The 57428-nt window shown below is 66.9% G+C and carries 50 protein-coding genes, 1 tRNA gene and 1 pseudogene (1 of these 52 running past the window's edge); 35 read left to right on the top strand and 17 right to left on the bottom strand.

Going from position 1 to position 57428, the window contains the following annotated elements; translation table 11 throughout:
• Positions 1 to 209: the 3' portion of a hypothetical protein gene (locus MKK63_RS17160; RefSeq protein ID WP_244003859.1), read on the top strand. The gene continues 22 nt to the left of window position 1, outside the view; only the last 209 of its 231 coding nucleotides appear in the window; its start codon lies off the left edge, out of view; the stop codon is at positions 207 to 209.
• A 21-nt stretch (positions 210 to 230) separates the two neighbouring features.
• Here the strand turns inward: MKK63_RS17160 and MKK63_RS17155 are convergent, their stop codons facing one another.
• Positions 231 to 578, bottom strand: a complete 348-nt coding sequence (locus MKK63_RS17155) for a BrnA antitoxin family protein (protein ID WP_244003856.1) — start codon at positions 576 to 578, stop codon at positions 231 to 233.
• 519 nt (positions 579 to 1097) lie between these two features.
• Between MKK63_RS17155 and mfd the strand changes: the two genes are divergently transcribed.
• Entirely contained in the window at positions 1098 to 4697 is a 3600-nt protein-coding gene (gene mfd / locus MKK63_RS17150) for a transcription-repair coupling factor (RefSeq protein ID WP_244003854.1), read from the top strand.
• A gap of 31 nt (positions 4698 to 4728) precedes the next feature.
• Here the strand turns inward: mfd and MKK63_RS17145 are convergent, their stop codons facing one another.
• Positions 4729 to 5082, bottom strand: a complete 354-nt coding sequence (locus MKK63_RS17145) for a hypothetical protein (RefSeq protein WP_244003852.1) — start codon at positions 5080 to 5082, stop codon at positions 4729 to 4731.
• A 141-nt stretch (positions 5083 to 5223) separates the two neighbouring features.
• Between MKK63_RS17145 and MKK63_RS17140 the strand changes: the two genes are divergently transcribed.
• From MKK63_RS17140 to MKK63_RS31735, 4 genes are all read left to right on the top strand, one after another.
• A complete protein-coding gene (locus tag MKK63_RS17140; protein ID WP_244003850.1) occupies positions 5224 to 6564 on the top strand; it encodes an AmpG family muropeptide MFS transporter in 1341 nt (446 codons plus the stop codon).
• A 175-nt stretch (positions 6565 to 6739) separates the two neighbouring features.
• Positions 6740 to 8086 (top strand): tlde1 domain-containing protein, encoded by a 1347-nt coding sequence (locus MKK63_RS17135; RefSeq protein WP_244003848.1) that lies wholly within the window; start codon positions 6740 to 6742, stop codon positions 8084 to 8086.
• 257 nt (positions 8087 to 8343) lie between these two features.
• On the top strand, positions 8344 to 9393 hold the full coding sequence (locus tag MKK63_RS17130) for an HpcH/HpaI aldolase/citrate lyase family protein (RefSeq protein ID WP_244003845.1): 1050 nt from the start codon (positions 8344 to 8346) through the stop codon (positions 9391 to 9393).
• Positions 9394 to 9715: 322 nt separating this feature from the next.
• The gene (locus tag MKK63_RS31735) at positions 9716 to 9838 is read left to right on the top strand and encodes a hypothetical protein (protein WP_279574715.1); all 123 of its coding nucleotides are present in this window, start codon (positions 9716 to 9718) and stop codon (positions 9836 to 9838) included.
• Here MKK63_RS31735 and MKK63_RS17125 read toward each other — a convergent pair whose 3' ends face one another.
• Entirely contained in the window at positions 9839 to 10822 is a 984-nt protein-coding gene (locus MKK63_RS17125) for a GlxA family transcriptional regulator (RefSeq protein ID WP_244003843.1), read from the bottom strand. It lies immediately after the preceding gene.
• 53 nt (positions 10823 to 10875) lie between these two features.
• Here MKK63_RS17125 and MKK63_RS17120 point away from each other — a divergent pair, with 53 nt between their 5' ends.
• The 3 genes from MKK63_RS17120 (at position 10876) to MKK63_RS17110 (ending at position 13087) form a co-directional block, all read left to right on the top strand.
• Positions 10876 to 11625 carry a DJ-1/PfpI family protein gene (locus MKK63_RS17120; protein WP_244003841.1) on the top strand — a complete coding sequence of 250 codons (750 nt, stop codon included), beginning with the start codon at positions 10876 to 10878 and terminating at the stop codon, positions 11623 to 11625.
• A gap of 47 nt (positions 11626 to 11672) precedes the next feature.
• The gene (gene hspQ, locus MKK63_RS17115; RefSeq protein WP_244003838.1) at positions 11673 to 12011 is read left to right on the top strand and encodes a heat shock protein HspQ; all 339 of its coding nucleotides are present in this window, start codon (positions 11673 to 11675) and stop codon (positions 12009 to 12011) included.
• An 86-nt stretch (positions 12012 to 12097) separates the two neighbouring features.
• Positions 12098 to 13087, top strand: a complete 990-nt coding sequence (locus MKK63_RS17110) for a DUF4424 domain-containing protein (protein ID WP_244003836.1) — start codon at positions 12098 to 12100, stop codon at positions 13085 to 13087.
• 543 nt (positions 13088 to 13630) lie between these two features.
• Here the strand turns inward: MKK63_RS17110 and MKK63_RS17105 are convergent.
• Positions 13631 to 14416, bottom strand: a complete 786-nt coding sequence (locus MKK63_RS17105) for an invasion associated locus B family protein (protein WP_244003834.1) — start codon at positions 14414 to 14416, stop codon at positions 13631 to 13633.
• 464 nt (positions 14417 to 14880) lie between these two features.
• On the opposite strand from MKK63_RS17105, the gene MKK63_RS17100 reads away from it, so the two are divergent.
• Both MKK63_RS17100 and MKK63_RS17095 read left to right on the top strand, forming a co-directional pair.
• Positions 14881 to 16167 (top strand): acyl-CoA synthetase, encoded by a 1287-nt coding sequence (locus MKK63_RS17100; protein ID WP_244003832.1) that lies wholly within the window; start codon positions 14881 to 14883, stop codon positions 16165 to 16167.
• 171 nt (positions 16168 to 16338) lie between these two features.
• Positions 16339 to 16683, top strand: a complete 345-nt coding sequence (locus tag MKK63_RS17095) for a hypothetical protein (RefSeq protein WP_244003830.1) — start codon at positions 16339 to 16341, stop codon at positions 16681 to 16683.
• Positions 16684 to 16720: 37 nt separating this feature from the next.
• Here MKK63_RS17095 and MKK63_RS17090 read toward each other — a convergent pair whose 3' ends face one another.
• Positions 16721 to 17935 carry a UbiH/UbiF family hydroxylase gene (locus MKK63_RS17090; protein ID WP_244003828.1) on the bottom strand — a complete coding sequence of 405 codons (1215 nt, stop codon included), beginning with the start codon at positions 17933 to 17935 and terminating at the stop codon, positions 16721 to 16723.
• A gap of 131 nt (positions 17936 to 18066) precedes the next feature.
• On the bottom strand, positions 18067 to 18951 hold the full coding sequence (locus MKK63_RS17085) for an alpha/beta fold hydrolase (RefSeq protein ID WP_244003826.1): 885 nt from the start codon (positions 18949 to 18951) through the stop codon (positions 18067 to 18069).
• Between the two features lie 47 nt (positions 18952 to 18998).
• Between MKK63_RS17085 and recG the strand changes: the two genes are divergently transcribed.
• The 3 genes from recG to MKK63_RS17070 all read left to right on the top strand — a co-directional run bounded on the left by recG (position 18999) and on the right by MKK63_RS17070 (position 22941).
• Entirely contained in the window at positions 18999 to 21254 is a 2256-nt protein-coding gene (recG, locus tag MKK63_RS17080; RefSeq protein ID WP_267427842.1) for an ATP-dependent DNA helicase RecG, read from the top strand.
• Between the two features lie 274 nt (positions 21255 to 21528).
• Positions 21529 to 21852 carry a hypothetical protein gene (locus MKK63_RS17075; protein WP_244003822.1) on the top strand — a complete coding sequence of 108 codons (324 nt, stop codon included), beginning with the start codon at positions 21529 to 21531 and terminating at the stop codon, positions 21850 to 21852.
• A gap of 174 nt (positions 21853 to 22026) precedes the next feature.
• Positions 22027 to 22941 carry an NAD(P)-dependent oxidoreductase gene (locus MKK63_RS17070; protein WP_244003820.1) on the top strand — a complete coding sequence of 305 codons (915 nt, stop codon included), beginning with the start codon at positions 22027 to 22029 and terminating at the stop codon, positions 22939 to 22941.
• A gap of 127 nt (positions 22942 to 23068) precedes the next feature.
• Here the strand turns inward: MKK63_RS17070 and MKK63_RS17065 are convergent, their stop codons facing one another.
• The 5 genes from MKK63_RS17065 to cobU form a co-directional block, all read right to left on the bottom strand.
• Positions 23069 to 23245: a hypothetical protein gene (locus MKK63_RS17065; RefSeq protein ID WP_244003818.1), complete on the bottom strand. Its 177-nt coding sequence runs from the start codon at positions 23243 to 23245 to the stop codon at positions 23069 to 23071.
• A gap of 101 nt (positions 23246 to 23346) precedes the next feature.
• Positions 23347 to 24693, bottom strand: a complete 1347-nt coding sequence (locus tag MKK63_RS17060; protein ID WP_244003816.1) for an MFS transporter — start codon at positions 24691 to 24693, stop codon at positions 23347 to 23349.
• 79 nt (positions 24694 to 24772) lie between these two features.
• Complete coding sequence (locus tag MKK63_RS17055; protein WP_244003814.1) at positions 24773 to 26215, bottom strand: cobyric acid synthase; 1443 nt, start codon at positions 26213 to 26215, stop codon at positions 24773 to 24775.
• A 23-nt stretch (positions 26216 to 26238) separates the two neighbouring features.
• Positions 26239 to 26841: a cob(I)yrinic acid a,c-diamide adenosyltransferase gene (gene cobO, locus MKK63_RS17050; RefSeq protein WP_244003812.1), complete on the bottom strand. Its 603-nt coding sequence runs from the start codon at positions 26839 to 26841 to the stop codon at positions 26239 to 26241.
• On the bottom strand, positions 26838 to 27380 hold the full coding sequence (gene cobU, locus MKK63_RS17045) for a bifunctional adenosylcobinamide kinase/adenosylcobinamide-phosphate guanylyltransferase (RefSeq protein ID WP_244003810.1): 543 nt from the start codon (positions 27378 to 27380) through the stop codon (positions 26838 to 26840). Before cobU ends, cobO begins: the two co-directional genes overlap by 4 nt.
• Before the next feature lie 106 nt (positions 27381 to 27486).
• Between cobU and MKK63_RS17040 the strand changes: the two genes are divergently transcribed.
• The 8 genes and pseudogenes from MKK63_RS17040 (at position 27487) to MKK63_RS17010 (ending at position 32957) form a co-directional block, all read left to right on the top strand.
• Positions 27487 to 27562: transfer RNA gene (locus MKK63_RS17040), tRNA-Glu, on the top strand.
• Between the two features lie 79 nt (positions 27563 to 27641).
• Positions 27642 to 28199 carry a hypothetical protein gene (locus MKK63_RS17035; protein WP_244003808.1) on the top strand — a complete coding sequence of 186 codons (558 nt, stop codon included), beginning with the start codon at positions 27642 to 27644 and terminating at the stop codon, positions 28197 to 28199.
• Between the two features lie 78 nt (positions 28200 to 28277).
• Positions 28278 to 28481 carry a helix-turn-helix domain-containing protein gene (locus MKK63_RS17030; protein ID WP_244003806.1) on the top strand — a complete coding sequence of 68 codons (204 nt, stop codon included), beginning with the start codon at positions 28278 to 28280 and terminating at the stop codon, positions 28479 to 28481.
• The gene (locus MKK63_RS17025; RefSeq protein WP_244003804.1) at positions 28478 to 28894 is read left to right on the top strand and encodes a hypothetical protein; all 417 of its coding nucleotides are present in this window, start codon (positions 28478 to 28480) and stop codon (positions 28892 to 28894) included. The genes MKK63_RS17030 and MKK63_RS17025 overlap by 4 nt, the downstream gene beginning before the upstream one ends.
• A 101-nt stretch (positions 28895 to 28995) precedes the next feature.
• Positions 28996 to 31716: a DUF3987 domain-containing protein gene (locus MKK63_RS17020; protein ID WP_244003802.1), complete on the top strand. Its 2721-nt coding sequence runs from the start codon at positions 28996 to 28998 to the stop codon at positions 31714 to 31716.
• 236 nt (positions 31717 to 31952) lie between these two features.
• Positions 31953 to 32156: pseudogene (locus tag MKK63_RS32245) on the top strand (hypothetical protein); the annotation flags it as partial.
• Between the two features lie 141 nt (positions 32157 to 32297).
• Positions 32298 to 32564 (top strand): hypothetical protein, encoded by a 267-nt coding sequence (locus MKK63_RS17015; protein WP_244003800.1) that lies wholly within the window; start codon positions 32298 to 32300, stop codon positions 32562 to 32564.
• 12 nt (positions 32565 to 32576) lie between these two features.
• The gene (locus MKK63_RS17010) at positions 32577 to 32957 is read left to right on the top strand and encodes a hypothetical protein (RefSeq protein WP_244003798.1); all 381 of its coding nucleotides are present in this window, start codon (positions 32577 to 32579) and stop codon (positions 32955 to 32957) included.
• A gap of 185 nt (positions 32958 to 33142) precedes the next feature.
• Here the strand turns inward: MKK63_RS17010 and MKK63_RS17005 are convergent, their stop codons facing one another.
• The gene (locus tag MKK63_RS17005; RefSeq protein ID WP_244003796.1) at positions 33143 to 33838 is read right to left on the bottom strand and encodes a recombinase family protein; all 696 of its coding nucleotides are present in this window, start codon (positions 33836 to 33838) and stop codon (positions 33143 to 33145) included.
• Between the two features lie 71 nt (positions 33839 to 33909).
• Positions 33910 to 34146 (bottom strand): hypothetical protein, encoded by a 237-nt coding sequence (locus tag MKK63_RS17000; protein ID WP_244003794.1) that lies wholly within the window; start codon positions 34144 to 34146, stop codon positions 33910 to 33912.
• A 655-nt stretch (positions 34147 to 34801) separates the two neighbouring features.
• On the opposite strand from MKK63_RS17000, the gene MKK63_RS16995 reads away from it, so the two are divergent.
• The 6 genes from MKK63_RS16995 (at position 34802) to MKK63_RS16970 (ending at position 46153) form a co-directional block, all read left to right on the top strand.
• Positions 34802 to 37840, top strand: a complete 3039-nt coding sequence (locus MKK63_RS16995; protein WP_409564525.1) for a BPTD_3080 family restriction endonuclease — start codon at positions 34802 to 34804, stop codon at positions 37838 to 37840.
• Entirely contained in the window at positions 37840 to 39711 is a 1872-nt protein-coding gene (locus MKK63_RS16990) for a DUF262 domain-containing protein (RefSeq protein WP_244003790.1), read from the top strand. The genes MKK63_RS16995 and MKK63_RS16990 overlap by 1 nt, the downstream gene beginning before the upstream one ends.
• A 23-nt stretch (positions 39712 to 39734) precedes the next feature.
• Complete coding sequence (locus MKK63_RS16985; protein WP_244003788.1) at positions 39735 to 42665, top strand: site-specific DNA-methyltransferase; 2931 nt, start codon at positions 39735 to 39737, stop codon at positions 42663 to 42665.
• On the top strand, positions 42655 to 43176 hold the full coding sequence (locus MKK63_RS16980) for a hypothetical protein (protein WP_244003786.1): 522 nt from the start codon (positions 42655 to 42657) through the stop codon (positions 43174 to 43176). The genes MKK63_RS16985 and MKK63_RS16980 overlap by 11 nt, the downstream gene beginning before the upstream one ends.
• A gap of 5 nt (positions 43177 to 43181) precedes the next feature.
• Positions 43182 to 45260: a 3'-5' exonuclease gene (locus MKK63_RS16975; protein WP_244003784.1), complete on the top strand. Its 2079-nt coding sequence runs from the start codon at positions 43182 to 43184 to the stop codon at positions 45258 to 45260.
• A gap of 167 nt (positions 45261 to 45427) precedes the next feature.
• Positions 45428 to 46153, top strand: coding sequence for a hypothetical protein (locus MKK63_RS16970; protein WP_244003782.1), 726 nt, complete (start codon positions 45428 to 45430; stop codon positions 46151 to 46153).
• Positions 46154 to 46348: 195 nt separating this feature from the next.
• Here MKK63_RS16970 and MKK63_RS16965 read toward each other — a convergent pair.
• The 3 genes from MKK63_RS16965 to MKK63_RS16955 all read right to left on the bottom strand — a co-directional run bounded on the left by MKK63_RS16965 (position 46349) and on the right by MKK63_RS16955 (position 49469).
• Positions 46349 to 47139, bottom strand: a protein-coding gene (locus tag MKK63_RS16965) for an IS5 family transposase (RefSeq protein WP_244003926.1) whose coding sequence is annotated in 2 segments (ribosomal slippage) — positions 46349 to 46812 and positions 46812 to 47139 — 792 coding nt in all. Because the reading frame shifts where the segments join, the coding sequence is not laid out codon by codon here.
• Positions 47140 to 47212: 73 nt separating this feature from the next.
• Positions 47213 to 48049 (bottom strand): DUF2971 domain-containing protein, encoded by an 837-nt coding sequence (locus MKK63_RS16960; protein ID WP_244003780.1) that lies wholly within the window; start codon positions 48047 to 48049, stop codon positions 47213 to 47215.
• A gap of 166 nt (positions 48050 to 48215) precedes the next feature.
• Positions 48216 to 49469: a tyrosine-type recombinase/integrase gene (locus tag MKK63_RS16955; RefSeq protein ID WP_244003778.1), complete on the bottom strand. Its 1254-nt coding sequence runs from the start codon at positions 49467 to 49469 to the stop codon at positions 48216 to 48218.
• A 504-nt stretch (positions 49470 to 49973) separates the two neighbouring features.
• Here MKK63_RS16955 and MKK63_RS16950 point away from each other — a divergent pair.
• From MKK63_RS16950 to MKK63_RS16925, 6 genes are all read left to right on the top strand, one after another.
• The gene (locus MKK63_RS16950; protein ID WP_244003776.1) at positions 49974 to 52970 is read left to right on the top strand and encodes a response regulator; all 2997 of its coding nucleotides are present in this window, start codon (positions 49974 to 49976) and stop codon (positions 52968 to 52970) included.
• 329 nt (positions 52971 to 53299) lie between these two features.
• A complete protein-coding gene (locus MKK63_RS16945; RefSeq protein WP_244003774.1) occupies positions 53300 to 53668 on the top strand; it encodes a hypothetical protein in 369 nt (122 codons plus the stop codon).
• 29 nt (positions 53669 to 53697) lie between these two features.
• Positions 53698 to 54168, top strand: coding sequence for a tellurite resistance TerB family protein (locus MKK63_RS16940; protein WP_244003772.1), 471 nt, complete (start codon positions 53698 to 53700; stop codon positions 54166 to 54168).
• A gap of 80 nt (positions 54169 to 54248) precedes the next feature.
• Complete coding sequence (locus MKK63_RS16935; RefSeq protein ID WP_244003770.1) at positions 54249 to 54395, top strand: hypothetical protein; 147 nt, start codon at positions 54249 to 54251, stop codon at positions 54393 to 54395.
• 806 nt (positions 54396 to 55201) lie between these two features.
• Positions 55202 to 55870, top strand: coding sequence for a Crp/Fnr family transcriptional regulator (locus MKK63_RS16930; protein ID WP_313901773.1), 669 nt, complete (start codon positions 55202 to 55204; stop codon positions 55868 to 55870).
• Between the two features lie 2 nt (positions 55871 to 55872).
• The gene (locus MKK63_RS16925) at positions 55873 to 56136 is read left to right on the top strand and encodes a hypothetical protein (RefSeq protein WP_244003766.1); all 264 of its coding nucleotides are present in this window, start codon (positions 55873 to 55875) and stop codon (positions 56134 to 56136) included.
• A 269-nt stretch (positions 56137 to 56405) separates the two neighbouring features.
• Here MKK63_RS16925 and MKK63_RS16920 read toward each other — a convergent pair whose 3' ends face one another.
• Positions 56406 to 57197, bottom strand: coding sequence for a Brp/Blh family beta-carotene 15,15'-dioxygenase (locus MKK63_RS16920; protein WP_244003765.1), 792 nt, complete (start codon positions 57195 to 57197; stop codon positions 56406 to 56408).
• A 4-nt stretch (positions 57198 to 57201) separates the two neighbouring features.
• Between MKK63_RS16920 and MKK63_RS16915 the strand changes: the two genes are divergently transcribed.
• The coding region (locus MKK63_RS16915) for a Brp/Blh family beta-carotene 15,15'-dioxygenase (protein ID WP_279574714.1) at positions 57202 to 57428 on the top strand (227 nt) is incomplete at its 3' end.

The raw sequence follows: 57428 nt of genomic DNA, 5'->3' as shown, positions 1-57428 counted from the left end.
ACGACCACCCGGCCCGCTCGATCGCCACCGAACTGGTGGTGCGAATCATGCTGGAGATGATGGAGCGCTCCGATCCGGCGCTCCGCGGCGAGATCCTGCGGCAGGCCACGGCCCGCGCGGAGGCGATGACGCAGGACATGCCCAACGCGGATTTCTTCCGCGGCCGGGTCGAGGCGGCGCTGGCCGAGATCGTCGGGCCCGACGCGTGAGGAGCCCGGTCGGGAAAGCGCTCAGCGGCCCTTCCCGACCGCGAGCATGTGGCGCCGCAGCACCGCGTTGATCCGTGCCTGATAGCCCCGGCCGGCGCGTCGGAAGTAGCGCAGCACGTCGCTATCCAGCTGGATTGAGACCGCCTCCCTGTCCGGCGAGCCCACTGTGGAATCGTCCCAGAAGGCGTCGTCGAGCCCGGGATGGTCCGGGTCGAAGGCGCTCATGTGCTCGATCGCCTCCTCGGTGAGCGCCGCGAGCTGTCCACGGTCGCTGCCGGTGGCGACAGGCCGGAACGTCCAGTCGGGCTGCCGCTGCAGCATTGTACCGTCCGCCAAGCGGGTGAAGGTGATCGCGTCAGCATGCGCCATAGCGTGCGCGGTTCCTTCTTGGTCGCGGGCCAAGCGGTGACGAGCCGCGTCACCGGTCCACGCATGGTGTAGACGACGGTGAAGACCCCATCGCGGGCTTGGCCGACGGTAATCCGGCGCTCCTCGCCGTCATCGCCAGACGAGGCGCGGGTCCCCTCTCCCGTGCGGGAGAGGGACAGGGTGAGGGATCGGGGCCTTCAGGAAGAGGAGCGCTCTATCGGCGCGGCGATGTTCGATCCTGAGCGTTCTCGCCCCTCACCCCAACCCTCTCCCGCACGGGAGAGGGGGCTCGTCGCGTCCGGAACGTTCGTCGGTGCTCCCCCTGTCGCGTCGTCTCTCCAGCAGCGGCGCGCTTCCCCGAATCGCAGCCCAACAACCGTTCCGTGACTGCAGCAGAACCGCCATATAGGGTCCGCTCAGCCGTGACCCCGGGAACGCTTTATCGTGGCGCCCCGATCAGCTAACGCCACCCGACCTCTGCCCCTGACGCGCCCGGCGGGATCCCCCGCGAAAGACCCGATGGCCAAGCCGCAACCGAAGCCTTCTGCGCCCGCGCCCGCCAAACAGCAGGTCGCGCGCTTCGCCCTGCCGAAATCCTCCGCCCTCGCCCAGGCGATCGACGCCCTCAAGCGCGGCGACAGCCCGGTGCTGGCGAGCGCCCCGGAGGGGTTCGACGCGCTCGCGCTCGCCGACCTCGCCCGCGCCCTGGCCCCCACCGTCGATGCCCCGGCCGTGCTGGTCCACGTGGCGCGCGATTCCGGGCGCTCGGCGTCGTTCCAGGCGGCGCTCGGCTTCGTCGCGCCCGAGATGGACGTGATGAGCCTGCCGGCCTGGGACTGCCAGCCCTACGACCGGGTCTCGCCGACCACCGCCACGGCCGCCGCCCGGATGACCGCGCTCGCCCGCCTCGCCCGGACCCGCTCGGCCGAGGACCGCCCGCGCATCCTCTGCACCACCGTCAACGCCCTGGTGCAGCGGGTGCCGCCCCGCGCCCACATCGCCCGGGAGGCGTTCTCGGCGGCGATCGGCAACGTCGTGGCGATGGACGACGTGGTCGCCTGGGTCGAGGCCAACGGCTTTCTGCGCACCGGGACGGTGCGCGACACGGGCGAATACGCGGTCCGCGGCGGCATCCTCGATCTGTCGCCGCCGGGCTTAGCCGCGCCGATCCGCCTCGATTTCTTCGGTGACACGCTGGAATCGATCCGCGCCTTCGATCCGGAGACCCAGCGCACCACCGGCCAGCTCCGCTCGCTCGACCTGATGCCGATGAGCGAGGTCCAGCTCACCACCGAGACGATCCGGCGCTTCCGCCAGGGCTACATCCAGAGCTTCGGCGCCGCCACCCGGGACGACCGGCTCTACGAGACCGTCAGCGAGGGACGGCGCTATGCCGGCCTCGAGCACTGGATGCCGCTGTTCTACGACGGCCTCGACACCCTGTTCGACTATCTCGGCGGCGTGCCGCTGGTGTTCGACCCGCAGGTCGAGGATGCGGCCGCCGAACGGATCGCGCTGGTCCAGGATTACTATCAGGCCCGCGAGGCCGCGATGAAGACGCCGCAGGCCGGCGTCGCCCCCTACAAGCCGCTGCCGCCCCGCGCCCTCTACCTAATGCCGAACGAGCTGAAGGAGCGGATCGCCACCGCCACGGTGGCGCGGCTGACACCCTTCGCCCAGCCCGACTCGCCCGAGCGCGCGGTGATCGATTGCGGCGCCAAGGCCGGCCGGAACTTCGCGCCGGAGCGGGCCGAGGAGAACACCAGCGTGTTCGACGCCGCGGTGGCGCATATCCGCGACCTCCAGGGATCCGGTCATCATGTGATCCTGGGCGCGTGGTCCGACGGCTCCCGCGACCGGCTCTGCGGCGTGCTCACCGATCACGGCCTCAAGAAGCCCGTGGCGATCACCCGGCTCACCGACGTCTACGCGCTGAAGCGCGGCACCGACGCGGCGGTGGCGGTCTGGGGCCTGGAATCCGGCTTCGTCGCGGGCGAACTCGCGGTGGTGTCCGAGGGCGACATCCTGGGCGACCGGCTGGTCCGCCAGAAGCGCAAGGCCAAGCGGCCCCAGGACGTGATCCTGGAGGTGCAGGCGCTCCAGCCCGGCGACATCGTGGTCCATGCCGACCACGGCATCGGCCGTTTTTCCGGATTGAAGACGATCCATGCGGCCGGCGCCCCGCATGATTGCCTGGAACTCGCCTATACTGGCGGCCTGCTGCTCCTGCCGGTGGAGAATATCGAGCTCCTGACCCGCTACGGGTCGGAGGATGCCGAGGTCGCCCTCGACCGGCTCGGCGGCGGCGCGTGGCAGGCCCGCAAGGCCAAGATGAAGCGCCGCATCCTGGAGATGGCGGGCGAATTGATCAAGGTCGCGGCCCAGCGCTTCGTCCGGAAGGCTCCCGCTCTCAAGGCGCCGGAGGGGCTTTACGGCGAGTTCGCCGCCCGCTTCCCGTTCGAGGAGACGGAGGATCAGGCCAACGCCATCGACGCGGTGCTGGACGACCTCAATGCCGGCCGGCCGATGGACCGTCTGGTCTGCGGCGATGTCGGCTTCGGCAAGACCGAGGTGGCGCTGCGCGCCGCCTTCGCGGCGGCGATCTCCGGCAAGCAGGTGGCGGTGATCGTGCCCACCACCCTGCTCGCCCGCCAGCATTTTCGGACCTTCGCCGAGCGCTTCAAGGGCCTGCCGATCCAGATCGCGCAGCTCTCCCGCTTCGCCTCCGCGGCCGAGATGAAGCAGGCCCGTGCGGGGCTCGCTGCCGGCACGGTCGACATCGTGGTCGGCACCCACGCGCTCTTGGCCAAGAACATCGCCTTCAAGGATCTCGGCCTGATCATCGTGGACGAGGAGCAGCATTTCGGCGTGGCCCACAAGGAGCGGCTGAAGGCGCTCCAAGCGGACGTCCACGTCCTGACCCTGTCGGCGACCCCGATCCCGCGCACGCTCCAGCTCGCCATGACGGGCGTGCGCGAACTGTCGATCATCGCCACGCCCCCGGTCGACCGGCTGGTGGTGCGCACCTTCGTGACGCCATTCGATCCCCTGACCATCCGGGAGGCCCTGCTGCGCGAGCGTTACCGCGGCGGGCAGGCCTTCTACGTCGTCCCCCGGATCGAGGATCTGGCGGAGGTCAAAAAATTCCTCGACGCCGAGATGCCCGAGATCAAGGTCGCGGTGGCCCACGGCCAGATGGCGGCGGGCCAGCTCGAGGACGTGATGACGGCCTTCTACGAGGGCAAGTTCGACGTGCTGCTCTCGACCACGATCGTGGAATCGGGCCTCGACATCCCCACCGCCAACACCCTGATCGTCCACCGGGCCGACATGTTCGGCCTCGCCCAGCTCTACCAGCTGCGCGGCCGGGTCGGGCGCTCGAAGGCCCGGGCCTACGCGCTGTTCACGACCCCGGCGAACCGTCAGCTCACCGCCCAGGCCGAGCAGCGGCTCAAGGTGCTCCAGAGCCTCGACACGCTGGGCGCGGGCTTCCAGCTCGCCTCCCACGACCTCGACATCCGCGGCGCCGGCAACCTCTTGGGCGACGCCCAGTCCGGCCACATCAAGGAAGTCGGTTACGAACTCTACCAGCAGATGCTGGAAGACGCGGTCACCGCGCTCAAGGCCGGCATCGAGGACCTGCCCGAGGAGGCGTGGTCGCCGACCATCGCGCTCGGCGCGCCGGTCACGATCCCGGGGGATTACGTCGAGGATCTGGGGGTGCGGTTGGCGCTCTACCGGCGGCTCGCCACCATCCAGGACGATGCCGAGATGGAGAGTTTCGGGGCCGAGATGATCGACCGGTTCGGTCCGCTGCCGCCCGAGGTGGAGCAACTCCTCAAGATCGGCACGATCAAGATCCTGTGCCTCAAGGCGAACGTCGAGAAGGTCGAGGCCGGGCCGAAGGGCGTGGTGGTCCATTTCCGCGACAAATCCTACGCCAACCCGCAGGGGCTGGTGGCCTTTGTCGCCGAGCAGGCCTCCTTCGCGAAGGTGCGGCCCGACATGAGCGTGGTGTTCGTGCGCGAGCTGACCACGATCCCGGCAAGGCTCAAGACCGCCACCGAGGTGCTGCGCAGCTTGGTGACGATCGCCGGGCGGGGCAAGAAGGCGGCGTGAGGATCTCGTGAGGGCCTGAGCCGGCGTGGCCTCACACCGGCTTGAGCAACTCGATCGCGTCTTCCGTGAACTCGATGTGCCCGTCCCAATAGCTGATGAGCACGTCGCGATTCAGCGCGACCCAGGCCTTCAGGCGCGCCTCGTCGGCGGGATCGAGGCGCGGGCCGTCCGTGTATCGGAAGGGTCTCACCTGATACGAGCCCATCTGATCGGGCTGGACCCGAGGTCCGAGCGAGACCTTCACGCGGGCGTCGTGCCGGGCGCCGCCCCTCTGCGAGATGAACACGATGAACGGCAAACCGGTGGTCTTCGAGCGCAGGTTCGCCATGCCGTAGGTGGCCTGTCCCTGGGCCTCGGCGGCCGTGAGGACCGTGGGGGCGTCCATGTCGACCTCCGTTGCCGTCCTTTCACACCACCAGCATAGCGTGATTCCCGTACGCCGTCGCGCCGGGCCGTCGCGAGGTTTGCTCGTTGCGCCGCAAGGCGGGATCTGCTCTCTCCTTCCCGAACCCCAGGAGACGCGTGGATGGCGAACCCGGCCGCAGCCAGTGCCCCTTCCACTCCTGTGAAGTCCCAAAAAAACGCCTTCCTCACGCCTTTGTTCACCGACCGGCGGGTCGCCGCGGTGCTCGGGCTCGGCTTCGCGCAGGGCATCCCGTTCCTGCTCGTCTACGCGACCCAGTCGGCGTGGCTCGTCCAGGCCAAGGTGCCGCTCGCCACGATCGGGCTGATGAGCGAGCTCACCATCGCCTACAAGCTCAAGTTCCTCTGGGCCCCCTTCCTCGACCGCCACGACGCGCCGCTCATCGGCCGCTGGCTCGGGCGAAGGCGCGGCTGGATCGTCGCCACGCAGATCCTGGTGGCGCTGGCGCTCGCGGGCGTCGCCTTCGGCGATCCGGCCCACTGGCTCGCCTGGACGGTGGCGTTCTCCCTGGCCCTCGGCGTCGCGGGCGCCACCCAGGACGTTGTGATCGACGGCTGGCGCATCACCGCCGCGCCTCCCGAGCAGCAGGCGCTGATGTCGTCGTGGTCGGAGATCGGCTACCGGATCGGCAACCTCGCGGCGGGGGCCGGCGCCCTCTACCTGTCCGACGCGTACGGCTGGCGCGTCGCCTACCTGTGCATGGCCGCGCTCATGGCCCCCGGCACGATCGCGGCGCTGCTGGCGCCCGAACCCCCCGCCCCCGAGACGCCCGCCACCGGCGGCTTCGTCGAGACCGTCTGGGCGCCGATCCGCGACCTGCTGGCCCGCCTCGGGCCGCTGGCCGTGCCGGTGCTGGCGCTGGTCGCGGGCTTCCGGATGCCCGGCTACGTCTCGAACGCCATGGCGATCCCGCTGTTCAAGACGCTGGGCTATTCCAACACCGACATCGCCACGGTGACCAAGCTGTTCGGCTTCTGGATCGCGCTCGGCGGGACGTTCCTGGCGAGCGCCATCATCCCGCGGATCGGCATGATGGCGAGCCTGCTGATCGGCACCGTGGTGGCCTCGGCCTCGCACCTCGCGCTGGCCTATCTCGCATGGCACGGCGGCCATGGCGGGGCGGCGTTCTGGACCTTCGCGGCGACCGTCGGGATCGACGGCTTCGCCTACGCCTTCGCGTCGATCGTACTGATCACCTACATGTCGCGGCTCTCGGCCACCGCACACGCGGCGAGCCAGTACGCCCTGCTGACCTCGCTCTGCGCCCTGCCGGGCAGCCTGCTCGCCGGGTTTTCGGGCTTCGTGATCGAATGGACCGGGTTCACGTGGTTCTTCGTCGGCACGTCCCTGATCGGCGTGCCGGTGGCCCTGCTCTGCCTGCTGGTCGCGCGTCGGCATGGGCCGATGGACGCGCCGATGGAGACCCCCGCGCGGGCGTCCTGAACGCGTATTCGCGGCGGCGTGCGCGTCTTTAGCAAGACTTAACCATAAGGCGGCTTAATGGGTGGACGGTTGATGTCCTTCCCAGATGGGCAACCCAGGCCACGTGCGCGGAAACGGCTTCCGCGGGCGAACGGCGGCGGCTGCCTCCGGGGAAGCGCGTGCGCGAGTTCCCCGAATGGCTCAGGCTGCAATGTCCCGAACCGCGTACCCGGTCGCGGAGCCCGTGCGGCGGGCCGCGCCGCAGCGCATCGTCTACGTCGAGACGCCCTACGATCCCGTCGCCCGCACCCGTGTGCCCTACCCGAGCGCCATGCGTCGGGCCCGCCGCCGCGCCCGTCTCACGGGGCTCATCGGCCTGACCGCCGTGACCCTGGCCGGCTGGGCGATTCTCATCCAGCCGCAGGGCCCCGCCCCGTCCGAGGCCCCCGCGCTGCGGCCCGCCCTCGCCACCGCGCCGCACGCCGCGCCGCAGCCGAATCTCGCCTGGATGCTCGATCCGAGCCCCGCGCTGGGCTCCGGCGCCGCGACCGACTTCGGCGAAGCGGCGCTGCCGACCGACTTCCAGGTCGCCGCCACAACCCAGGTCGCCCTGTCCGAGCCCTCCCCGGCGGTCCGGGAGATCGCTCGGCAGGTCGCGCGCGCTGAGCAGGTCAAGGCCGAGCGGATCCGGACCGCGCAGGCCTCGGATGCGCTGGTCACCGCGCCGGAGGGGCTGGCCGCGTCGAAGGGGATTGCTGCCACGCAGGCGCCCGCGCCCCTGCGGCTTGCCATGGCCGAGCCGACCCCCGCCGCCTTCGTGCCCAATCCGGCATCCGCCCTGGTGCCTCTGCCGGTGGCCCGCCCGGCCGAGCTGCGGCCGCAGCCCGCAGCACCGCGCACCGCGCCGCCCGCCCGGGTGGCGGCCCGCGCCCTGCCCCGCACCCGCGACGTGTTCCGCGCCGCCATGGCGGAGGAGCCGTCCTTCTTCGAGAAGCTGTTCGGCGTCGGCGCCGCCGCACCCCGGCAGGAGCCACGTCAGGCCCTGGCCTATGCCAGCCCCGATACCTTGCCGCAGGCGGCCCCACGCACCCGGATCAGCCCGGAGCCCGAATCCGTCGGCGGCACGGCGGTCTACGACATCACCGCCCGTACGGTGACGCTCCCGTCCGGCGAGGTGCTGGAGGCGCATTCCGGCCTCGGCGAGGCCATGGACAGCCCGCGTTTCGTCCACCTGCGCATGCGCGGCTCGACGCCGCCGGGCACCTACATGCTGACCGAGCGCGAGCGCCTGTTCCACGGGGTTCGGGCGATCCGCCTCACCCCGGTCGGTGGCAGCGGGTCGATCCACGGCCGTGACGGCCTGCTCGCCCACACCTACATGCTGCGCCAGCCCGGCGCCTCGAACGGCTGTGTCTCGTTCCGCGACTACAACCGCTTCCTCCAGGCCTTCCTGCGGGGCGAGGTCCGGCGCCTCGTGGTCGTGGCCGGCGACGGCCTGTTCGGCCGGGTCGGCATGGGCGAGCGCGGGGGCGGCCGGGGCTGACCACCGCGCGAAGGTCCTGGGTTTCCAAAGGGACCGGGTCCCTTTGGTGGGGTGGCGGGGTGAAACCCCGGCCTACGGATCCTGGACCCCTCTTCGGGGGTCCAGGATCCGTACAGCAGAGCCCTGCCCTGCACCCGCCAAAGGACTCGTCCTTTGGAATCCAGGATCGTGTTCGGGGACATGCCCGTGTTCCCGATTGCAATGCGATCGGGAACGGCTCTAACGGGGGCAGACGCCAGCCCGTACAAGAGGCCCCGATGAAACTGCCCCGCCGCTTCTTCCAGCCCCTCGCCACCGGCGCGCCGGCCCCGTTCCGCGAGCTTCCGGTGCGGCTGGAGCGGATGATCCACTTCGTCCCGCCGCACAACGACAAGGTCCGCGCCCGGGTGCCGGACCTCGCCGGCACGGTCGACGTGGTGCTGGGCAACCTGGAGGACGCGGTCCCGGCCGACCAGAAGGAGGCGGCCCGCAAGGGCTTCGTGGCCATGGCCCAGGCCACCGACTTCGCCGCCACGGGCACCGGCCTCTGGACCCGGATCAACGCCCTCAACTCCCCCTGGATCTTGGACGACCTGTTCACGATCGTGGCCGAGGTCGGCGACAAGCTCGACGTCGTGATGGTGCCCAAGGTCGAGGGCCCGTGGGACATCCACTACATCGATCAGCTCCTCGCACAGCTCGAGGCGCGCCACGGGGTGACGAAGCCGATCCTGGTCCACGCGATCCTGGAGACTGCCGAGGGCGTGGCCAATGTCGACGCCATCGCGTCGGCCTCGCCGCGGATGCACGGCATGAGCCTTGGCCCGGCGGATCTCGCGGCGTCCCGCGGCATGAAGACCACCCGGGTCGGCGGCGGCCATCCGGATTACCGGGTGCTCAGCGATCCCTCCGGCGACGCCCCCCGGGCCACGGCGCAGCAGGATCTCTGGCACTACACGATCGCCAGGATGGTCGATGCCTGCATGGCCAACGGCATCAAGGCCTTCTACGGCCCGTTCGGCGATTTCTCCGATGGCGATGCCTGCGAATCGCAGTTCCGCAACGCCTTCCTGATGGGCTGCGCCGGCGCCTGGACGCTGCATCCGAGCCAGGTCACGATCGCCAAGACGGTCTTCGCCCCAGACCCAGCCGAGGTGGCCTTCGCGGCCCGGATCGTCGAGGCCATGCCGGACGGAACCGGCGCCGTGATGCTCGACGGCAAGATGCAGGACGACGCCACCTGGAAGCAGGCCAAGGTCATCGTGGATCTGGCGAAGCTCGTGGCCGCGAAGGATCCGGAGCTGGCCGCCGTGTATCAGCTGGGGTGAGTGGGGCCGGATCCGCGCATCGTTTGCTGCAGAACGGCGACAGGGCGAAGCGCGGGTCCCCTCTCCCGTGCGGGAGAGGGGCAGGGTGAGGGATCAGGTCTATCCGAAAAAGGCTCGCCCTGTTGGCGTGTCAATCGCACGACCTATCCTGAGGGTCCTAGTCCCTCACCCCAACCCTCTCCCGCACGGGAGAGGGGGTGCGTTGCGTCCTGCCGCCGGCGTTGGCTTCGAACTGACCCGAACGGCTCGTCGGGTCAGGCCCGCGCAAGCGAAGCGTCCGTACCATCCCCACGATCCGCGACCACACTGCCGGAGCCGGGCGGTGACCAAGTCGATCCCGCGAGCCCGCACCCTGCGGCGCATCACGAATGCGGACATCCATAAGAACCGCGACGGCGTGCGCGAGACCATCCTCGCAACCCTCGAACGCCGCGAGACCGTGTGATCACCGCCCAAACCGCGCCCGATAATCCTGCGGCGTCGCCGTGACATGCCTTAAAAAACTGCGCCGCATCGTCTCCTCGGAGCCGAAGCCGCAGGCCCGGGCGATGCGCTTGACCGGCTGCGCCGTCTCGGCCAGCGCCCGGCGGGCCGCCTCCACCCGCAGGCGCTCCACGGCTTTGGCCGGGGAGAGGCCGGTCGCCGCTTGGTAGTGCCGGCTGAGGCTGCGCGCGCTCATCCCCGCCGCCGCGGCGAGCGCCGGAAGCGCGAGATCCCCCGACAGATTCTCCGCGATATAGGCGTGGAGCGCCCCGAACCGCTCCTCGCCCGCCTGGAGGGCCAGCGCCGCGCTGAACTGCGCTTGCCCCCCCGGGCGCTTCAGGAACATCACGAGGTGGCGCGCAACCGCCAGGGCGAGGGGGCGGCCGAGATCCGCCTCGACCAGCGCGAGCGCCAGATCGATCCCCGCCGTGACCCCCGCCGACGACCAGACCGGACCGTCGCGCACGAAGATCGGGTCTGGCTCGACCCGGATTCGGGGGTAGCGTTTGGCGAGCGCCCCGCAATGCTTCCAGTGGGTCACGGCCTGCCGCCCATCGAGGAGCCCGGTCGCGCCGAGCAGGAACGCCCCGGTGCAGACCGAGGCGACCCGGCGCGCCCGTCCGGCCTGCGCCCGCACCCAGGCCACCAGCGCTGCGTCGTCGCAGGCCGCCAGGACACCGGGGCCGCCTGCGATCACCAGCGTGTCCACCGGCGTGTCGAGATCCGGCAGCGGCTCCGCCACCAGCCGCAGGCCGGCCGAAGCGGTCAGATGCGGCGCGCCCGCCGCGATCACCCGCGGCGCGTAAGGCTGGCCCACGCCGCCATGCTCGTTGGCGGTGGCAAAAACCTGGAGCGGGCCCGCCACGTCGAGGAGCTGCACCGCCGGGAAGGCCAGCACCTCCACGACCCGCGGGGCATCTGGCGGAAAACGAGGGCTCTTTGTCATTCGCGCCAGAGCGTGACGCGGTAGGGTCGCCCTGTCCACCCCGGAGGCCTCCGATGATTCCCCCCGACACCCACCTGCAGATCGGCTCGCTCCTGTTCGAAGGGCTCGACCAGATCGACCTCACCGGCCCGTTCGAGATCCTGGCCCGGATCCCGAACAGCACCTACCGGATCTACGCGGCCACCCCAGATCCGGTGCGCGACGTGCGCGGCCTGCGGATCCTGCCGGACGCGACCCTGGACGCGGCGCCCCGGCTCGACGTGCTCCACGTCCCGGGCGGCCAGGGCCAGGAGGCGCTGATGCGCGATCCCGCCGTGCTCGGCTGGATCCGGCAGCAGGCCGGGGGCGCCTCGCACGTCCTGTCGGTCTGCACCGGCGCGCTCCTCCTCGGGGCGGCGGGCCTCCTGGTGGGGCGCCGGGCGACGACCTACTGGAACGCGGTCCATCTCCTGCCCTTCTTCGGGGCCGAGCCGGTGGATGCGCGGGTGGTGATCGACCGCGATGCGGAGAGCCGCACCTGGGTGTTCGCGGCCGGCGTCACCGCGGGGATCGACGGGGCCTTGCGCCTCGCCGCCGAATTGCGGGGTGCCGAGGCCGCGCAGGGTATCCAGCTCGGGATGCAGTACGCCCCCGAGCCGCCCTTCGACAGCGGCACCCCCGGGACCGCCCCGCCCGCCATCGTGGCGGCGGCCCGGGCACGCGCCGCCGACCTCACCGCCCGGCGCGAGGCCACCGCGCGGGCGATCGCGGCCGAGCTCGGCATCCGCCTCCCCGAATCCGCGGACGCGAACCGGGGCGGATGACAGGCCCCGTCTTCGGTCCTATCTGTCCGGTCTGGACGGACTGAACCATGACGGACGTAACCCTGAGAACCGCGAAATTCGCCATCGGCGCCGTGGTGCGCCACCGGATCTACCCCTTCCGGGGCGTCGTGTTCGACGTCGACCCGGTCTTCGACAACACCGAGGAATGGTGGCTGGCGATCCCCGAGGAGGTCCGGCCGCGCAAGGACCAGCCATTCTACCACCTGCTGGCCGAGAACGCCGAGACCGAGTACGTCGCCTACGTGTCGGAGCAGAACCTCCTGCCCGATACGTCGGGCGAGGCCCTGCGCCACGCCGGCATCGCCGAGATGTTCGTGCGCGACGATGCCGGCGCCTACCGGATGCGCGCCCGCGCTACGAACTGAGCGGCGCGGGGACCGTCAAGCTTTCGACAAGGGCCCCGCGGTAGCCTCAGGCGACGGCCGCTGCCGTCGGACGAGCCCGACGCCATATGGTCGCCCGATTCCGATCCGCCGCCCTGCTCCTCGCCGTCGCCCTGTTCTGCGCCCCGGCGTGGGCCAACGACAGCGCCGCGGAGCTCGATGCCGGCGGGCTGATCCTCGTGCCGGAGCCGGGCATCGCGCTGGCGAGCGAGGATCTCTCGATCAGCCGCGCGCGAATCGACGTGACCTACGTGTTCCGCAGCCAAGTGGAGGCGCCGCGCACGGTGCGGATCGCGTTCCCGCTGCCGCCGATCGACGGCCGCGTGCTCAGCTTCTCGGCCCTCAAGCTGCCGCAGCCCGAGCGCGCGAACTTCGTCGGCTTCACCGTCACGGTGGATGGCCATCCGGTCGAGCCGGAGCTGGAGGAGCGCGCCTTCGTGGGCGAGCGCGAGGTCACCGACCTGTTGCGCCGCCACGGCCTGCCGCTCAACCCGCTGCGGGTCTCCGAGCTGGTGGCGGCCCAGAAGCAGATCGACACCGCCGCCTGGGCGGAGCTGGTCAAGGCCGGCCTGTTCCCGGACGCCGAGGGGATGACCGAGGGGCTCTGGCGCAGCGAGGCGAAGTTCCACTGGCTGCAGACCTTCCCCCCGGGGAAGGACGTCCGGATCGCGCACAGCTACGCCCCGGTGAGCGGGTTCCATGTCCTCGATCTGAAGGAAGCGTCCCGCGACAGCTACCGGGCGACCTACTGCCTGGACGATCCGGGGCTCGCGGCGATCCGGCGTCTGCACGCCAGGGCGCGGAACGCGAGCGGATACCTGCGGGCCTTCGTGGTGCCCTACATCGTGACCACGGCGCGCAACTGGGCTTCGCCGATCGGGCGCTTCACCCTGACGGTGGACAAGGGGATTCCGGAGGCGATCGTGAGCTTCTGCCGCACCGGCATCCGGAAAATCGGGCCAGCCACGGTTCGCTGGGAGGCGCGGGACTACGTGCCGGATCAGGACCTGCGGGTCCTGTTCGTCCTGCCGGGGCCGGGCCCGATGGGGATCCGGTAGGGCCGCCGCCCTCCCCGATCTTCGAGAGGCTTCGCCGTTCACGCCGCGGCTCGCGCGGGCGCGACGTGCCCCCTCTCTCCCGTGCGGGCTTGGGGATTCACACGTCTATCGTAGAACATGCGCGAACGGCACCGCTTCTCTCCCTCCCCCGCAGAGGGGGGAGGGAGACGCGCGGAGCCGCCTTCGCCTTTCCAAGCGAGATCTGCGAACATCGTAGCTCCGCTTGCGGGGAGAGAGGGGACCCGCGCCCTGTCTTGAGGCCGTATGGCCGAAGCCGATCTGTGACTCCGCAGGCTCGTAGAGGGTGAGGGAGGGCGCATGAGCCAGTCGGGCTGCCCCGCTTGGCAACCGCACGACGATCCCAAACCCGAAGTGTGAATCTGCAACGCAAGCAAGGCGAGGGGATCGCTGCGGTCATCGTCGGCGCAGCGGGCGACCTCTGAGGCTACGAACTTGCAGACGGGACGAGGCCGCGGCTGGCCAGACGCGGAGGGCCGGACCTCGCGGCCCGGCCCTCCGGATAACCGCGACCCTGCGGCCGGCTTACTTCGCGGCCGGAGCGGTGCCGGCGGCCGGGGCAGCGCCCGCGGCGGCACCGCCCTGCTGCTCCAGCTTCTTGCGCATGTCCTCGGAGCGCTTCTCCAGCTCCGCCTGGAGCTTCTTCTGCTGCTCCTCGAGCACCTTCGGGTCGATCGCCGGGCCGTCGAAGGCCTTGCCGAAGCCGGTCAGCGGCACCGCGAAGGTGACCTCGCGCTGGGTCTGGTTCTGGACCGAGACGTTGAGGGTCGTGCCCTTCTTCATCGCGGCGATTACGCCGGCATCGACGCCCCCGGCCTCGGCGAAGCAGCCGTTCGGGAAGCAGACCGCGAAGCGGCCGGCGGTCGCCGCCTGGCCGTCGATGCTGAAGCGGATGCCCGGCTGCAGCAGCAGGCCGAGCGGCAGCAGGTAGCGCACCACGCGCACCTCCTGCTTCTGAGCGGGGTTCTTCATCTCGTAGACCGCCACCGCTAGCACCGGCTGACCCTGGTCGGACACGAAATCGCGGGTCGTGTAGCAGATGTCGGTGCCCGAGGCCTGGTCCTTGCCGCAGACCTTGGTCCAGTCAGCCTGGCCCGGCTCGGACTTCACCGCGACGATCTGCGGGCCGGTCTGAGCCGCCGGCGTGTTGGCCGCGGGGGTGCCCGGAGCAGTCGGCGCCGGCGCGGCCGGAGCAGGCGCTGCGGCCGCAGGCTTCTTGGGCTGCGCGAGGGCCGGGGCGACCGCGAGGCCGAGGCCCGCAAAACCGAGGAGGGCGGCGCGCGCGAGCGTCGCAGGGCGGGTGAAGGACATCGGCTCTGACCCCTTAGGAAGCGATACGGTGCAGCGGGTTGATGCGGAGCCGGCCTCGCGGCCGGTCCGCCGGACCGTCCGGACGGGCGCCGCCGTGGCGCGCCGACCGGAGCTCCGGATGAAACGGTCCGGCCATCGGAGGGGACGGGCGCTTGACTGCGCGCATCTCCCGCCCCGGCGGCCGGGCGGCCTGCCTTTCCCCTGGAATAAGGCGAAGGCATGACACCGCGGCTTGACACCGCGGCCCGGCGGGCCGGTGATCACCCCCCGGGCCGCGGCCGGCCCCCGATAGGCCCCCGCCCGCTTGGCCGCAAGCGCGACGTCGCACGAGGACGTGATCGGCGCGGGGAGCTTGTCTCCGATGGGGCAATCGGGATTGGCCGTTACCCGGCGGCCTTAGCGGTCGGTTAACCGTAATCGGCCGACCATGCTGGCGGGTTTTCAGTATCAGTGGGGGCGGCGGGTTGAGCGCGTTCGCGGTGGCCGAGAGGGCGGTCGAGGCCGTACCGGACGCGTCCGCGCGGTCCGGCAGCCTGTCCGGCTGCCTGTTCGCGGCGGCGCGCGCCGCGCCGCAGCGCACGGCCCTGCGTGATTCGGGCGACCGGGCCGCGTGGTGCGGGCGCCCGGCGATCACGTGGACGTACGCGGCCGCCGCCGAGATCGTCGGCCGGCTCGCCCGGGGGATCGGCGCGTGGCGGCTTCCGGCCGGCAGCCGGATCGGATTGTGGTTCTCGGGCGGCGCGGAGGCGGCCCTGGGTCACCTCGCCGTCGAGGCGGCTGGGCACCTGCCCTGCGCGATGCCGGCCGCCTGGGATCCGGAGCAACTCGCCGCCGGGATCGAGGCCGCCAACCTCGTCGGCGTGCTCACCGAGGGCCGCCGCGGCGCACGCCGGCCCGCGGAGGAGCTGACCCACGTGGCGATGCGGCAGTTCGGCCTGCGCTATCTCGCCGCCTTCGGGCCCGGCGTGCCGGACGGCGTGATCAGCCTCGACGCGATGGCGCTGGAGCGCGGCGTGGCCGAGCCGGTCGCCAGCCGCGGCCTCGTGACCTTCGAAGGCAGCGATCCGGAGCGGCCGATCTATCGCAGCGCGGAGGCGCTCGCCGCCGCCATCGCGGCGCATTGCGACGCCCTGCCGCTCTCGGCGGACGAGCGGATCCTGACGCTGCTGCCCGCCCACGACCTGCGCGGGCTCGTGACCGGCCTCGGCGCCGCGCTCGCGGCCGGGGCAGGCTTGGAGACGGTGATTCCCTTCGAGGAGGCCGGTTTCCGGACCGCCCTGCTGCGGCCCGTGCCGACCCGCATGGTCGTCCCCGCCCTGATCGAGCCGGCGCTCGCCGCCCTGACCCTGCCCTGGACGGTGCGGAGCCTCAACGTGGTGCATCGGGCACCCGCGACCCTGATCCGGCGCACCGCGCCGGACGGCGGTAAACGACGCTCGGATTCACCACGCTCTGATTCGCCGCCGGCCGGTGCGCCGCGCCTCGACACGCTGGTCCTCGGGGAGACGGCTCTGGTTACACGTCCCGACCTGGCCGCGACCCTGGCCCACCCGGATCGCGCGCCCCTGCCGCTGGACCTCCTGGCCCTCGCGCTCGCCAGCGATGGCGGCCTCGCCTGCCGCGGCCCGGCCTGCGCGGCGGCGCCCCTGCCCCGCGGCGTGACGCCGGAGGCGGACGCCGGTGCATGGCGCGATTCGGGCTACCGGGCCGTCCTGTCGGGCGGGGCCGTGATCGGTGTCGCGGCCGTCTGAAAAGTCCTGAACGGCGGCGTCGGGGCGGTTCATCTGGCGCTCAGGTGCCGCGACTAATCTCGCATCTGCACACGGACCGACGGATCCGAACGGACCCTTCGTGGGTTCTGCAAAGGATTGTGGTCACGGCTATCTTTTCAAGCTGTGCCGGATGGAGTACCGCCTAAGCTCATGGGTGCGCTGCAACAAGTGCTCGTGGTCGATGACGGCGTCCGGGCCGTCGACCGTTCCCTTTCGGGCGAGCTCGCCAGTCTCGGCTACGCAAGCGTGACCGCCTCCATGGAGGCGGCCGACGACGTCTTGGCCGTGATCGCGCGGCCGGCGGCGGTTCTGCTCCAGGCGCCGACGCGCCGGGATCCGGCCTATGCCCGCCGCGCCGCCAAGCTCCGCAGCCAGCTGCGCGACCGTGGCATCCCGGTGATCCTGATTGGCGATTCGGCCGAGCCCCGGGCCGGCGGCCCGGTCGACCTCGCCACTCGCCTCGGCGCCTATGTGGCGGCGCAACCTGAATTCTGAGCCGCTCTCACCTTGACCCCGCAGAGGCTAGGCCCTCTCACCGCGCCCCGCGCATCAATTCCGGCGCGCCGAGCCGGGGCAGCACGCCCTCCCGCATCACCAGCCGCCGCAGGGGCCCGAGCTGGCCCATCACCAGCAGGCCGAGGCCGCGCAGGGCATCGACCGGCAGCAGGTCGGTGAGCAGGCTGCGGTTGAGGAGGTCCACCGCGGCGGTGCGCGCCGCCGTGTCGACCCGCCGGGCGCTGGCGTAGCCGTCGAGCACCGGGCGCGACCCGGGATCTCGCCCGTCCCGGGCGGCGCGGAGCACCCCGTCACGCAAGGTGGCGGCGTCGCGCAGGCCGAGATTCAGCCCCTGCGCGCCGATCGGCGGGAAGACGTGGGCCGCCTCCCCGATCAGCGCCAGCCGCCGCGCCACCGGGCTCGCCACCGCCAGACCGCGCATCGGCACGAGGCCGCGCGGGCCGTCGATCCGCATGGCGCCGAGCATCGCCTGGGCCTGCCGTTCCACCGCCTGCCCCAGGGCCGCGTCGTCCAGCGCGGCGAGCCGCCGGGCCGCGCCCTCCCCGGTCACCCAGACGAGGCTGGAGCGATGCCCGCCCGGCAGCGGCACCAGGGTGAAGGGGCCGGAGCGGGTGTGGAACTCGGTGGAGACGTCCCGGTGCGGGCGCTCATGCAGCAGGATCGTGGTGATGGCGCTCTGCGGGTAGGTCCAGTCGCGTACGCGGATGCCGCTCGCGGCCCGCAGCGGCGAGCGCCCCCCGTCGGCCGCCACCACCAGCCGGGCCTCGACCGCCCCGCCCTCCGCCAGGGTGACGCGCGAGGCTGTTTCACCCGCCACCGCGTCGACGCAATCCGCTTCGACCAGGGTCAGGTTCGGCTGGGCTCGGGCGCAGGCGCGCAGGCTCTCGACGAGCCGCGCGCTCTCGACGTTCCACCCGAAGGCGTCGAGGCCGATCTCGGCGGCCTGGAAGCGCACGGGCGGCGGCCGGAACAGGCTGCCGGTGTCGTCGATGATCTGCAGGGTGCAGAGTGGGCTCGCCTGCGGCGCCACCGCAGCCCAGGCCCCGAGCGCCTCCAGGAAGCGTACCGACCCGTCGAGCAGCGCCACGGTCCGTCCGTCCGCCACGGGGGCGTGTCGGCCGACCAGCGCCGTGGGGATCCCCTCCCGGGCGATGGCGAGCGCCGCCGCGAGGCCCGCGGCCCCGGCGCCGACCACGGCGACGTCGAATCGGCCCTCTCGCGTTTCGGACATGATTCCCCGTACGGTTTGCTGGCCCGCCGATCACCACGGCGCAGTGTGCGGTTTCTATCTGCGCCTTCCCGCAATCCTGCCAAGGGCGCCATGCCTCGGCCCGGGCGGGCCACGGCGCCGCAGCCGCCCGGTCACCCCAGGAACGCCGAGACTTCGCGAAGAACCTCCTCCGGCCGCTCCTCCTGGAGGGTGTGGCCGCACTCGAGCGCGCGCCCCGAAACGTCGGTGGCCTTCTCGCGCCATGTCTCCAGCACGTCGTAGGTCTGGCCGACGACGCCCTTCGCCCCCCAGAGCGCCAGGAGCGGCGCCGTGACGCGCGCGTCGGCATCGGCGGCGTCGTGCTCCAGATCGATCCCGGCCGCCGCCCGGTAATCCTCGCAGATCGCGTGACGGCAGGCGGGGTCCGCGTAGCAGCGCAGGTACTCGGCGAAGAGGTCCGGCGGGGTCGAGCCGGGGGTCTTCGACTGACCCTCGATGTGGTGGCGTAAAAAGTATTCCGGATCGGCCCCGATCAGCGTCTCCGGCAGGGGATGGGGCTGGATGAAGAAGAACCACCAGAAGTACCGGGTGGCGAAAGCCTTGTCGGTGCGCGCGTACATGGTCGCGGTCGGCGCGATGTCGAACAGGGCGATCCGTTCCACGGCTTCGGCATGATCCAGGGCGAGGCGATGGGCGACGCGCCCGCCCCGGTCGTGGCCGACGACCGCGAATCGGTCGTGGCCGAGCGCCCGCATCACCGCGACCGCGTCGGCCGCCATGGCGCGTTTGGAATAGGCGGCATGGCCCTCGCCGCCCGGGGGTTTCGACGAATCGCCGTAGCCGCGCAGGTCCATGGCGACGACGGTGCGGGTCTCGGCCAGGCGCGGGGCGACGTGGAGCCACGTCGACAGGGTCTGCGGGTGGCCATGCAGCAGCAGAACCGGCGGCCCGGAGCCCGCCGAGCGCGCGTTGATCGTCACGCCGGGGGCGGTCTCGATCCGGTGCGACGCGAAGCCCGGCAGGAAGTCGCTGGCCATGGGTGTCGGTCTCCATCCTGACGCACTGGCGCGCCGGGATGCACCGGATGATAAGGCGCCTCCGGCACCATGTCCGCCGAACCGCCATGACAGATGCACGCGCGACTCAGGATTCGGCCGTGACAGACCCCGACGCCACGGCGGCGGCGGAGGAGGCGGCCGCGCGCGCCGAAGCCCCCACGCTTCGTCCGAGCATCCTCGATCCGCTGTTCGCCCCGGCCCGCGCCCTGCCGGGGATCGGTCCCAAGATGGCGCCGCTCATCGAGAAGCTGCTCGGCACCCCGGAGCGCGAGGCCCGGGTGGTGGATCTCCTGTTCCACCTGCCCCAGGGCGGCGTGGCGCGGAAGCTCATGGGCTCGGTCGGCGAGGCGCCGACCGGTGAGCCGGTGACGATCGGCGTCACCGTGGTGGAGCATCGCCCGGCCCAGATCGGATCGGGCAAGCGCCCGCACCGGGTTGTGGTGGAGGATGCCTCCGGCCACGACATCACGCTCGTGTTCTTCGGCATGCCCCGCCCCCGGGTGGAGAAGATGCTGCCGCTCGGGGCGCACCGCTACATCACCGGCCGGATCGATCTCTGGGACGGCACCCGCCAGATGGTCCACCCGTCGCGGATCGTGGACGAGGCGGGCTTGGCCGAACTGCCCGCCGTCGAGCCGGTCTACGGCGCCACCGAGGGGCTGACCTCCCGGGCGATCAACAAGCTCGCCGTTTCAGCCCTCGACCGGCTGCCCACCCTGCCGGAGTGGCAGGATGCGGCCTGGCTGGAGAAGAACCGCCTGCCCGCCTTCGCGGACGCGCTCCGCCTGGAGCACCGCCCCGAGGAGGCGCCCCCGAAGGCCGAGGACCCGCTCCAGCCGCCGCCCGCGACGCCGTCCCGGAAGCGGCTCGCCTACGACGAACTCCTCGCCTCGCAACTGGCGCTGGCCCTGCTGCGTGCCCGCCAGCGGCGCAAGGCCGGCCGGGTCAACGCCGGCGACGGGACGTTGAGCGGACGTATCGAGGCCGCCCTCCCCTTCGCGCTGACCGGCGCGCAAGGCCGGGCGGTGGCCGAGATCCGCGCCGACCTCGTGGAGCCCCGGCGGATGCTGCGCCTGCTCCAGGGCGATGTCGGCTCGGGCAAGACCGCGGTGGCTTTGCTCGCCATGGCGTCGGCGGTCGAGGTCGGGCGTCAGGCGGCGCTGATGGCGCCGACCGAGATCCTGGCCCGGCAGCATTTCGAGCGGCTGAAGCCGCTGGCCGGCGGTCTGCGCCTGCGCCTGATGACCGGCCGGGACCGGGCCTCGGAGCGCAAGTCCACCCTGGCCGACCTCGCGGCCGGTGAGATCGACATCCTGGTCGGCACCCATGCCCTGTTCCAGGAGGCCGTGACGTTTCGCGATCTCGGCCTCGCGGTTGTCGACGAGCAGCATCGGTTCGGCGTGCATCAGCGGCTGGCGCTCGGGGCCAAGGGCGAAGCGGTCGACTTCCTGGTCATGACCGCGACCCCGATCCCCCGCACCCTGGCGCTGACCTTCTTCGGCGACATGGACGTTTCGATCCTCGACGAGAAGCCCGCGGGCCGGCAGCCGATCCGCACGATCACGCTGTCGACCGAGCGGATCGACGAGGTGGTGGCCGGCCTCGCCCGGGCGATCGCCGGGGGCGAGCGGGTCTACTGGATCTGCCCCCTGGTGGAGGAATCCGAGTTCATCGACCTCGCGGCGGCCGCCGAACGCTTCGACGACCTGAAGCAGCATTTCGGCGACACGGTCGGGCTGATCCACGGCAAGATGCCGGGGCCCGAGAAGGATTCCGCCATGGCGCGGTTCGCGGCCGGGGAGACCAAGCTCCTCGTCTCGACCACGGTGGTGGAGGTGGGGGTCGACGTGCCCGAGGCGACCATCATGGTGATCGAGCACGCGGAGCGGTTCGGGCTGGCGCAGCTGCACCAGCTCCGCGGCCGGGTCGGGCGCGGCTCCCGGGCCTCGTCCTGCCTGCTGCTCTACCGGGGCCCCCTCGGGCAGGTCTCGCGGGCGCGGCTGGAGATGATGCGGGCGAGCGAGGATGGGTTCCGCATCGCCGAGGCCGACCTGAGGCTGCGCGGCGAGGGCGAGGTGCTGGGCACCCGGCAATCCGGGCTCGCGGCGTTCCGGCTCGCCCGGATGGAGAGCGACGGCGCCCTGCTGGAGGCCGCCCGGGACGATGCCCGAATGATCGTCGAGCGCGACCCCGGCCTCAAGAGCCCCCGGGGGCAGGCGTTGCGGGTGCTGCTTTACCTGTTCGAGCGGGAGGCGGCGATCCGGCTGATCGGCGCTGGCTGAACGAATCCGTTTAGGAACAGCTGGCGGTCGGGAACGGCCCGGTGCCGGAGGTGCGGATCCGCACTTTGAAGCGGGAATGTCACAGCTGGTCCGGAAGATCGTTTCGGATCAGAGGCTTAACTGACCGCTCGGAAAGCGTGGCCGGACCCGCCGTGGCGTCCGGCGGACCCCGGACAAGAGCCGTGATCTTGCATCAGCCACAATCCTCCCTTAACTGTAGATGAACGAATGGCCCGGTAAGCCGGGACATCACGGACGAATCTGGAGGATGAACATGTCGAACGGACTGTTCCAGAACCTGCCGGGCTCCAACGAGATGGCCGGTCTCTATGCCCTGCCGACGGAGCCGTGGCTGCTGCCGATTTCCGATCGCGCCGCCGAGTCGGCGAGCAGGACGGCCGAGGAGCTTCAGGCCGCCGTACGACGGGCTGCACGCCCGTTCTGGGTGGCCGCCAACGGTCTGTGCGTCGCCCTGGGCCTCGCCCTCGTGATGCAGTGCGCCACCGGCTGGATGCCGACGGCGCCCCGCAGCGCCGTGACGGTGGCGCAGGCGACCCCGCCGACCATCGCCCCGCAGACGGCGTCGCTGCAGCGCTGATCCGTTCCGACGGGACGAAAACCAAGGCCGGTCCGCAAGGGCCGGCTTTTTTCGTCCTCGTCTGCCGCGCCCGCCGCCCGTGGAGGCCTGCATTGATTCCGGGGCTCGAATTCTGAGGCTTGGCACGCTCCGCGCGTCCGACGCATCGTGACCGGGCGGGACAGGGAGAAGCCGATGCGCGTGGTGTTCGTGGATGCCAACGCGACGCTGGCGGCGGTGGCGCGGCGGCTGCTGCAGCCGGACGATCCGCCCTTCGTGATCCACGCGGAGCCCGCCATCGCCCCGCAGGACCTGCCCGGCATCCTGGCCGGGGCCGCGATCGCGGTGATCGACCACACCGCCCTCCCCCTCGATGTGGCCCGCGCCTGCACCGGGCTGAAGCACGTGGTGTTCCTCGGTACCGGCGCGCGCAGCTACATGGACCCGGAGGCGCTTCGGGCGGAGCTCGGCGTCACGGTCCACACGATCAAGGGCTACGGCGACACGGCGGTCGCCGAATGCGCCTTCGCGCTGATGTGGGCGGCGACCCGCGGCATTGCCCAGATGGACCGGGCGATGCGCGCCGGCTCCTGGCTGCGCACCGAGGGGATGCAACTCACCGGCAAGCGTGTGGGCCTCGTCGGCTTCGGCGGGATCGCGGCCGAGATGGCGCGGCTCTGCCAGGGCGTCGGCATGCGGGTGCTCGCCTGGAACCGCACGGCCCGGACCCATCCCGATGTCGCCTTCGTGCCCCTGGAGCGGCTGCTCGCCGAGAGCGACGTGGTCTCGCTCCACCTGTTGCTGACCGACGAGACCCAGGGCTTCCTTTCGGCCGACCGCATCGCCGCGATGAAGCCCGGCGCCATCGTGATCAACACCGCCCGGGGGGCGCTCATCGACGAGCCCGCCCTGGTCGAGGCGCTGCGGACCGGCCACATCGCGCAGGCCGGGCTCGACGTGTTCACGGTCGAGCCCCTGCCGGCGGATCACCCGCTGGCCAGCGTGCCGAACGTCACGCTCTCGGCGCATTCCGCGTTCCGCACGCCCGAGGCCAGCGACAACCTGATCGGCGCCGCCCTCGCCCATTGCCGGCGGATCACCGCCGGCTGAGCGAAGTCACGTCCTGGTTTCGAAAGATCGAGACCTTTCGCGGGTCCAGGGTGGAGCCCTGGTCGGGGCCCCGACCCGACACCACGCCAAAGGGCCTCAGCCCTTTGGAAACCCGGAATTCAGGCGCTCAGTGCTCGGTGCCCGGCATGTTCGGCCGCGGCTCTCCGCCGTGGTGATGGATTACGTTGGAGCGTTCCGGGCTGCCCTTGGCGTCGGCGACCTGTTTCCGGGCCGCGGCGGCCAGGAACCAGATCCCGCCGAGCGTCCCGAAGGCGAGGATCATGAGTGGAAAACCCTGACTCATTGCGGTGCCCTCCTCGACGATGGCCCGCAGCCGAGCGGGTTTGCATCATCGCGCCAGTCAGTCCGGCACGATGAACGATAACGCACGAAACCGTGCCGTGTTCAGGCGGCCCGCGTTGTCGTTGCCGCAACCCGCCGTTCGGCGTCCCGGCGCAGGGCCGAGAGCACCACGAACATCAGGCCTGCCCCCACCGCGAGGCAGACCGACAGGAACAGCATCGGCACGAGGTTGCTCTGGGTCTGATCGCGGATGAACGGCACCACGTTCTGCGCGACGAGGCCGCCGAGATTGCCCACCGAGTTGATCGCCGCGATCCCGGCCGCCGCCGTGGCGCCGCGCAGGAAGGTCCCGGGCATCGACCAGAAGACCGGCTGCGCCGAGAAGGTCCCGGCCGCCGCCACGCACAGGCAGGCGAACTTCACGGCGTTGCCCGGCAGGACGACGGAGAGCGCCAGCCCCGCCGCCCCGACCAGAGCCGGCCCGACCACGTGCCAGGTCAGCGCGTTGCCCTGCGCGTTGGTGCGGGCGGCGTGGCGCGGCACCCACCACAGGGCCAAAGCCGTGGCCGTCCAGGGGATGATGTTGAGCAGGCCGTTGGTCAGGTTCGAGACGCCGAACCCCTTGACCACGGTCGGCAGCCAGTAGCCGAGGCCGTAGGCGGCGAGCGGCAGGAAGATGTAGATGCCGGCCAGCATCAGCACGCGCTTGTCGAGGAGCGCCGCGAACGGGTTGCCGTGGTCGACATGGCCGCCGGCCTCGTTCTCGGCCTTGAGCGTCCGAGCCAGCCAGTCGCGCTGGGTCTGCGACAGCCAGGGCGCGGTCTCGGGGCCATCCGGCAGGACGGCCAGCACCACGACGGCCATCAGGATCGCCGGCAGGCCGGTGGCCAGGAACACCCATTGCCAGCCCGCGAGACCCCAGACCCCGCCGAGGCCGAGCAGCGCCCCGCCGACCGCCGCGCCGACCGCGTTGGCGATGGCGCTCGCGATCATGAACCAGCCGATCATCCGCGCCCGGTGGGCGTGCGGGAACCACAGCGTGAGGGCGAACAGCACGCCGGGGAAGAAGCCGGCCTCCGCGGCGCCGAGCAGGAAGCGCAGCACGTAGAACATCGTGGCGCTCTGGGTGAAGCCCAGCAGCACGGTGACGAGGCCCCAGGTGATCATGATCCGCGCGAACCAGATCCGCGCGCCGACCCGTTCCAGGAAGACGTTGGCCGGCACCTCGAACAGGAAGTAGCCGAGGAAGAACAGGGAGGCGCCGAGCCCGTAGGCGGTTTCGCTCAAGCCGAGGCTGCCCACCATCTCCAGCTTGGCGTAGGAGACGTTCTGCCGGTCGATATAGGCGATCAGGTAGAGCAGCCCGAGGAGCGGCATCAGCCGCAGGGTCACCGTGCGGACGGTGCTCGCGGCGAGATCCGCCCCGAGCGGGGCTTGCGTGGACGGCATCGGCGTTCCTCCGGGCGGTCGCGGCCCCTCGTGGCGAGGGCCTGCCATTACGCAGAGTAATCGCTGACCCGCCCCGCGGCTACCGGGCGAGTGTCAGGAGGCGGTCGCAATCGACATGGGCCGCGATGTGGCGCGCGAGCCCGTCGAGGGCCGCCTCGACCCCGGCCTCGTAGCCCGCGTCTGCCGAGGCGGTCCCGAGGCGCGCGAGCCACGCGGCCCGCTGGGCGTCGTCGGCGAACAGGCCGTGCACGTAGGTCCCGGCCACGCGCCCATCCGCCGAGACCGCCCCGTCCAGGCGCCCGTCCGCGAGACGCAGGAGCGGACGGGCCGCGTCGGGGCCCTCGGTGGCGCCGATATGCATCTCGTAGCCCGCGAACGGCACGCCGTCGGGCAGGCTCGTGCCGGTGACGGCGGCGAGGCGTTTTTCCGGGGTCATCACGGTCGCGACGTCGAGGAGGCCGAGGCCCGGCACTGTGCGGGGGGCGCCCTCGATCCCGTGCGGGTCGGCGAGACTCTTCCCGAGCATCTGGTAGCCGCCGCACAGCCCGAGTACCCGGCCGCCCCGGCGGACATGCGCCCGCAGGTCGATGTCCCAGCCCTCTTGGCGAAACGCCTCCAGGTCGTCGATCGTGGTCTTGGAGCCCGGCAGCAGCACGAGGGCGGCCTCCGCGGGGATCGGCGTGCCGGGCCGGACCAGCACCACCGACACGCCGGGCTCCGCCCGCAGGGGATCGAGGTCGTCGAAATTGGCGATCCGCGGCAGCACCGGCACCGCCACCGTGACGGCCTTAGGGCCACGGGATTCCGAGCCTGCGAGCCCCAGCACGTCCTCGGCCGGCAGGCGGGCGGCGTCGGGGAAATGCGGCACGAGGCCGAGGGACGCCCAGCCGGTGCGCTCGGCGATCAGCCGCATCCCGTCGGCGAACAGGCTCGGATCGCCCCGGAACCGGTTGACGATGAAGCCCGCGATCATGGCGGCATCGTCGGGGTCGATCACGGCCTTCGTGCCGACGAGGCTGGCGATCACCCCGCCCCGGTCGATGTCGCCGAGCAGCACGACCGGCGTGCCGGTGGCCCGGGCGAAGCCCATATTGGCGATGTCGCCCGCGCGCAGATTCACTTCGGAGGCCGAGCCCGCACCCTCCACGAGGACGAGATCGGCCTCGTCCGCCAATCGCGAGAAACTGTCGAGGACGGCGGACATCAGCCGGGGCTTCCAGGCCTGGTAGTCGCGGGCCTTCACGGTCGCGACCATCCGGCCCTGCACCACCACCTGGGAGCCGACCTCGCTCTGCGGCTTCAGCAGCACGGGGTTCATGTGCACGGAGGGCGCCACCCGGGCGGCCCGGGCCTGGAGCGCCTGCGCCCGGCCGATCTCGCCGCCATCGGCCGTGACGGCGGCGTTGTTCGACATGTTCTGCGGCTTGAACGGCCGGACCACCAAGCCCCTGTTGGTGAAGGCGCGCGCCAGCCCCGCGACGATCAGCGACTTGCCGACATCGGAGCCGGTGCCCTGGATCATCAGGGCCCTTGCGCGCGGCGGGCTCAGAACTCGATCCCTTCCTGCGCCTTCACGCCGGCGGCGAAATGGTGCTTCACGCTGCCCATCTCGGTGACGCAATCGGCGGCCTCGATCAGGGCGGGCTTGGCGTTGCGGCCGGTGACCACGACGTGCAGGTCCGGCCGGCGGTCCCGGAGCGCGGCCAGGACCGCGTCGAGGTCGAGGTAATCGTAGCGCAGCGCGATGTTGAGCTCGTCGAGGACGAGGAGACGGATCGTCGGCTCGGCCATCAGGCCCTCGGCGACGTCCCAGGCGTGGCGGCAGGCGGCGATGTCGCGGGCCTTGTCCTGGGTCTCCCAGGTGAAGCCCTCCCCGAGGGTGTGCCACACGACCCGGTCGCCGAAGGCCGCCACCGCGTGGCGCTCGCCCGTGTCCCAACCGCCCTTGATGAACTGTACCATGCCGACCCGCCAGGACCGGCCGAGCGCGCGCAGCATCAGCCCGAGCGCCGCCGTGCTCTTGCCCTTGCCGGGGCCGGTATGGACCATGAGCAGGCCCTTCTCGAGGGTCTTCTCCGCCACCTCGGCGTCCTGCACGGCCTTGCGCTTCTCCATCTTGGCGCGGTGGCGGGCTTCGTCCTCGTTCATGCGGGGGCTCCCGAAAAAGTGGCTTGGGGTTTGACGATCAGCGGCAGCCCGGCCACGGTGAGAACGACCCGGTCGGCCTCGGTGGCGAGCCGCTGATGCAGGCGCCCGGCCGCGTCGCGGAAGCGGCGGGCGAGGGCATTGTCGGGTACGATCCCGAGCCCGACCTCGTTGCCGACCAGCACCAGCGGCCCCGGCGCGCCCGCGCAGGCGGCGATGAGCCGCACGGTCGCGTCTTCCAGATCGGCCTCCGCCAGGATCAGGTTGGTGAGCCACAGGGTGAGGCAATCGACCAGGACGGGCCCCTCCGCCTCGGCCACCGCCTCCGGCAGGGCGAGCGGCACGTCGCGGGTGCGCCACGCTCCGGCGCGCCGGGCGCGGTGCTGGGCGATGCGGTCGACCATCTCGTCATCGAAGGCCTGGGCGGTGGCGAGGTAGAGCCACGGCCCGGAGCAGGCCTCGATCACCCCCTCCGCGTAGGCGCTCTTGCCGGACCGCGCCCCGCCGAGGACGAGGGTCATGCGGGGAGTGGGTTCAGGCATGCCCCTCCATCGCCCCAAGCCGGCCTCCGGTCAAACCGGAGCGATGTGGCGCTTCGGCGGTTGCCGGCCGCCCCCGGTCCGACTATAGAACCCCGGCCTAGCCAATGCGCCCTTCGTCTAGCGGTCCAGGACGTCGCCCTTTCACGGCGAAAACACGGGTTCGATTCCCGTAGGGCGCGCCAGCAAAATCAAGCACTTAGATGTGATGATTGCGATGTGGGCGCGTTTCGTTGTCAAAATCGTTGCAGGCGGATCGGCATCATGAGCCGTCCAAAGCCTGAGCTTACTGCCCGCTGGCCGAATGGCCGGAAGGTCGACGCCGGCCGGGACGCGCTCGACTTTCTGGCTGCTGAGGCCGCGAGCTGCGGCGAATCGTTCGAGGGGCTGAGGCGCGCCCTTGCGCAGAGCACGCCCGCGGCTCGGATGCTTCTCAGGAAGATGGGGCTCACGCGAGAGGCCCTGTTCGGCCCAGGTCGTCCGAAGGAAACGCCTCGGATGCTGCTGATCAACGCGGTCGTTCGAGACCTGATGGAAGTCGGGCGGACGGAAGAGCAGGCCTTCAAGGAGGCACCTCGGTATCTCGCCGATCCCCGCCTGCGGGAGAAACGCGGCATCGGAGCTGGTCTACTGGGCACAGCGCACGGGAAAGGCGGAAGCAGGCCGGACATGACGGCCGAAGCGGTCGCCGACGCCTACCGGAAGTTTCAGCCGCAGTGGCCGCACCTCTTCTTCGATGAGATCGAGGATGAGGAGCATTTGGAACCTGACTGGTGGCCCGGCGCGATTGAGGCTGCCGGCCAGGATCCGAACGCCGAATAAAAGCAGTCATCGGCGCTCGGTTATTCCGATGTATCCCGAGGCACCGTCTCAGCGCACTTCGAACCGCTGAGGCCCACGATGTCCAAGAAAGAAGCCGCACCTCCCGGCGCACCCGGCGCCATGACCGTCGACGAGTTCGCCGATTACCTGCGCATCTCGCGGACCGGAGTCTACCGCCTTTTCGAGCGGGGCGATCTGAAGCCCCTCAAGATCGGGCGACGGACCCTGGTCCGCCGCGCGGACGCCGACGCATTCCTGGCGAGCTGCGTGAGGGCTGCGTGATGACCGGCACCTCATATCCCGTCGCATGCACCACCGGCCTCATGCCAGGCGGTCGGATGCTCTCAATGTTCTTCCCCCGAGCGAACGTATTTCAAAACAATTTCGCGGCCGGGAACAACGAGTTCTTCGACCCCAACAGCTCTCGTGTACTCCAAATCCGACCTATGATCGAAAGCGACATCGGTCCGAATGGAGTGGGCCGCGACGCGAACGCCATCCTGTGGGTGCGAGACGATCTCAAGAGGCGCTTCCTCGTCTACTACGTGAGCGTGCCCCTTCACCTCCGGAAGAACGACCGCGCAGGCGTGATGCGGGCCGTCGAATACGTCCGGACGAACCACGCGCACGGGTACAACGGCCTCGCGCCCATCGTCGCTCGTACGCCCTGGCCTGACACCCCCGCCTCTCCTTGAACGCGAAACGGCGGCCCCCGCACCACCGGGCAGCCGCCGCATCGTCTCTAAATTCCAGCACGCGAGCGCCGGCCAGCACCGCCGCCCGCAGGAAAAGCATCATGGACGCAGGCAATTATGGTCCCGGCCAGTCCAGTCCGCAATCAGTCGCCGTCGAGGCCGCTTCAACGGCCGCAGCGCCGCCCACACCTGCCGTGCCGAAGGGCGACACGCCGAAGGCCGCGGCGTTCGTCGTCGATCTGATCGGCAACGGCCTCATCGCGGTCGCGGCGATCCATCCCGAGACGCGCGTCTGCTACGGGCGCACGTTCACGCTGCCAACCGAGTTGGATGCCATGTCGGCATGGATTGAGGAGCGACAGAGCACCCATAATCTGCACTTCGCCCTGAACGAGCCGGTCCCGCCGGATCGGCAGCAAGGGAAGGCGGGGCGGGTCCGGCGTGAGGATCTTTCCACATTGAGGGGTGTGGTCGTCGACATCGATCCGCGACCGGAGATCGAGGCCGAACCCGATGGTCTCGCGCGCGAGCGCGAACGCCTGCGGGGCGTGGCCAAAAGCATGATCGCCGATCCCTGCGGCCCGAGTGCCATCATCGACAGTGGTGCGGGCTTGCAGATCGCATTCCTGTTCCTGAAACCGTTGATGGCGACAGCCGAGAACATCGCGGCGGTCGAGGCGCAGTCCCGTGCGCTCGCACGCCTGTACGGTGGCGATGCCACGAACGACGCCGCCCATCTGTTCCGGCTGCCTGGGACGGTGAACCGGCCGAATGCGAAGAAGCGAGAGCGCGGGCGCAAGCCGGCCGCTGCGAAGGGCACAGTGTTCACGCCCAATCGCTTCCACACCCTCGACAGTCTCGCTGCCCTGGCGCCACCGGATGAGCTTGAGCCGGCCGACCCTACCCCGCCCGCTGCGTTCGATATGTCCCTCGCGTGGGAGGCCGCCGGTCACCCCGGCGAACTGCCGGCCGATCTGGTGGTGCGCCTCACAGCCGCCCGCGCAGCGCACCCCGTGCTCGACAAGCTGCTGAACGCTGAGCGCGCCGAGCAAGGCGGACGGTCGGACCGCGACTTCGCCATCGCGTGCGCCAGTGTCGAGGGAGGCATGTCGGACCGGGCGGAAGTCGCCGCGATCGTGGTCGCATACTCGCCCGACAAGTTCGAGGACGAAGACGAGCACCGCGGCTCCGGCCGGGCGGAGACCTATCTCGCAGGGACCGTCGAGAAGGCTTTCACTAAGGTCGCCAGGGCAGGGCCGGCAGCGATGTTCACGCCGGTTGTCGACGCAGATGGCGCAGCACCCGCTGTGGCAAGCAAGACCTTCGGCGGCGAAGATCCACATGACATCTTCGGCGACGACGATCCGGCTGACCTGTCCACACCCCCCGAGGGGAGCCTGCCGGAAGTGGTCGAAGGCTATGCACGGACTGAGGCGGACCGGATCGGTGTACCTATGATGTTCGCCGCCGCAGCCGCCGTGACGGTGGCCGGTGGCGCGATCGGCAACGCCTTACGGATCCAGCCGCGGCGCCACGATACGACCTACACCGAGCCCGCCGCGCTCTGGACGGTTCTGGTCGGACCACCCGGCTGTGCGAAGTCTCCGACCACCAGCAGCGCAATGAAGCCGCTTCGCGACGTCGATAAGCGCCTCATGGATGCCAGTGAGCGAGAGCATCGGGCCTATGAGGCGAGGAAGGCCGCAGCTGGGAAGGACAACGCAGCATTGGTCGGACCGCCGCCGCCTTGGCGACGTGCAACGATCGACGATGTGACGCCGGAGCAGCAGATCAGGATGCATCAGCAGAACCCGCGGGGCCTGATGCGTGTCGTAGACGAGTACGTCTCCTTCCTGGACTTCGGCGCATACAAGCGCACCGGCGCCGGAGACAGAGGACGTGCGCTCCAATTCTTCGACGGTGGGAGCATCATCCTCGATCGTGTTTCGGAGAAGCGACCCGTTCGCGCCGACACCGCCCTCATGGGGCTCCTGTCATCGTCGCAGCCGGACCGGATCGGGCCGATGTTTCGGGATCTTGGTGTCGACGGATTGGGGCAACGCACGCTCTTCGTGCTCTGGGACGGCGTGGAGCGCCGTTTCGTCGACCGTGCGCCCGACATGGGCGCCCTGGCCGAATACGACAGTGCGATCCAGGCACTGGCGAAGATAGACAAAACGTCCGGCGGCACCGTCAGGCTCTCGGAGGACGCACAGGCGATCTTCGACAAGGTCGACATGCGCATCCGACGACGGGCCCATCTCCCGGGTGGCTCAGCGGCTTGGGAGGGCCACATATCGAAATGGGGCAAGCTGCTGGCGCGGATCACCCTCATCTTCCATGCGCTCGAATGTTGGAGCGTGACCGGGGTTGTGGATGTCAGGGAGCCGGTCACAGCCGCCACGATGCGCAAAGCGGGCCGCTTCTCTCTCTCCCTGCTGGATCATTCCTGGCGCTTCTACCAGACCAACTCGGAGCCACAGGATCGCACGACGGCTTCTCGCTGGATCGCCGGCTGGATACTCGCGCATCCGGAGATGGGACGCTTCACGCCCCGAGACGTAGAGCGCGCGTACAAGGACGTGCGCAAGAACCGGAACGCGCTCGTCACGGCCATGCGCGACTTGGAAGAAGCCGCCTGGGTAGAGGTTTCTCGGCCAGCGCCGCCCGGCACGACGGGGCCCGGTGAGTGGAAGGTCAATCCGGAGGTTCACCGACGCTTCGCCGAACGTGCTGTTCGAGAAAAAGCGGAACGCGCGGCCAAGCGGGCGAAGATCGATGCCGCCGTCGCGGCGCAGCGGGAGGCGTCAAACGATGTTTGAACCACAGTCCGAATGCCCTGGGAGCACCTTCACGTCCGGTTTGTCGACTTTGTCGCTTGTGTACGCGAGGTACCAACTCCCCGCAGAAATAAATAAATCTACTCGCCTTAACGCTCTTCGTTTTCCAGTATCTGGATACCCCTCCGCGCACGCAAGCGACAAAGTCGACACGCCGCAGCGTGGATCATCAGGGAGTGTGGAAGCTTCGCCGAACTACCTCAAAGAGGAACGCCGTGATGCATAGGCGCCCGCCCCCACGTCCGCGAACGGGACGCCGCAGTGACGGCCACTACGCGCCGGACTTCCCAGCCATCGGCGCCAAGGCCCTCCGGCGCTTCCATGCCGAGCGCCACCTTCATCCGAGTTGTGGTGCGCTCGCCAAATCGACCGGAGAGCCGTGCCGGCAGACGCCCGCCAAGGGGCGGACAAGATGTCGGTTCCACGGGGGCGCAACTCCGCGTGGCGATGGGCCGGCCGGATGGCACACGCCCGGCTTTCCGAACGGCCTCCCAACCGGCAAGCCGCGCAGCGACGCCCTCAAAGCCTGGACGCGGAGGAAGCGGCGCGCAGAGATCGCAAGCATGCCTCCGGAGGAACGCGCAGGGCTTGAGGACAGGCGGCAGGCGATCAAGCCCGGCAGTGCGGCTGAGCGGGCGCGTAGGCGCCGCAACCTCGACGCGCGCCGCTGGCTCGAACAGATCAGGGCCGAGCGGCGTCCGACGACGACGCCGGAGCAGGTCGAACGGGCGGCGCTGCGCGCAAAGGCGGTCGCTCATCTCGCACGCCTCGATGCGGAGCTCGCGGCTGCGGTCGACGACGTGCCGCCTGCAGGCGACTTTTTCGACTAGGAGGACAAGATGATGGATGACGCTGAGAAGGCTCGTGAGGCCCGCGCAGTGCGCGCAGCCGCGATACACCGGATACGCACCGAAGGAGCGGAGGTGGCAGCCCGTACCCTGATCGAGATTTCCGGCGACCGAACCGCGCCGAAGAACGCCCGGGTGGCGGCGGCACGCACGCTTGCAGAGATGACGCAGCTCGGCGGCGGCGACGCCATCGGGCTCGACAAGCCGCTCTCCGAGATGACCCGCGCGGAGCTTGCCGAAGCCCGCGCGCGGGCCGTCGCTTACCTCGCTGAGCTGGACGCGCCGACGATTGAGGGGGAAGCGACGGATATCTCGGAAGATCTGCTTGCCCTCGACGCTCCGGAGCCGCGCACGGCAGGCTGTTTCTTCGACTGAGCCGCGCAGGAAGCCCGCGAGGCTGGCCACGCCTGTAGCAGCTCTCACATGGACCACGCAGAGGCGCCTTGCCCCTCTACGGCCCGGGAACGCATGCAACGCCCATCCGCTGCACGATGACGATCAAGGTAGCCGCGGCGTAACCCATCAGCGCCTAGCTTGCGGGCGGGATCTGGGCGCCCCGATCAAGAGGCGTGTGCGAGACGGGCCCGCAGGCGCGCCACAGCGGTCGGCGTCCAGGTGCCGCGCCCGCTCGGCGTCGGCACGTTCTCGGCAGCCAGCGCCGCCGCCACGGTGCGCAGCGAGGCGGTGCCGTTCGGATCGATGCGCGATAGAATGGGCGCCAGCGCTTCAGCCTGCGCGTCGGCGTTGCGTCCGCGGGCGGCTCGCGCCTTGGCCGTGTCTTCCGCCGTGCCGGCCCGGCCGCGGAAGCCGCCGAGAGCCTGTCCTCGCGCCTTCGCGGCAGCCAGCGCCGCCTTCGTCCGGGCCGAGATGAGGCCGGCCTCAAGCTCTGCGACACTCATCATCTGCTGAAGGAGAAACCGTCCAGTCGGGCCTTCAATCTGAGGCAGATCGCAGAACCGCACCTCAACGCCCGCCGCAAGCAGGTTCGAGAGGAAAGCCTGAGATCGGGCGAGCCGATCCACCTTCGCCACAACCAGTGCTGTACGGTGCGCACGGCAAAGTGCCAGGGCACGAGCCAGCTCCGGCCTGTCGGCGTTGCGTCCGCTCTCGATTTCGACCACCTCGGCGATCAGTGTCCAGGCGCCGCCATTCAGATAGTTCGTCACGGCCGAACGCTGCGCCTCCAGCCCGAGACCGGACCGACCCTGCCGATCCGTGCTCACGCGCAGATACGATATGAACCGTCCGTTCGCCATCGAGGTACCGTATCACTGCATGCATCGCTCGTTGCTCACAGTGATACGGTCTCGCTGGGGCGTCAACGGACTCAGGCGCGGGCCGCCACCTTTACGCGATCCTGTCGGGGCGTGATGACCACAAAGGCCGGATCAAGGCGTCCGGCGAGCTGATGCGCGGCGGTGCCGGCCAGGGTTAGCAGGCCGTGCACCTCATCTCCAACGGCTCCGTCGAGCGTCCCAACGCTCGACAGAAGCCGGTGCACGGCCGACAGGGTGTCGGCAATCGACGCAGCGAGATCGCTCGCGGTTGGATCGGAACGGAACATTGCAAGATCTCCAAGTGGAGCAATAAGTATGTCTCAGAGAATTCGCGAATGAAAGTGTGCGTCATCGGGAGATTTGTCTGCTGACCGTCAGACATTTTTTAGGATTTACGACTGTAAAATTATTTACTTGGGCGCAGTGCTGTCTGATGCCTGTCTGATGCGCGAACGACATCGGACTTGGTCGCGGCCTGCGGTGGCAAACACCGGCACTGCAAACTTGGACCCGGGTGTAGGCCCCCGGTACACCGTATAGTTCGAGCGCTGGCAGCCGCCTCACCAGCCCATAAAAATATGATTGAATGAAAATTTCGGACAAAATGTCCGGGCGGCCGTGATCATCTTCTTTGTAGGACGCCAGTTTATCCCAAGGGTTTGGAGCCATTTGCGTGGACTCGGTCCGGGCCGCCGAGGAAGATCAGAACCGGATCGTGAGCCCAACCGAGATCACTGCCGCCAAAAGCGGCCAGGATGGTGTCGAATCGCCGGATCCAGACCATCGCGCTCGGCCGTTTGAAGCGTGAGCCAGCTTGAAGTTGCGCGCATGGCACAGTGTGCAACTTCTCAACCGCTTGGCACTCAGGCTGCTCGCGCCAGCCAGTGGATCTCGATATCTACCCCCACGAGAAGACGATAAGAACCGTCGGCGGGGGTCAGCGTGGCGAAGCCGTTCTTCGAGCAGCCGATCCTCAACTCGCCTTACGAGGTTCCAGCCCAGCATCATGCGCTGGACGCAGATGGCCAGCCGCTCGAACAGCCGCCGGTGCAGGGGCGACGGCGCTCGGCGCTAATCACGCCGGTCCCAAAAGCGAAAAAGCAGAGGGGCAAAGGCAAGCAAGCGGACCTGGGTCTTAGTGACGGCTTGGGCTTGTCCTCGGCGGAGCAGGCCTACAATCCGACGCCAATCATCAACGAGATCCGTGGGCATGTTGCCTCCTGGCGCGCGCTGCCAAACCCCATGGATTGGGGTGTCACACCCGCGACCCAGCGGCTGCTCCAGCACTGGCGGCGCGACCGCGACTGGCACGGGCCCCGGCCTTTCTTCTGTCAAGTTGAGGCAGTCGAGACCGCGATCTGGCTCACGGAGGTCGCGGGGCGGCAGCGCCAATATGCGCACCTGATCCGCCATATTGAGGGCGCGAACGAGGGTGCCAACCCCGGCCTGCCGCGGCTGGCGCTCAAGATGGCGACCGGGGCTGGCAAGACGACCGTCATGGCTATGCTGATTGCGTGGCAGACCATCAACGCGGTTCGCAGCCCGAATGTGAAGCATTTCACTCGGGGCTTCCTGCTGGTCACGCCGGGGATTACGATCCGCGACCGCCTGCGCGTACTGATGCCCGGCGATCCCGACGCCTACTACGACAAGCGCGAGCTGGTTCCGACCGACATGCTCCAGGAAATGGGGCAGGCCAAGATTGTGCTGACGAACTACCACGCGTTCAAGCGCCGCGAGACGCTGGAGGTTTCAAAAGTCGGACGCTCCTTGCTTCAGGGTCGGCACGCGCCGATTGACACGATCGAGTCCGAGGGTGCGATGCTCCAGCGGGTCTGCCGCGAGCTATTGCCGATCAAGAACCTCGTGGTGATCAACGACGAGGCGCACCACTGTTACCGCGAGAAGCCTGGGGCCGCCGAGGACGCGGTCGCGGCCGAGGATCGCGAGGAGGCCAAGCGCAACGCTGAGGCCGCCCGGCTCTGGATCTCTGGGATCGAGGCGCTGAAGCGGAAGGTCGGACTGCGCGCGGTCTACGACCTATCGGCCACGCCGTTCTTTCTGCGCGGCTCGGGCTATCTAGAGGGCACCCTGTTTCCGTGGACGGTGAGCGACTTCTCGCTCATCGACGCCATCGAGTGCGGCATCGTCAAGCTGCCCCGCGTGCCGATCGCCGACAATGCCGCGAGCGGCGAGGTGCCGCTCTACCGCGAGCTGTGGGAGCACATCGGCAAGGCGATGCCGAAGAAGGGCGCGGGCAAGGCCGGCACCCTCGACCCGCTCTCTCACGTTTTCCCGAGTCAGCTCCAGACTGCGCTCCACGCCCTCTACGCGCATTACGAAAAGACCAGTGAGGCCTGGGAGCGGGCCAGTATCGACGTGCCGCCGGTGTTCATCGTGGTGTGCAACAACACGGCGACCTCCAAGCTCGTCTACGAATGGATCGCCGGCTTCGAGCGCCCAAATGCCGACGGCGAGGCCGAGACGCGCCATGTCGGGCACCTGCGCTTGTTCCGCAACTACGACAACAACCGCCAGCGGCTCGCGCGCCCTAACACGCTGCTCATTGATAGCGAGCAGCTTGAATCGGGGGAGGCTCTCGACCCCGCCTTCCGCGACATGATGGGGCCGGAGATCGAGCAGTTCCGCCGCGAGCGGATCGAGCGCGGCGTCGACGCGGTCACTGCGGCCGAGACCACTGATGCGGACCTGCTGCGCGAAGTGATGAACACGGTGGGCCGCAAGGGGCGCCTCGGCGAGCGCGTGCGCTGTGTCGTCTCGGTCTCGATGCTGACCGAAGGCTGGGACGCCAACACCGTCACCCACATCCTCGGCGTGCGCGCCTTCGGCACGCAGCTCCTTTGCGAGCAAGTGGTCGGACGTGGCCTGCGCCGCCAGTCATACGAGCTGAACGACCAGGGACTGTTCAACGTCGAGTATGCCGACATCCTTGGCATCCCGTTCTCGTTCACGGCCGAGCCCGTGATCTCGGTGCCAGCGGCTCCACGCAAGCTCACCCGCGTCCAGGCTCTGCGCCAGCGCGCGGATCTGGAGATCGGCTTCCCCCGCGTCGAGGGCTACCGGTTCGACCTTCCGAACGAGCGGCTAACCGCGACTTTCACCGATGACAGTCGCCTCGTCCTGACGCCAGAGAACGTCGGCCCGGCCAAGGTGCTCATGGCCGGCATTGTTGGAGAGCAGGAGACCCTGGACGCAGAGGAGGCGTTCAAGGCGATGCGACCGAGCGAGCTGTCGTTCAAGCTCGCTAAACGCTTGCTGGAGACGCGCCTGCGCGATCCGGACGACCATCTGCCCGTCCATCTGTTCGGGCAGGCCCAACGTGTCGTGCGGCAGTGGCTCGATGGAGACTACCTCATCGCCAAGGGGGTCCCGCGGGCTACCGTGCTATACCCGCAGCTTGCTGAGCAGGCGGTGGAGTTCATCTACCTCGCCTGCCAGCGCTCGGTGCCCGATGCCAAGCGCATAAAGGCGGTGCTCGACCCCTACAACCCGGCGGGCTCGACCCGGTTTGTGAACTTCACTACCTCGAAGCCGGTGTGGGAGACCGACCTGAGCAAGTGCCACGTCAGCCACGTGGTTCTCGACTCCGAGTGGGAGGGCGAGCTCGCGCGGGTCCTGGAGGCGCACCCGCGGGTGCTGTCTTACGTCAAAAATCAGGGGCTCGGCTTCGAGGTGCCTTACCGCGACGGCGCCGTGCCGCGCCGCTACCGGCCGGACTTCCTCGTACGCCTGGACGACGGCCGGCCTGATTCGCTTACCCTAGTCCTGGAGACCAAAGGGTATCGGGGGACCGACGCACAGCTGAAGGCTGAGACGATGGACGTGTCCTGGGTGCCAGGCATCAACGCGCTGGGCACTTTCGGACGCTTCGCCTTCCATGAATTCCGTGATGTGTTCGCCATCGAAAATGCGTTCGGCGAAATTGTCGATACGCTAATCAACCGATCCAAGGCTCCGTGATGAGTACTTTCACTACTAATCCCGTCTCGCTTCACACCCTCCTGCAGCGCTGCGAGCAGGGCGACATCAAGCTCCCGGACTTCCAGCGTAATTGGGTCTGGGACGAATATCGCATCCGGAGCCTTATCGCGTCCCTCTCCCAGGCGTTTCCCGTAGGGGCCCTGATGACGTTGAAGTCGTCCGGAAAGACCTTCACGCCGCGCTCGATCCAGGGAGCACCGGCCATAGCTGATGCAACGACCGAGAGTGAGCTGCTTCTCGACGGTCAACAGCGCATGACATCACTTTATCAAGCCCTCATTCGGCAGGCGCCAATCGAGAAGATAAATGTGTTTTACTATTTCAACATTGAAAAATCGCTCGACGACTCCGTTGACCGTGAGGACGCGATCGAGCCGTTTCCCAGTGATCGGGTGTTGCGCACTAATTTCGGCAAGGACGTTGTTCTTGATCTCTCGACCCCTGAGAAGGAATATGAAAACCTTCGATTCCCTCTGAACAAAATCTTTGATCATGAAAGTTGGCAAGAAGGATTTTGGGATTACTGGGAGGACAACAAACCTAAGCGGCAGGTTTTGAAATCATTCCGAGAAAAAATTGTTGACTCATTTAGAAGATATCAAGTTCCTGTTATATCGCTAGATAAGTCTACAACGAACGAGGCTGTCTGCCTCGTTTTTGAGAAGGTCAATACAGGAGGTAAGGCGCTCGACGCGTTCGAGTTGATTACAGCGATGTTCGCCGGGAAGGGCTTCAAACTTCGGGAAGACTGGGCGCAGCGCGCTGCTGCTCTCAAGAAGTTCCGGGCACTCGAGAAGATTGCCCCGACAGATTTTCTTCAGGGCATCGCCCTCCTCTACTCCAAGGCCCAGCGCGATGCGGCGGCAGGTAGCGAAGATCGGCGTCCACCGGTAAGCGCCACCCGCAACGCCCTGCTTGCGCTGCCAGTCGAAGCCTACCAAGCCCACGCCGATCGTTTGCAGCTAGGCTTCGAACGCGCCGCTAAATTTCTACATACGCAGCGAATATACCGCTCTTTCGATCTTCCTTATCAAAGCCAGATCGTGCCGCTCGCTGCAATCCTTGCCTCCTTGGGCGATCGCTGGGAGCATGAGCAACCCAAACAGCATGTGCGCACCTGGTATTGGTGCGGCGTCTTCGGCGAACTCTACGGCTCGGCTGCCGAGTCCCGCTTTGCTAAGGACCTTGTGGAGGTGCTTGCATGGATCGAAGGCGGCCTGGAGCCTTCAACGCTCAAAGATACGAGCGTGCGAGCAAGCCGCATCCGTGAGTTGCGCTCCCGCGGCTCCGCAGCTTACAAAGGTGTCAATGCTTTGTTAATGAAGAGCGGCGCGACAGATTTTCGTTCTGGGCAAGACTATGATCACGCGGTATTTTTTGATGAAAGTGTGGATATTCACCACATCTTCCCACGCGATTGGTGTGAACAGCAGTTATTGCCGGCAAACCTATTTGACTCAATCGTCAATAAGACGCCTTTGTCTGCAAAGACAAATCGGACTCTTGGTGGCGTAGCGCCAAGCAAGTATCTCCACCGTTTGGAAACAGCGAAGCCGCCAGTCGATCCCGGAAACCTCGACGCCTACCTGCGCAGCCACGCCATTGAACCGGATCGGCTACGCGCCGACGATTTCCATGGTTTCTTCGCCGCGCGCCTCGACGGCCTTCTCGACCTAATTGACAACGCGACCAAGCGTCCAGCTTTGCGGGACGTGCCGCCGCCGGCAGACGCCGCTGCCGCGATCCACCCGGAAGCTACACCTCCTCTCGACCCGGAAGACGAGGCAGAAGCAGGAGCTGAGAACGCCGCTCTTGCGGACGATGCCGCGCTCCTGAGCGAGGTTCGGTGATGGCTCGCGGACCGGCCCGCAGCATGACCAAGTCCGTTGAGACCCTCACGCACGACGAAGCCGCTCGGAAGAACATCCCCACCGCCGAGTTGCAAAGCTTCGCCGAGGCGGAGGAGGTGATCACCGGCTTCGCGCCCGTGGCCTATCCTCGCGCTAAGCCGCTGCCGAAGGGTGAAAAGCGCGCGCGCGACCCGGACCTCGACCCGCAGATCGTATGGAACGGTGCGCATATCAAGCTCACCCCGGAACAGGTGCGGGCACTCGTGGAGACCGGCGAGACTGTGATCGGCGAAGCGCAACTTGTCTGGCGCGGCAAGGACCAACAGGATTGGTCCGACCTCATCGTCCAGGCGCCGCCCCTCTACATTCAAGAAAAGATCCACTCTAAGGCGATTATCGACGACCTGCGCCGCACCGGCCCCCGGTCGCTGGAAGAAGGAACACCAGACCTATTTTCAGATTTTAATGGTCTTGACCCGCAAGCGCGCACCGAGTTCTACAAGCACGACCAGCATTGGTCGAACCGGATGGTCCTGGGCGATTCCCTTCAAGTCATGGCGTCGCTTGCCCAGCGGGAAGGTATGAAAGGGCAGGTGCAGTGCATTTACGTCGACCCGCCCTATGGCATCAAATTCAATTCAAATTGGCAAGTCTCCACGCAAAATAGAGACGTCAAAGACGGTAAGCAAACTGACATTTCCCGCGAGCCCGAGCAGGTGAAAGCGTTTCGGGATACCTGGAAAGACGGTATCCATTCGTATCTGACCTACCTGCGGGACCGGCTTACCGTGGCGCGGGAGCTGTTGACCGAGAGCGGCTCAATTTTCGTGCAGATCGGTGATGAGAATGTTCATCGCGTTCGAGCGGTAATGGATGAAATTTTTGGAGAAGATAACTTTTGTGCGGAAATAGCATTCAAGACGACAACTGGTGCTGGCAGTTTCGCTGGCTCGACGACACTGCTGCCGAATGTTTTAAATTACATTTTATGGTATGGAAAAGATCGCGGTCGCGTTAGATATCGTCAGCTTTTCCAGCGTAAAAATCTCGACGGACAGGGGGGATCTGCATACACCCGGGTGCAGGATCCGCAAGGACTGCGGAGAATGCTACTAGAAAGCGATGCTACTAATTCCGTCGCAGGATCTCGCATATTTAGCGCCGATAATCTAACTTCGCAAACAACGCGTGTTGGTCAAACGACAGTTTTTCCCGTATCTTTCGAGGGGCGCAGCATTTCGCCATCAAAGGGCGGCTGGAAAACCAATCGTCATGGCATGGACCAGCTTCTGAAAGCAAGTCGCCTAATACTAATTGGTAATACTTTAAGATATGTTCGATTTTTCGATGATTTTTCGGTTTATTCTTATACGAATCAATGGGACGACACCACAACGGCTGGTTTTGGCGACCCTAAACTGTATGTGGTGCAAACAAATTCGAAGGTGATAGAACGTTGCATTCTTATGGCCACCGATCCCGGTGACCTCGTCCTCGACCCCACGTGCGGCTCCGGCACCACCGCCACGGTCGCCGAGCAATGGGGCCGGCGCTGGATCACCATCGACACTAGCCGCGTCGCCCTGGCGCTCGCCCGCACGCGGCTGATGTCGGCCCGCTACCCCTATTATCTCCTCTCCGACAGTCCCGAGGGCCGGGCGAAGGAGCAGGCGATCTCGGGGCGCCCGCAGCTGCAGAGTGCGGCCTACGGTAACATCCGCCAGGGCTTCGTCTACGAGCGCGCGCCGCACGTCACGCTCAAGTCGATCGCCAACAACGCCGAGATCGATTTGATCTGGGAGCGCGCCCAGACAACGCTTGAACCTCTGCGCAGCGGACTCAACGTGGCCCTTGGGCAGACTTGGGAGGAGTGGCAGATCCCGCGCGAGGCTGACGCCGATTGGCCGGAGCCGGCGCGGCGGGCGCACGCTGCATGGTGGGAGGCCCGGATCGCTCGGCAGCGCGAGATCGACGCCTCGATCGCCCGCGCCGCCGACGTAGAAATGCTCTACGACCGGCCCTACGCCGATGCCTCAAAGGTCCGGGTCGCCGGTCCGTTCACGGTCGAGAGCCTCTCGCCTCACCGCATCATTCCCTCAGACAGCCTCGACCTCGACGAGGAATTTGAGGCGTTGGACGGGCGCCGGGAGCGGACGGGGGCCGGCACGCCGACGCAGGACTTCTCGGCGATGGTGCTGGAAAATCTTTCAGCCGCCGGGGTCCAGGGCCGCGACCGCGCCGACCGGGTGCGCTTCACCATGCTCCAGCCCTGGCCTGGCCGCTTCATCGGTGCCGAGGGGCGGTTCGTCGAGGGCGAGGGCGAGGGCGAGGGCGTCGAGCGCCGGGCTGCGATCCTGATCGGACCCGAATTTGGCACGCTCGCCCGCCCCGACCTTGTGGCAGCCGCTCGGGAGGCAGCGGACGCACGCTTCGACGTTCTGGTGGCCTGCGCCTTCGCCTACGATGCGCACGCGAGCGAGCTGACCAAGCTCGGGCCGCTGCCGATCCTGCAGGCCAAGATGAACCCCGACCTGCACATGGCCGATGACCTCAAGACCACGGGCAAAGGCAACCTGTTCGTGGTGTTCGGTGAGCCCGACATTGAGATCCACCGCCTCGACGGCGATTTGCTTGAGGTGGAGGTGAAGGGCGTCGACGTATTCGACCCCAACACCGGCGACGTGCGCTCGGACGACACCTCAGGCATCGCCGCGTGGTTTGTCGACACCGACTATAACGAGGAGAGCTTCTTCGTCCGCCACGCATACTTCCTCGGCGCCAATGACCCTTACAAGTCGCTGAAGACAGCTCTTAAGGCCGAGATCGATGAGGCGGCCTGGGCGACGCTTTACAGGGCTATCAGTCGACCGTTCGCGCGGCCGCGGACGGGGCGGATCGCGGTAAAGGTGATCAACCACTTCGGGGACGAGGTGATGAAGGTGTATGGGGTTTAGCGTGCCAAATCCATTTGGTCTAAAATTCGGCGAAACACCGGATAGCAAGATAGCAGAATATGATATTAGATTTTATTCAGTTCCAGATCCTCACCCGGACTTCAAAAATTATTGCGGAAAGTGGGATCCGGTCCTTGGGCTTACGTCAATCTCGTGCACGTCAATGATCTTTGAGAAAGACCGGTTTGGTGAGAATTCTATAGCACTTTATAATCGAATTCGATCGCAACTTGCAACCAAATATGGTCAATATAGCGAATCGGAAATATTATTTGTAAACTCAAAGTTCAATAACCTAAAGGATTTCGTAAGAAGTATTCTCGAGTGCGATCGAAGCCACTCTTCAAGATGGGCTGAGCAATTCGAATCTATTTTGGATTGTGAAATAAAGGAAATAAATCTTGAGATTTTGGCCGATGGTGCGGACCGTTCCTGGGTGAAACTTACTTACAATTTCGTTGATGATGAGGATCGTGGTCCGGGCGAGGATATCGGAGTTTCCAGTCTATGAAACACATGGACTTCCGCATCGCCGACACCTTTACCGCGGCCCTCGCCCGCTTGCCCGCCCAGGAGCAGAAGGCAGTCAAGACGTCCGCGTTCGATATGCAGCTCGACCCTGCGGGGCCGGGCCTGCAATTCCATCGGATCGAGGCGGCGCGGGACCCGAACTTCTGGTCGGTGCGGGTTAACCGCGACATCCGCATCATTGTCCACCGCACCGCCAGCAGCCTGCTACTCGCCTACGTTGACCATCACGACAAGGCTTACGCCTGGGCCGAGCGGCGGCGCATCGAAGCTCACCCGCGCACGGGGGCATTGCAGATTATCGAAGCGCGGGAGCGTGTTGAAGAAATTGCTCCTGATCTGTTCGCCGCACCCCGGTATGGCTCTGTGCAAGAGCCGCAATTATTTGATGCGCTCTCGCGCGACGATCTCCTTTCGATCGGTGTTCCGGAAGATTGGATCGAACCTGTGCGGCTCGCCACTGAAGAGCGCTTCTTCGGCCTTGCCGCATATCTGCCAGCCGAGGCAGCCGAAGCACTTCTCGAATATGCTGCGACTGGGCGACTCATAAAACCAGAGCCGGCCAACACACCTGATCCGTTCGCGCATCCAGATGCGCAGCGTCGTTTCCGCGCCATTGAAGATGTAGAGGCGCTTCGGGCAGCGCTTGATGCACCTTGGGAGCGATGGTCTGTCTTTCTTCACCCTTCTCAGGCCGGGGTGATTGAGCGAACCTACAGCGGCCCCGCCCGGGTCGCTGGTTCGGCAGGCACCGGCAAGACCGTTGTAGCTGTACATCGCGCTGTGCGGCTTGCCCGTGCTGACCCGCAAGCACAAGTGCTGCTCACGACCTTCTCAAAACCGCTTGCCGATGCGCTCCAGCGCAAGGTCGACACTCTCCTCGCGGCTGAGTCGGGTGCCCAGGGCCGCATCACCGTTGCGCCCTGGGACGGACTGGCTGACGAGTTGCACCAGCTTGTCCACGCGCGGCGGCCCCGGGTCGCCACTCTGGCGCAGATCCAGGCGGCTCTCGTCGAGGCCGCGAGCGGGACGACGGCATGGTCCGAGCGGTTCCTGGTCAGCGAGTTCCGCCATGTGGTCGATGCGTGGCAGGTTGCCGACGAGACGGCTTACGCCGACACGCCCCGCCCCGGCCGCCGCAGCCGACTGGGCGCCAAGCAGCGTGCCGCCCTCTGGCCGATTTTTACGGCAGCTCGCTCCCGCCTCGCTGCTCAAGGTCTCGCGACCTGGGCCGGCGTTTTCAGCGGTCTCGCTGAGCATTACGCTGCATCCTCATCGCCGCCCTTTTCGCACATCGTTGTGGACGAGGCGCAAGACCTGGGCGTGCCGGAGCTGCGCTTCCTGCGAGCCATCGCACCAGAGGGGGAGGATCGCCTATTCTTTGCTGGCGACCTCGGGCAGCGCATCTTCCAGCCGCCATTCTCGTGGAAAGCTCTTGGCGTCGACGTGCGCGGCCGTTCGACCACACTCAAGGTAAACTACCGGACATCCCATCAGATCCGCGAAGCGGCGGACCGCCTGCTCCCCGGCGCTGTTCAGGATATGGATGGGCGCGAGGAAACGCGGAGGGGCACGGTCTCGGTCTTTAATGGACCACATCCTGAAGTGCTGAAGTTGGACGATGAGACAGCCGAACGCGAGGCGATCCTGGGCTTTCTGTCCGCTGCCCGAGCAGAAGGCATCGCCCCGGCCGAAATCGGCCTGTTCGTTCGCAGCCGAGCTCAACTGGATCGCGCCCGCACCGTCGCTCAAGCGGCGGGCCTTGTACCGGTTGAGCCAGGAGACGCGCCTAGCACCGCGGGCGAAAGCGTGATTGTCGGCACGATGCACATGGCGAAGGGCTTAGAATTCAAGGCTGTAGCTGTGCTTGCGTGCGACGATGGCGTGCTGCCGCTTCAGGACCGGATCGATACAGTTGGCGACGAGGCCGAGCTAGAGGAGGTCTACGAGACTGAGCGGCACCTGCTCTACGTCGCCAGCACACGCGCGCGGGACCGTCTTCTTATCACTGGCGTGCGCCCCGTATCGGAATTTCTAGATGATTTGGGTAAAGCCGAGTCAGGGTAATTTGCGGGCTAATAATACAGGCGCTAATGCGCCAAAATGCCGAATTTCAACTCAATGATTCGGGTGGGATTGGGTGCTAACTTTCTTGAATCGAGAAACTAGAGAAACAACGGCCAAAAATTTGTTTGAGAAAATTCCGAGTTGCTGTAATCTTGAACGAGGATCAGATGGATAGTCCGACGATTTTTGTAAGTGTTGGCATCTCTATGAATCCGAAGCAGGAGACTTTCGTCAGAGCGGTCGAGGATCGTTTAAGAAGTGAAGGTCTTTCTCCGCGCACTGTTGGACGGAATACATTTTCGGCGGGCTCTCCTTTCATCGAAATATCGAAACTTCTTGATCGTTCGGCAGGTGTCGTGGTGATCGCCTTGGAAAGGTATAGGTTCGAAAATGGCGTCGAGAAAAGAGGCAGTGCTCACGAGCGGCAACTGCAGAACGTGAAGCTGCCAACTGTCTGGAATCAAATCGAAGCAGCGTTAGCGTATGGGCGAAATTTACCTCTCATCGTCATCGCCGATAACGAAACCATCAGCGAAGGGTTGCTCCAAACCGGCTATGATTGGTTCGTGATGCGGGTCAAACCAGAATTATCTTCGCTTCAGACCGATGAGTTCAACGGTGTGCTTGCCGACTGGAAAACGAAAGTTATAAGCAAAGGTACGGAGGTTGTTGGCGCACAAGGCGCATCGAAAGTGGATCCTGCAAATCTAACGATCGGCGTTCTAATCAGTTCGCTCAAGCCAGCTCAGTTTTGGGGCGTCCTTGTTGCCCTGGGTGCGCTCTTAGGAGTTGCTTTTGCAGGTGGAAAGCTACTTTCAGTCCCGCCCGCAGAAACAGGAGCTAACGTGTCGTCGCAGCCACAAAATCCCGCTGAAACTAACAAGACAAAATAGTTCAAGCGTTGCGACGAAGGGTTTTTAGCTTGTACCAGTTAGGATATTGCTGTCAGCGGCCATTATGGGCTAGTAAGCAAATTTGATATTCGTGAACGTATAGCCGATGTTCAACAATCGATGCATTCGTATTAATTTCCGCTATCGAAATCGCGGTATAAATGTTATGCAGGTATCTTGGGAGTCTTAGAGCGCCTAACAGAACTGTTTGATCTGGTTGAGGGTTATGAGGCTTGCCGCGAGGCTTGTGAAGGCCTCGTAGATGTCGGCGCGTCGCTCGTAGCGGACGGGCAGGCGGCGGAAGCGGTTGAACCAGGCGTGGGTACGCTCGACCACCCAACGGTGGCGACCGAGCTTGTCGCTGCTCTCGACACCACGACGAGCGATGCGTGGCACGATCCCGTGTGCCCGGCATTCGTGCCGACGTGGTCTGGCATCGTAGGCTTTGTCGGCGTGCAACTTGTCTGGTCGGCGCCGCGGTCGTCCTCGTCGACCACTCCGCAGAGGCGGGATGGCATCGAGGGTAGCCGCCATCATGACGCTGTCGTGCCGGTTGGCCCCGCTCAGGCAGACGCCGAGCGGGGTGCCGCGCGCGTCGGTGACGAGGTGGCGTTTCGTGCCCGGCTTGCCGCGGTCCGTCGGGTTCGGGCCGGTGGCAGGCCCCCTTTTTTGGCCGGGACAGATGCGCTGTCCAGGCAAGCCCGGCTCCAGTTGATCTCACCCGCCGCGTGCAGACGCTCCAGCAACACGTGATGCAGACGGCTCCACACGCCCGCCGCTTGCCAATCCCGCAGCCGCCGGCAGCAACTCATGCCGGAGCCGCAGCCCATCTCGGCCGGCAGCATCTCCCACGGCTGGCCCGAGCGCAGCACGAACAGGATGCCCGTCAGTGCGGCCCGGTTCTCAATTGGACGACGCCCGCTCTTCGGACGGGGCCGAGGCGGCGGGAGGAGCGGAGCGATCTCATCCCAGAGATCATTGGGCAGAAGCGGTCTGGCATGCTAAACCAACGCTGAAAGCCTCGCTTCGTGCCGTTCTGTTAGGCGCTCGTAAGCTAACTCAAGAAACGAAATCATTAATACGAACTCGGCCTTGCTCCAATTTGGCGCGAAACACCTTGAGGAGTGGGTTTATATCTAAAAGATCAAGTGCCAAGGTACGTATATCATCTTCAGGAACATTCCATCCGCAGATAACTCCTGTTGCTGCGGAACTCATCATTTGTCGCAAGAACAGCGTTCCATCCACGCTAGCTTTGCATGCGGAGAGGGCACTGACGATCCGCCATTCGTGCTCGTAACTCCAATCGTTAAATTTCGTAAAGAATAGATTGTCTTGTGTGGCCGGATCATGAGTCATGCCGATCAAATCCTGAACATAAATGACCGGTTTAAGGACATTTAGACTGCCTGTGTCATCGCGCTCAAACTCTCGATCTAAGCCTTCAAATTGAACAACATAACCGCTCGCTTGGACGCCATAGTGAGCCCACATTGGAAGCGAATCGAAGCGTTCAGTTAAAGAAAGTACTCCAACCCGAGACCGAATGAATGAAATCGTGGCAAGAAGCTGACGCTCCATATATTCGAAGTTGTCATATATAGGGAGCGCCAGCGTTTGATTGGCTAAGGCTATGGTTTTAGGACATGAGAGAACACGGGTCTCAGGTGAGATTAAACGGAGCAGAGCCTCTTGATGCTTAAGCCACTGAAACTGCTCTGGGCTATAGCCATTTTGGCGCACCAATTTAAGCGAGGATCGGACCGCGTGTTTGTTCATGTAAGGAATAAGTTCTGATGGATCATTTAACTCATCGATCTTAGTGAATTTCAGCGATCCCTGAGCTAGAGCCGTGACAGCTTTTTTTGAACCAACAAATTTATATAGCAGTTTCATCTGATGACTCGCATATCTAAACGTATTGGGCTGTCGGTGATTGGGCTGAAAGATTATAATAAATCTTGAATGTACTCTTGTTGGGAAAATCCAATCTGAAATTGGAAGCTTGCTGTCGTCATCTGTAGATGCCTCGCCTTTATGGTCAATCAAGGCATGTCAATCTCTAGGCTGAAATCGACAAATTAGGTGCTGTTCGACGGATCGTGTCAGCCACGAAGGAGGGGGCCAAGTGGGCGTAGTGTTTCTCGGCCATGCGGGTTCCCGAGTGGCCGAGCGCCTCCGCGACGACGATCAGCGGCGCTCCGTTTCGCACCATCGCGCTCGCGTAGGAGTGTCGCAGCTCGTGGAGAGTAATACTCTCGAGCTTCGCGCGCTCCAGTGCTGCCTTGAATGCCCGCTGATACTGCGCGGGCTTCCAAGCCTCGCCCGTCTCGCCCCGCAATAGCGGCGCTCGCAGATCCCGTCCGACCGCCAGCCGTGCGAACAGCGCCGCGCCGCCGACAGTCAGGGGGATGTGGCGGGCCCGGCCGTTCTTGCTCCGCTCGATGAAAACGGTGCCGTTCGCGCCGTCGAAATCCCGGACCGTGAGGGCGGTCAGCTCGCCGAAGCGCGCGCCCGTCATCAGTGCCGCTGCAACCAGTTCGCGCAAGGCGCCCTGAGAGGTGTTCAGAAGCCGCTGTTGTTCTACGGCATCGAGGAAGCGCACTCGGGCCGCCCCAGTGTCCCGGAACGGCTTGAGCAGGCGCCATGCACGGTCGCTCTCGACAAGCTGATGCTGATAAGCCCAGTTCAGCGCGGCCTTAAGCAGGGTGAGGGTACGGTTGGCCGTATCGCGGCGGCGGCGCAGTGCCTCCGGATCCGAAACGTCCACATCCCGGGTGTTGATCTTCGCAGCGTGTCGGCCGGTCCGCAGCCGCTTCGGCGCTGTCACCAACGCGTCGCGCCAGCGTCGCAGCTTGTCGAGCGTCAGATCCGCTACGCGCAAGGAACCGAGCTTGGGGAGGATGTGGACGCGTGCCCGTGACCGAGCGTCGTAAACCGCCTTCATCCCCTCAGCAGTGCGCGCTTCAAGGTAGCGCTCCAGCGCGTCGGCGACCGTCAGGGCGGGCTGCGCGTCCGGAGCGGAGCGCAGCGACTTCACCCACGCGCGGGCAACATCCTTAGCCTGTTCATGCGTGAGAACGCCTAAGCCGTCCGCTGCGGACAGATCGTCCGCCTGTCCGAGCTTGGTCTGCACGCGCTTGCCGTCGGCTGAGCGGGAGGCCGCGAGCCATGACCCGCCCTGCCCTCGCGTGCCGCGCCCGCGGCGATAGCCCAGCCGGACGCCAGGGCTAATCAGCTCCCATTCCGGCGCATCGGAGGCCGGCAGATCGGATCGGCTCGTGCGGCTTGCGAGGACGCTACGGCGACGCGGCATCGTCAACCCTTTTCGTTGTCGAATTCGTTGCCAGCTATGCCACGAGACGAGCTGGTACGCAAAGGTATGAAATGATATAAGCCATTGATAGAAAACAAATACCAGGACGTTTCAGGGAGTGCCTGCATGTGCCAGATGTCGCCCTTTCACGGCGAAAACACGGGTTCGATTCCCGTAGGGCGCGCCAACAAAATCAGCATCTTAGCTCGATTTCCTGGGTTCAGCTCACAGAAATGTCTCACATAGTAGGTTCGACGCGTTGCCATGCGGAACTGCAAGCTCCGGATCGTCGGTGAGCAGTCCTAACCGTGAGGCTGTTGTCGCACAGGACGCATGTTTACCCATCCCGGCCATTCAAGTGGCTTTGGCAACAATTCAAGAGCGAACGCTGACTATGATCAGCCATTCGCCTAAGGGCCGGCCAATGGAGGTCGGGCTCGCGTCCATGTGCCATGAGGGCTACGAGTAACCTGTGCCTGGATGACAGGGGCATAGGTAGCTCATATGCCCGATACGGCCTCGCTCATACGACGCCCCGGTTGGCGCGGCTCGCGCCCCCTCGCCGGCCTGCCGAGCTCGCCCCTGGCCTACACACTGCTCGCGTTAGCCGTCACCCTAGCCGGTTGGAACTTCGTCGCTGGCGAAGCCGCGCGTCGGGAGCAATCGCGCCAGCGCGCGTTGATCAGCCGCAGTGATCGCCTGCTCTCGACCATGAAGGATCTGGAGACCGGCATGCGCGGCTACGCCTTGACCGGCAAGCCCGAGTACCTCGAACCGTACGCCGACGCACTCAACCGCATCGGGGATGAAGCCGCCCACCTCGATGCCTTCGACCGCACGGCCCTCGATCCTGCCGTCGCCGCGCTCGCCCCCGTGCGCACGCTGATCGACGGCGAGAAGGCGTTCTCCGACCGAGTCGTGACTGTCCGTCGCGATCAAGGCTTCGACGCCGCTGCGGCCCTGGTCGAGACGGGCGAGGGCAAGCGCTTGATGGACGCGATCCGCGTCGCGACCGCAGCTTCAGAACAGCGCGCCGGCGAAGCGCTGGCTGAGAGCGAACGCTACGACAGGCTGCGCTACGCCATCCTGACCGCGTTCAGTCTCCTCTGTGCCAGCCTCGCCGTGACACTGTTGGCGCGCCTCGCCCTGGTTCGCCGCCGCGAGAGCCAGCGCAGTAGGGGACTGTTCGAGGGCGTGCTGGCCAATGCCCCGGTCGGGCTGGGCTTCCTCGACGGTGATCTGAAGATCCGTCACATGAACCGCGCGTTGGCGACGATGAGCGAGCGCGGCTTCGGGGCGGATCTCGGCGCGCCGATCTGGACGCTTCTCCCGAGGTTGGAAGATCAGCTCACACCTCTGTTGGAAGCGGCACGCGATCATGGCTTGGTCAGCGCCGATGTGCCGGTGTCCGTGCCGAGCGAGAGCGCGCCGGGCGGGGCGCGCCATTTCCGCATGAGCTTCTATCCGCTGCGGCAAGAAGAGGGGCCGGCGGCGATCGGCGTTGGAGTCGTGGTCGCCGATGTGACCACGGCGGCGCTGTCCGAGGCGCAGGTCCGCGCGGGCGAGGCGCTGCTGCGGACCGTGCTCGATACCCTGCCGGTGGGCGTGCTCATCGCCGAGGCGCCGTCCGGCCGGATCACCGGCCACAACGCCCGGGCCGAGGCGATCCTCGGGCACGGGGTACTGCCCGCGCAACCTGGCGAGGGACCAGCCCGCTGGGTCGGCTTCCACGAGGATGGTCGGCCGGTCGAGCCGAGGGAGTGGCCGCTGATCCAGGTGGTACGCGAAGGCGAGCCTCAGGCGGAGCTGGAGGTCGACTATCAGCGCGGCGACGGCTCGCACGCCTGGATCGGCTTCGCGGGCGCGCCGATGCGTGATCCGGATGGTAAGCTCGTCGGCGGTGTCGTCGTCGTATCAGACATCGACGCACGCAAGCGTTCCGAGCACGTGCTCGCGGCGGCGAAGGAGGCCGCCGAGGAGGCCAACCGCGCCAAGTCCGAGTTCCTGGCCAACATGAGCCATGAGTTGCGCACGCCGCTGTCGGCGGTGATCGGCTACTCGGAGATGCTGCAGGAGGAGATGGAGGACGCCGGCCAGGCGGACCTGCTGCCCGACATGAAGAAAATCGAGGCGAACGCGCGCCACCTGCTCGGACTGATCAACGACGTGCTCGACCTCTCGAAGATCGAGGCCGAGCGCATGGAGGTGTACCCCGAGACCCTCGACGTCGCCGCCACCGTGCGCGATGTCGCCGCCACGGTGGAAGCCCTGGTCGAGAAGAAGGGCAACGCCCTCGTTCTCGAACTCGCGGACGGGCTCGGCGGCGCCTACACCGACGCGACCAAGCTGCGCCAGTGCCTGATCAACCTACTGAGTAACGCGGCGAAGTTCACGGAGGGCGGGCGCATCACGCTTTCGGCTCGCCGGCAGACGGACGGCGACGGCGATCGGCTGGTGTTCGCAGTGGCCGACACCGGCATCGGCATGAGCGCCGAGCAGGCGTCACGCTTGTTCCAGCGCTTCAGCCAGGCCGACGCCTCGACCACGCGGCGCTTCGGCGGCACGGGGCTGGGATTGGCGATCACCCGTGCGTTTGCGCATATGCTCGGCGGTGACATCGCGGTCGCGAGCCGTGAGGGCGAGGGTACGACCTTCACCCTGACCGTTCTAGCGAGCGCGGCCGGAGGCGAGGAGATACATGCACCCCTCGGATCATCGTCCGGCGTGCCGCGACCCGATGGTCAAGCCGTGCAGGGCAGCGAGGTTCTGGTCATCGACGACGACCAGGCGACCCGTGACCTGCTCGCGCGCTTCCTGACCAAGGAGGGCTTCCACGTCGCGACGGCGGCCGACGGGAAAGTGGGGCTGGAGCAGGCCCATGCCCGACGCCCACGGGCGATCCTGCTCGACGTGACCATGCCGCGCATGGACGGATGGGCGGTGTTGCGCGCGCTGCGCGCCGACCCGGAGCTAGGTGATCTGCCGGTGATCATGGTCACCGTGCTCGACGAGCAGAACCTCGCCTTCTCGCTCGGTGCGACCGACTACCTGCAGAAGCCGGTCGACTGGGCGCAGCTGAAAGAGGTGATGGAGCGGTTCCGGCCGAAGCCGCACGACGGCCCCGTGTTGGTCGTGGACGACGATCCCGATCTGCGCACATTGATGAACACGCAGCTGACCCGAGACGGGTGGACGGTGGTGACGGCGGTGGATGGCCGGGCGGGCTTGACGGCGGTGGCCGAGCATAAACCTCGTCTGATCCTGCTCGACCTGATGATGCCGGAGCTGGATGGGTTCGGGTTCCTACGCCTGCTGCGCACGCGCCCGGAGTGGTACGACATCCCCGTCGTGGTGCTGACCGCCAAGGATGTCACCGCAGACGACTTCCGACAGCTGGCCGGGCAGGCCGACCGCGTGTTGCAGAAGGCCGGCTTATCCTTCTCGGATCTCTCGGCGACGCTGAGGATGCTTTATGGGGGCGCTCCGACCGACAGCCTGTGAACCTTGAGCCGCGCCAGGGTTCGGTAACGCCACAGCCTCGCGTTAGCCCCCGTGTCGCAGCGGACCGCTCGTACCCGCCGGGCCGGCCTCTGGATCACCGGTCTGATACTGGGATGTTTCTCAGCCGCTATGCTGGTCGAGGCTAACCGGACTCGAACGGTGGAAGCACCACATCGGTTCATCGGGGAGCCGCGCATGGCCGGGTCGATCGAGCTCATGCTGGTGTGGGACCACGCCGTGGTACCGCTGAGGAGCACGCGCGTAGCGCGATAGACGCTTTGTTAACCAAGCGCTGGCCACCCTGAGCGCGACAGCTTGAGGGTGAGCCCGTGACCCACGCCTGCTCGATCAGCGCCGCGGATTTCGGCAACGACTGCCCGGTACCCCTCGATCTGGTGGCGCAGCTCACTCGGGTCGAACCCGACGCGCGCCTCGACCTGCTCGACGGCGTCTCGGAGACGACACGGGCACGGCTCGCCGTGTGGCTGTACGGCCGCAGCCACACTCACGAGATCGGCGTGCGGATCGCCGCGACCTGCGAGGGGGCGACCTTGCGACGAGTGGCCGGGCTCGTCGGCGATCAGCTCTACGCATTGTCGCGTCGTCCCTACACCGCACCGAGTCACGGGCTGCAGGGCGGCGGCCGACGACAAGTCAGCCTGGGCGGAACGCGCGGTGCAGCCCGCGCCGTCGCCTGACACGCATCTCTCCGTACCAGCGGCTCACCATGAACCTCGCTCAACTCCTCACGCGTTTCCGTCAGACGGTGACCGCCTATGCCGGCGATGAGGCGCTGATGCAGGCTGGCGTCTCGGCGGCGGCCAACGTCATCGTCGCCGACGGCGAGGTCGCGGGTGAGGAGTTCGAGACCGCGCTGACCGGCGTGATGGCCAGCCCGATCCTAGAGAAGGGCTACGACGTGCTGATGCTGGAGGAGGCATTGTACGATGCGATCGGTCGAGCACGGACCCGGGTTGGTCGATTAGAGAACCTGCGCCGAGCCGCGGCGATCGCCGGCCGGCCGGCAGAGCAGCGCCAGGGTGTGTTCCTAGTGGCGGTAGACGTAGCCGACCACGACGGCATCGCCGAGATCGAGCATGCCGCGCTGAGCGAGATCGCGGCCGCGCTCCTCGTGGACAAGGCGGCACTGCTACGGACGGCTCCGGTCCGAACCGCGGTCCGGCGCGCGACGATATAGGATCACCACCGCGTCAGGAACCCTCCCATACGACGCCGTTACGACGGCCGGTCGGAGCCGGCGTCGAGCCAGTCTTGCAGGTGTCTGTACGCCTCGAGGAGACCGGCGAACTGGGCTTACCCCTCCAGAGTACGGATGCGGTGGTTGCGGGCGACGACGCGCAGGGCCTCAGCCTCACCGAAGCATCCGTCGCGCTCAACGGCACGCTGGCCCGCGCAGCCGCTTGAGTACGTTTGGCCCATTCCGTGTAGCTGATACGATGGGCATCCCGGTCCGCTCTGAGGCGGGCGACATCCTCTTGAAGATATGCGGCACCTCGAAGCCCTGGAGCCGCCCGTTGCGGTCCTGATGCATCGGTTTGACAGACGCCCAGCCCGACCGTGATGAGCAGGATCGCGACGGCGCATCGGATCATGATCATCCTCTCGTTTGGCACGAGCTAAGCTTATTCAGGGGGGATGGGGCGAGAGCGGATCAGCCACAATCATTCTGTTTGGAGGTGGAGGCGCGCAGATGGGCGCAGACAAACACGAAACCTGCCAATCGGTTCGATCGGGATAGGTGTCACGAAAGCGGTATGATTTGAAAGGTCAAGCTGATTATATGAGACCGTGTCCCGTCCGGTCCGATTGAGGCATACTCAAATCGAACCGGCTCGATCGGCTTCTATGAGTGGTGATCCGACTTGGTTTATCGCCAGGAAGCTGACGTTCTGCCTGTGACCCGACCTCACCGCGGAAGGCGGCTTTCCCTGTCCTCAAGCCAGACATTCGCCCGACTGGGTACTCTGAGGCTCTGTTTCCGTGTATTCTGATGTGAACAGCCATGCAGCTTCGGCCACTTACCTGCTGATGGCGGCAAAAGGCCGTCCTATGACGGAGAGTTTTATCTCAGGCCGGAAGTAGGGTGGCAGATCGCCCTTTGCCGCCTTGGTCCGATGCAAGATGCGCTGATCCGTAAGCTCGAAAGCTTCGAGGAACTGAGCGACGCCGACCGCGCGGCGCTGCGGGCATTTGTGCCACGGGTGCGGAATGTGTCAGCGCGGACGGACCTGATCTCGGAAGGCGACACGCCCAGCGACGTTCATCTCATCCTCGACGGCTACGCTTGCCGCTACAAGATGCTCCCGGACGGCCAGCGCCAGATCATGGCCTTCTTCGTGCCCGGCGACTTCTGCGACCTCAACGTGTTTATCCTCGACCAGATGGATCACGCCATCGGCACGATCTCCCCGTGCAAAACGGTCGAGATCCCCCGGCATGCCATCGAGGAGATCACGGCGAACCACCCGCAGGTGACGCGGGCCCTGATGTGGTGCGCCCTCGTGGACGAGGCCGTGCTGCGCGAGTGGCTAGTCAACGTCGGCAGCCGCCAAGCTGACCAACGGATCGCGCACCTGTTCTGCGAGCTGCTGATGCGCCTGGAGGCGGTGGGGCGCGTCTCCGACAACAGCTTCCCATTCCCGTTCACCCAGACCGACGTCGCCGATACGATGGGCTTGTCGGACGTGCAGGTCAGCCGCAGCCTGCGAGAGCTGCGTGCGCTCGATCTGATCCACCTCAAGCACAGGGTCCTGACGATCCTGGACGTTGAAGGGCTCAAGGCGTACTGCGGGTTCAATCCCAACTACCTCCACCTCAGGAACGCGCGTTGGAGCGGTCGCCGGCAGGTGCCGTGGCTGAGCAGCGTCCGAGGAGAGTAGCGGTGGCGGACCGGGGCAACGTCGAGACCCTGGTCGTCCTGCAGCCTATCTCCGTCGACACGGCGAGCCCGGATCGGGTCGGCATGCTGGTGATTGTCAGCGGGCTGCTCGTGGCGGTTTTGGTCCGCCTCGATGCGCCCTGGCACGAGCGTCCCGGGGCTTGGCACATGGAGGCGGGACTGGGGCGGCTGGCGGGCGTGCGCGCTCCCGTGTTCGATACCCTCGAAGACGCGACACGATGGGTGCGACAGCGCCTAAGAAAGTAAGCGCGCCGTAAACCTCCCGCCCCAGTCGTGCGGCGCTACCCCATTAGGAGCCTGAGAGCGGACGCTCCCAGGGGCCGCAATGAGTCGAAAGCAGCTGTGAGAATTGGTTCGGGAAAGGCCCATCTATGTCGAGCCGAAAGCGCCGGTTTCCGACCCCATACCTAAATTGCACCATGAGAAACAGCTGCTATGGCTGGGGGAGGGGTAGATTACTCCACACGCGAAATCAGCTAACGGCTCCGTCAGCATCGTCAGGGACAGTTTACCTCTCATTGAGCGGCACAGGGGACTGGTCTTGGCTGTGTCGTAAGTGCCTGTGCCCGCTCATGCACCGTCAACCAGGCCTCCAACAGCACGTGGGGCAGCGTCAGCGCCGCAAGCAGTTGCAGCGTCACACCCACCAGCCGCACTGCCGGCTCCCCGGTGCCAAAGGGCAAGAGCGCCGCCCCAATCAGCACGGTCAGGATCGTGGTCGGTATGGATAGGCGCCAAGCAGAGACTGTGTTGTGCACCCGCGGCGCGCGTGTCGGGTGCCGGATGAGCGCGGACGTGTGGGACGGGGCATGCACACTCACGAAGTACAGCGCGAACGCCGTCAGCGGCGGCAGTGCCGCGAAACCGACGCACTGCAGGAGCGGCAGGAGCAGGGCACGGCGCGGCCCCCACATCAGCGTGCGGCAGGCCCAGAGAACCGCGAGCGGCACCCACGCCAAGCTTGGCCACAACAGCCAAACCGGAGCCTCCGCCAGAGGGACGCCGGAGATCGCCGACAGCACCCGCGCGGTCGCGACAGGTTGGACCAGTACGGGTAGCGCCACCGGGAGGCTGCCCAAGACCAGGACCGATAATTCGTGGCCCCCCTCCGCTTCCTCTGTGCCGAAGTGCCAGATGGACACGGCCAGGAAGGCGGCCAGGATCAGCTCCGGTGCCAGCCGCCACGCCCCAAGCACGGCGGCTACGAGCATGAGATAGGGGGCTGCGAACAGCGGAAACCACGCCCAGCCCACCCGATGGCGCAAGAGGGTGCGGCCGATCTCAACGTCGAGTGCCCCGTGCGGCACGCTGATGTGGGGGCCGCGCCGTGCCCTGCTCCTGCCGCTCCTGCAGTGCGTCGGTTTCGCGGCACTGCCGCCGCTGACGGCGTTCGCGCTGTACTTCGTGAGTGTGCATGCCACGTCCCACACGTCCGCGCTCATCCGGCACCCGACACGCGCGCCGCGGGTGCACAACACAGTCTCTGCTTGGCGCCTATCCATACCGACCACGATCCTGACCGTGCTGATTGGGGCGGC

It is taken from the genome of Methylobacterium sp. J-088 (assembly GCF_022829295.1).
Taxonomy (GTDB): Bacteria; Pseudomonadota; Alphaproteobacteria; order Rhizobiales; family Beijerinckiaceae; genus Methylobacterium.
This window is presented reverse-complemented; position numbering and strand designations above follow the sequence as displayed.

Bases quoted from the DNA above. Each gene is read 5' to 3' on its own strand.
- MKK63_RS17155 (WP_244003856.1), bottom strand. From the start codon at position 578: ATGGCGCATGCTGACGCGATCACCTTCACCCGCTTGGCGGACGGTACA.
- mfd (WP_244003854.1), top strand. From the start codon at position 1,098: ATGGCCAAGCCGCAACCGAAGCCTTCTGCGCCCGCGCCCGCCAAACAG.
- MKK63_RS17145 (WP_244003852.1), bottom strand. From the start codon at position 5,082: ATGGACGCCCCCACGGTCCTCACGGCCGCCGAGGCCCAGGGACAGGCC.
- MKK63_RS17140 (WP_244003850.1), top strand. From the start codon at position 5,224: ATGGCGAACCCGGCCGCAGCCAGTGCCCCTTCCACTCCTGTGAAGTCC.
- MKK63_RS17135 (WP_244003848.1), top strand. From the start codon at position 6,740: ATGGCTCAGGCTGCAATGTCCCGAACCGCGTACCCGGTCGCGGAGCCC.
- MKK63_RS17130 (WP_244003845.1), top strand. From the start codon at position 8,344: ATGAAACTGCCCCGCCGCTTCTTCCAGCCCCTCGCCACCGGCGCGCCG.
- MKK63_RS17125 (WP_244003843.1), bottom strand. From the start codon at position 10,822: ATGACAAAGAGCCCTCGTTTTCCGCCAGATGCCCCGCGGGTCGTGGAG.
- MKK63_RS17120 (WP_244003841.1), top strand. From the start codon at position 10,876: ATGATTCCCCCCGACACCCACCTGCAGATCGGCTCGCTCCTGTTCGAA.
- hspQ (WP_244003838.1), top strand. From the start codon at position 11,673: ATGACGGACGTAACCCTGAGAACCGCGAAATTCGCCATCGGCGCCGTG.
- MKK63_RS17110 (WP_244003836.1), top strand. From the start codon at position 12,098: ATGGTCGCCCGATTCCGATCCGCCGCCCTGCTCCTCGCCGTCGCCCTG.
- MKK63_RS17105 (WP_244003834.1), bottom strand. From the start codon at position 14,416: ATGTCCTTCACCCGCCCTGCGACGCTCGCGCGCGCCGCCCTCCTCGGT.
- MKK63_RS17095 (WP_244003830.1), top strand. From the start codon at position 16,339: ATGGGTGCGCTGCAACAAGTGCTCGTGGTCGATGACGGCGTCCGGGCC.
- MKK63_RS17090 (WP_244003828.1), bottom strand. From the start codon at position 17,935: ATGTCCGAAACGCGAGAGGGCCGATTCGACGTCGCCGTGGTCGGCGCC.
- MKK63_RS17085 (WP_244003826.1), bottom strand. From the start codon at position 18,951: ATGGCCAGCGACTTCCTGCCGGGCTTCGCGTCGCACCGGATCGAGACC.
- recG (WP_267427842.1), top strand. From the start codon at position 18,999: ATGATAAGGCGCCTCCGGCACCATGTCCGCCGAACCGCCATGACAGAT.
- MKK63_RS17075 (WP_244003822.1), top strand. From the start codon at position 21,529: ATGTCGAACGGACTGTTCCAGAACCTGCCGGGCTCCAACGAGATGGCC.
- MKK63_RS17070 (WP_244003820.1), top strand. From the start codon at position 22,027: ATGCGCGTGGTGTTCGTGGATGCCAACGCGACGCTGGCGGCGGTGGCG.
- MKK63_RS17065 (WP_244003818.1), bottom strand. From the start codon at position 23,245: ATGAGTCAGGGTTTTCCACTCATGATCCTCGCCTTCGGGACGCTCGGC.
- MKK63_RS17060 (WP_244003816.1), bottom strand. From the start codon at position 24,693: ATGCCGTCCACGCAAGCCCCGCTCGGGGCGGATCTCGCCGCGAGCACC.
- MKK63_RS17055 (WP_244003814.1), bottom strand. From the start codon at position 26,215: ATGATCCAGGGCACCGGCTCCGATGTCGGCAAGTCGCTGATCGTCGCG.
- cobO (WP_244003812.1), bottom strand. From the start codon at position 26,841: ATGAACGAGGACGAAGCCCGCCACCGCGCCAAGATGGAGAAGCGCAAG.
- cobU (WP_244003810.1), bottom strand. From the start codon at position 27,380: ATGCCTGAACCCACTCCCCGCATGACCCTCGTCCTCGGCGGGGCGCGG.
- MKK63_RS17035 (WP_244003808.1), top strand. From the start codon at position 27,642: ATGAGCCGTCCAAAGCCTGAGCTTACTGCCCGCTGGCCGAATGGCCGG.
- MKK63_RS17030 (WP_244003806.1), top strand. From the start codon at position 28,278: ATGTCCAAGAAAGAAGCCGCACCTCCCGGCGCACCCGGCGCCATGACC.
- MKK63_RS17020 (WP_244003802.1), top strand. From the start codon at position 28,996: ATGGACGCAGGCAATTATGGTCCCGGCCAGTCCAGTCCGCAATCAGTC.
- MKK63_RS17015 (WP_244003800.1), top strand. From the start codon at position 32,298: ATGCCTCCGGAGGAACGCGCAGGGCTTGAGGACAGGCGGCAGGCGATC.
- MKK63_RS17010 (WP_244003798.1), top strand. From the start codon at position 32,577: ATGGATGACGCTGAGAAGGCTCGTGAGGCCCGCGCAGTGCGCGCAGCC.
- MKK63_RS17005 (WP_244003796.1), bottom strand. From the start codon at position 33,838: ATGGCGAACGGACGGTTCATATCGTATCTGCGCGTGAGCACGGATCGG.
- MKK63_RS17000 (WP_244003794.1), bottom strand. From the start codon at position 34,146: ATGTTCCGTTCCGATCCAACCGCGAGCGATCTCGCTGCGTCGATTGCC.
- MKK63_RS16990 (WP_244003790.1), top strand. From the start codon at position 37,840: ATGAGTACTTTCACTACTAATCCCGTCTCGCTTCACACCCTCCTGCAG.
- MKK63_RS16985 (WP_244003788.1), top strand. From the start codon at position 39,735: ATGACCAAGTCCGTTGAGACCCTCACGCACGACGAAGCCGCTCGGAAG.
- MKK63_RS16980 (WP_244003786.1), top strand. From the start codon at position 42,655: ATGGGGTTTAGCGTGCCAAATCCATTTGGTCTAAAATTCGGCGAAACA.
- MKK63_RS16975 (WP_244003784.1), top strand. From the start codon at position 43,182: ATGGACTTCCGCATCGCCGACACCTTTACCGCGGCCCTCGCCCGCTTG.
- MKK63_RS16970 (WP_244003782.1), top strand. From the start codon at position 45,428: ATGGATAGTCCGACGATTTTTGTAAGTGTTGGCATCTCTATGAATCCG.
- MKK63_RS16960 (WP_244003780.1), bottom strand. From the start codon at position 48,049: ATGAAACTGCTATATAAATTTGTTGGTTCAAAAAAAGCTGTCACGGCT.
- MKK63_RS16955 (WP_244003778.1), bottom strand. From the start codon at position 49,469: ATGCCGCGTCGCCGTAGCGTCCTCGCAAGCCGCACGAGCCGATCCGAT.
- MKK63_RS16950 (WP_244003776.1), top strand. From the start codon at position 49,974: ATGCCCGATACGGCCTCGCTCATACGACGCCCCGGTTGGCGCGGCTCG.
- MKK63_RS16940 (WP_244003772.1), top strand. From the start codon at position 53,698: ATGAACCTCGCTCAACTCCTCACGCGTTTCCGTCAGACGGTGACCGCC.